We start from the raw sequence: 56,453 nt of genomic DNA, 5'->3' as shown, positions 1-56,453 counted from the left end.
CGATCGTCCGGTCGAGATCGAAGAAAAGGCCGCATCGGCGCTGGATTCTGTATCCCGTGGTATACTGAGTGAATTGACTGCCGCAGTGCAGAATGCTAGCTGGAGCCGTGACGAACTCGAAGCGGCAGCCAAGCAAATCGGCGAGTCGCACGGGCTGGGATTGGGCAAGATCGCGGCACCGCTTCGTGCGGCGCTCGCTGGCCGCAGTTCAACCCCCAGCGTGTTCGATATGATGTTAGCACTTGGCCGCGAAGAGACGCTGGCCCGGCTGCAGGATCAGGCGGGCTAAGGCCCGCTCCCATCACCCGGCCCGTGGGCTGGCGACAGGTGAAAGGAACTGGGAATGGCTGAAGGAAAAACCGCGAAACTGCAACTGGGAGGCAAGGATTTCGATCTCGCAGTCCTTTCCCCGACCGCCGGGCCGGACGTCATCGACATTCGCAAACTCTATGGCGAAGCGGGCGTCTTTACCTATGACCCCGGGTTCACCTCGACTGCGTCTTGTGATTCGACCATCACCTATATCGACGGCGACAAGGGTGAGCTTTGGTATCGCGGCTATCCGATCGAGCAGCTGGCCGAGCATTCGCATTACCTGGAAGTCTGCTACCTGCTGCTTTACGGCGAACTGCCGAACCGCGACCAGCTCGTTGACTTTGAAACCCGGGTGACCCGCCACACCATGGTGCATGAACAGATGCACTATTTCTTCCGCGGTTTCCGCCGCGACAGCCACCCGATGGCGACCATGGTGGGCGTGGTTGGGGCCATGTCGGCCTTCTATCACGACTCGATCGACATCAATGACCCGGTCCAGCGCGAGATCGCCTCGATCCGGCTGATTGCCAAGGTTCCGACCATCGCTGCGATGGCCTATAAATATTCGCTGGGCCAGCCCTTCGTCTATCCGCGCAATGAGCTGGATTACGCCAGCAACTTCCTGCACATGTGCTTCTCGGTCCCGGCCGAGCCCTATCAGGTTGACCCGGCGCTGGCGCGCGCTATGGACCGCATCTTTACCCTGCATGCGGATCACGAACAGAACGCCTCGACCTCGACCGTGCGTCTGGCTGGCTCTTCGGGCGCGAACCCCTTTGCCTGTATCGCCGCAGGCATCGCTTGCCTCTGGGGGCCGGCACATGGCGGCGCCAACCAGGCCTGCCTTGAGATGCTGCGCCAGATCGGCACTGTCGACCGGATCCCCGAATTCCTCGCTCGCGCCAAGGATAAGAACGATCCGTTCCGCCTGATGGGCTTTGGTCACCGGGTCTATAAGAACTTTGACCCGCGGGCCAAGGTAATGAAGGAATCGGCTGACGAGGTTCTGGACCTGCTTGGTATCCACAACAACCCGACCCTCCAGGTTGCCAAAGAGCTTGAGCGGATCGCGCTTGAGGACGAATATTTCGTCGCCAAGAAGCTTTATCCGAACGTCGATTTCTACTCGGGCATCATCCTCGAAGCTATTGGTTTCCCGACTTCGATGTTCACCCCGATCTTTGCGCTGTCGCGGACTGTCGGCTGGATCTCGCAGTGGAAAGAGATGATTGCCGATCCGCAGAACAAGATCGGCCGTCCGCGCCAGCTTTACGTCGGTGCTCCGCGCCGCGACTACAAGCCGCTGGACGCCCGCTGAGCGGCAAAACGCAGAAAGATACGAAACGGCCCCGGAGCACATCCGGGGCCGTTCTGCTGCGTCCCCATCACGTACTTTGTGCGATCGGCTGGCAGGGCAGCGGCTATTCGCCCGAGTTCACCGCCAATATGGACAGCATTGTGCGCGACCGGCTGCGCGCTGATCCGCAGACGCCTGTATTGATCACCGGAATGGCAGATTCGATCTGCGCGCCCTGCCCTTCGCGGCGTGGCATGGGCTGCCTTGGCGATGAGCGCATTCGCAGGCTCGACCGCCGCCATGCAGCGGCGCTTGGTATCCGGCCCGGCCAGCGCATGACCTGGGCCGAGGCACAGGGTCGCGCGGTCGACAGTCTGCAACCCCGGGATCTTGCAAGAATCTGTTCGGGTTGCCAATGGCTTGATCTGGGTATCTGCCAGTCGGCACTGGCGCGATTGCAGCAGGAAGCGCGGCCAGAATGACGCAGCCAGAATGCCGGGGCTTGCACCCGCCCGCAGCCAGTGCCAAATCGGCAGCCATGACCGAGCATGACAAAATCGCGCTGATCACCGGCGCCTCGCGCGGCCTTGGTGCCGCTTTGGCCGAAGCCCTTGCCGCTCGCGGCTGGCATATCCTGGCTGTTGCCCGCACGACTGGTGCGCTGGAAGAACTGGACGACCGTATCCGCAAGGCTGGCGGTTCGGCCACGCTGGCTCCCATGGATATTGGTCAGCCCGAGGCCATGGTACAGATGGCCAAGGCAGTGACAGAGCGTTGGGGCGGACTAAATCTCTGGGCACATACTGCGATCCACGCCGCGCCGCTGTCCCCGGCGGGCCATATCGACGGCAAGGATTTTCAGAAATCCGTGGATCTGAACCTTGTCACGACACGCGGGCTGATCGGTTTGATCGAGCCGCTTTTGCGCGCGCGTAAGGGCACGGCGCTGTTCTTTGACGACAAATACGCCGGGCAGAAATTCTTTGGCAGCTATGGTGCGACCAAGGCCGCGCAGATCGCGCTGGCTCGCAGCTGGCAGCTTGAGAATCAGACGCTTGGTCCTCGTGTCGTCATTGCCGAACCAGCACCGATGCCGACCGCCGTTCGCGCTCGCTTCTTCCCCGGAGAAGATCGCGCCCGCCTTACCCCCTGCAAGGCTGAGGCCGAGCGTATTCTGACCGGCCTCCTCTAACGCGCAAACGATAGCAGACGGTCGATATCCAGATGCGCCTCAAGGTGCTCGGCCAGCCGGTCGAGCACGTCATCGACTCCGGCACCGTAATTCAGGGCCGAGACTGCGTCAAATTGCGCCAGCCATGCCGCACGAAAGGCGTCGCCGGTAAAAAGCCCGTGCAGATAGGTACCCGCGACCCTGCCGCACGGGCTGCCTGCCCCATCCGGGCCGGGAATATGGGCAAAGGGGCGGGCGCAATCCGGTCCCTCGGTTCGGCCCATGTGGATTTCATACCCTTCAACAGGCGCGCCTAGTGCGGTCCCCCGGCTACGGGTCAGGCGCTTTTCCGGGGCCATACGCGTCTCGACGTCCAGATGTCCCAGCCCCTGGGTGCTGCCGGGGCTGCCGTCATAGCCATCAGGGTCGTGGATCCGGCGGCCAAGCATCTGATAGCCGCCGCATATCCCCAGCACCCGCCCCCCACGCCGCAGATGCGCGGCAAGGTCGATATCCCAGCCTTGCTGGCGCAGGAAATCCAGGTCGCCGCGCGTCGATTTCGTCCCAGGCAGGATCACCACATCAGCGTCGCCCGGCAAGGCCTGACCGGGCGGGACCATGGTCAACCGCACCCCCGGCTCGGCCGTGAGCGGGTCGAGATCGTCGAAATTGGCGATACGCGACAGCATCGGACAGGCGATATGCAGCCCCCCTGCCCCCGAGGCGCGACGCAGATCCACTGCGTCCTCGGCGGGCAGGCGCGCGGCATCGGCAAACCAGGGGACAAGCCCAAGATCGGGCCAACCCGTGCGCTCAGTGATAAAGTGGCGGCCTTCGTCAAACAGCGACGGATCCCCGCGAAAACGGTTAATGATAAAGCCGCGGATCATCGCCGCATCCTCAGGATCAATCACCGCCTGAGTACCGATGATCTGGGCAATGACGCCGCCGCGGTCGATGTCTCCGGCCAGAACCACAGGCACGCCGGCAGCACGGGCAAAGCCCATATTGGCGATATCCCGGGCACGCAGGTTGACCTCGGCCGGACTGCCGGCGCCTTCGACCAGCACCAGATCATGGGCGCTGCGCATGCGGGAAAAGCTGTCCAGAACCGCATTCATCAGTTGCTGTTTCAGGGCGCCGTAATCGGCGGCGGCGGCGCGGGTCATGGCGTGACCCTGCACCACCACCTGCGCAGCGCGGTCAGTCTCGGGTTTCAGCAGGACCGGGTTCATGTGGACCGAAGGGGCAAGCCCGGCTGCCCGCGCCTGTAAGGCCTGTGCGCGGCCGATTTCTCCGCCATCAGGGGTGACGGCAGCGTTGTTCGACATGTTCTGGGGCTTGAAGGGTACAACACTGATCCCGCGCCGCAAAGCCGCGCGGCACAGCCCCGCCACCAGCAGCGATTTTCCCACATTCGACCCGGTTCCCTGGATCATCAGCGCGCCCATGGTTCCCCCCGCTTGCCAACCCGTGCCCAGGTGACTAGATAGGCGCGTCGCTGAATGAAAGGCCCCGTGGTGGAAAACGTCGTCCTTACCGTGCATCTGATCCTTGCCGTCCTGCTGATCGGAGTGGTGCTGTTGCAACGGTCCGAGGGCGGCGGCCTTGGCATTGGCGGGGGTGGCGGCGGTGTGATGACCGGTCGTCAGGCCGCCAACGCGCTGTCGCGACTGACCTGGATTTTTGCTATCGGCTTTATCATCACCTCGATGACCCTGACCCTGATCGCTGCAAAAAATGCGTCGAGCGGCTCGATCGTGGATCAGCTGGATCTTGGCGGGGCCGAAACTGCGCCGGCAGGCGAACTGCCCGGAATCGGCGGCTATACGCCGCCCCCGGGTGCGGGCCAGCCCGTTGTTCCGGGCGCTGGCCAACCGGTGACGCCGCCCGCGCCGGCAGCCCAGACCCCTGCCCCGCAGGCGCCTGCTGAGGCTGGCGAAGCGGCTCCGGCGGCGCAGGAACCGGCTGCCCAGAATACAGGCAATAACTGATACCATAACTTGGGGCCGCCTCGGCTGCCCCTTACCATAACTTGCGGTCCGTTGCGGCCACGGGATAAATCAGATATGACTTTAGTCCCGTGATACCCGCTAGATTCGGGCCGCAATCTGCTATTGATAATTCACGGGGGCCTCGATGGCGCGATACATCTTCATCACCGGCGGTGTGGTTTCTTCGCTCGGCAAGGGGCTGGCATCGGCGGCGCTGGGGGCGCTTTTGCAGGCGCGGGGCTACACTGTGCGTCTGCGCAAGCTTGACCCCTATCTGAACGTCGATCCCGGCACCATGAGCCCCTTTGAACATGGTGAGGTTTTTGTCACCGATGACGGGGCGGAAACCGATCTCGACCTTGGGCATTATGAGCGATTTACCGGCGTGTCGGCGCGTAAGACCGACTCGGTCTCGGCCGGCAGGATCTATTCCAACGTTCTGGAGAAAGAGCGGCGTGGCGCCTATCTGGGTAAAACCATTCAGGTCATTCCCCACGTCACGAATGAAATAAAAGACTTTCTTGCGATTGGCGAGGAAGAGGTCGATTTCATGCTCTGCGAGATCGGCGGCACGGTCGGCGATATCGAAGGCTTGCCCTTCTTTGAGGCGATCCGGCAGTTTTCGCAGGAACGTCCGCGCGGGCAGTCGATCTTTATGCATCTGACGCTGATGCCCTATCTGGCCGCCAGTGGTGAGCTGAAAACCAAACCGACCCAGCATTCGGTGAAAGAGCTACGCTCGATCGGGATTGCCCCGGATGTCCTGGTCTGCCGCAGTGAGCAGCCCATCCCGGAAAAGGAACGCGCCAAGATCGCACTGTTCTGCAATGTACGGCCTGACGCCGTGATCCCGGCCTATGACCTGAAGTCGATCTATGAGGCCCCGCTGGCCTACCATCGTGCCGGTCTCGATCAGGCGGTGCTTGACGCCTTTCAGATCAGCCCTGCCCCTCGCCCCGATCTGACACGTTGGGAGGATGTGATGGATCGGCTGGAAAATGCCGAGGGCGAGGTTCGGGTCGCCGTGGTCGGCAAATACACCCAGCTTGAGGACGCGTATAAATCCATCGCCGAGGCGTTGACCCATGGCGGAATGGCCAATCGTGTCCGCGTCCGCGCTGATTGGGTGGACAGCGAAAAGCTTGAAGGCGAAGGCGCCCATCTTCTGGACGGCTACAACGGAATCATCGTTCCCGGCGGTTTTGGCGAGCGCGGCACCGAGGGCATGATTGCCGCAGCGAAATATGCCCGTGAAAAGAAAGTGCCCTATCTGGGCATCTGTCTTGGTATGCAGATGGCCGTGATCGAGGCGGCGCGCAACCTTGCCGACATGCCCGACGCGGGTTCCGAGGAATTTGACCATGAGGCCGGCGAGACGCGTTTTACCCCGGTGGTCTATCACCTCAAGGAATGGGTGCAGGGCAATTACACCGTCCAGCGCAAGCTGACCGACGACAAAGGCGGCACCATGCGGCTTGGCGCCTATACGGCGGTGCTGTCGCCCGGCTCGAAGATTTCCAAGGTTTATGGCGGTGCGCTGGAGATCGAGGACCGCCACCGTCACCGCTATGAGGTCGATGCCAAATATCGTGAAAAGCTTGAGCAAGCCGGTCTCAGCTTTTCCGGCATGTCCCCCGACGGGCGGCTGCCCGAGGTGGTCGAATATGCCGACCATCCGTGGTTCATCGGCGTCCAGTCGCACCCCGAGCTGAAGTCGAAACCTTTCGAGCCTGCGCCGCTTTTCGCGGGCTTCGTTCGCGCCGCGATGGAGAACGAGCGGCTGGTCTGATCCACCGCCTGTCGCCATAATGTCGGGATCACAGGAATGGTCCCGACATGCGCGCACTTTTGACTCTGATCGCACTTTCTGCCACACCCGCCTTTGCGGATGCACCGTTGTTTCTGATTGATCAGACCAGCCTGCCCTTTGATCTGGGACCCGGCGCGCCTCAGAACTCTCCGGCAAAAACCTCAAATTCGCCCAATGCGGCGGCGAATTCGGCGGCCAGTTCGGCCAACAGCTCATCCAGCTATGCCAATTCTCCGCAGAACCCGGCCAATGAAAAGCGGGTAATCTTTACCGGTGACGGTTCGGTCGTTGGGTATTACGCTCCGAACGGTGCGGGAACGCTGAATCTATTCACTGTCACCGGCAAGCGCGTCGCCTACCGCCCCAAAGGCAGCAAAAGCCTTTTTTCCAATGACGGTCGCTGGTGTGGCACAGTTGCCGGATCCAGCGGCGGCGGCATCGCATTTGGCATCATCCGGGCCTGCACCGGGCTGTTCTAGGAACCGACACGGGATTGTCACATTGTCCAGCTAGACCGCCGCAGAGCAGCAGGAGATCACCGATGCGGGACGCAACGCCCAAAGACTGGCTCGAGGCCGAACTTCAGGACACTCTGGATGAGGATATCGAGATCGAGCTTGAGGATGCGACCCTGTCGCAAGAGTTGTCCCGGATCTATCGCGCCGCCCATCCCGATGCGATGCCGCGCGCGGATTATTTCCGCGAGTTGCTGCGTTTGCAGGCTGAACTGATCCGGTTGCAGGACTGGGTATCATACAACAAGGAAAAGGTCGTGGTCATTTTCGAAGGCCGCGACAGCGCAGGTAAGGGCGGGGCAATCAAGCGCATCACCCAGCGGCTTAACCCACGTGTGGCGCGTGTGGTCGCCCTGCCCGCGCCTTCGGACCGTGAAAAGACCCAATGGTATTTCCAGCGCTACGTTCCCCACCTGCCAGCGGGCGGCGAGATCGTGCTTTTTGACCGCAGCTGGTACAACCGCGCCGGGGTCGAGCGGGTGATGGGCTTTGCGACCGAAGATCAGGTCGAACAGTTCTTTCGCGACGTCCCGGAGTTTGAGCGGATGTTGGTTCGCTCGGGCATCCGGCTGGTGAAATACTGGTTTTCGATCACGGATGAGGAACAGCAGATGCGCTTTTTGATGCGCATTCATGACCCGCTGAAACAGTGGAAACTGTCGCCCATGGACCTGCAGGCACGCGTCAGGTGGGAGGACTACACCAAGGCCAAGGAAGATATGTTCGAGCGCACGAACATCCCCGAAGCGCCCTGGTACATTGTCCCCGGCAATGACAAAAAGCGGGCGCGGCTGAACTGTATGGCTCATCTGCTCAGCATGATTCCCTATGGCGACGTCCCGCATGAAGAGATCTCCCTGCCTGATCGGGTCTTTAATCCCGATTACGAGCGCGAGGTGCTGCCGCCGGAACTCTATGTGCCGCAACGTTACTAGCTGAGGTCAGGGGGCGCAGGGCGCAGCCTGACGGCTGACTGCTTACGCGTTTTCCGGGGCCAGATCCTCTCAGGGCGAAAAATCTGCCTGACAAATTTCGCGCTGCATATTGTTGCGGCGTGAAAATGTCATAATATCCGCCCATGTTTCGCAATCTTCTGACCCGGCTTTTCGCCGACAGTACCGACCAAACGCGCCTGAACGGGCAGGATGCCGAAGTCGCGGTCGCCTCGCTTTTGGTGCGGCTGGCACGCGCCGACGATCATTATGGTGTTGTCGAGCAGCAGCGCATCGACCAGGTGCTGGCGCGCCGCTGTGGCCTGACCCGGATCGAGGCCGCCGAAAAGCGCGCCGCAGCCGAGATGATCGAGGCCGAAGCCCCTGATACGGTACGCTTTACCCGTACGATCAAGGAACGTGTCGAGTTGCAAGACCGGCAAAAGATCATCGCCGCACTGTGGGAGGTTGCCTATGTCGACGGCCAGCGCGACCCCGAAGAAGAGGCGTTGGTGCGGCTGGTCGCCGGGCTGTTGGGCGTGAACGACCGCGACTCTGCTCTGGCCAGGAATCAGGCTCTGGACGATCTGGGTCAGGTGGATTCGTGAAAAACCACTGCTCCTGCCCCCGCACTCAAGCCTGCGACCTGACCGGAAAGCCAGCGAGGAAAGCGTTGCAATCGAGTGGCAAATATCGCCTCATATCTGCATGAGCCAAACAGAACCGATCAGTATGACAGCCGCTACGCCCCCGGCCGCGGGGCTCTCTCGCAGCTCTGACGCGCCGGTGATCCAGATCCGGGACCTGCACAAGTCTTACGGCCCACTGCAGGTTATCCGCGGCGTCAGCCTTGCCGCACCGCGCGGCCATGTCGTCAGCCTGATCGGCTCGTCCGGGTCGGGCAAATCGACGCTTCTGCGCTGCTGCAACTTGCTTGAAGACAGCCAGCAAGGCGAGATCCTGTTTGAGGGCGAGGCCGTGCGTTGGCGCGGTACCGGTCTTGCGCGTGCCCCTGCCGACCGGGCACAGGTGACGCGGCTGCGCACCAATCTGTCGATGGTGTTTCAGCAATTCAACCTCTGGTCCCACATGACGATCCTGCAAAACGTCACGGAGGCACCGGTGCATGTGCTTAAACGCGATCCCCGCCAGGTCGAGGCCCGCGCGCGTGAGCTGTTGGCCAAGGTTGGTATCGGCGACAAGGCTGACGCCTGGCCCGCGCAGCTTTCGGGCGGACAGCAGCAGCGCGCGGCCATAGCGCGTGCCCTGTGCATGGAGCCCAAGGCGTTGCTATTGGATGAGCCGACCAGCGCACTGGACCCCGAGTTGCAGCAAGAGGTGGTGCGCGTCATCAAGGACCTTGCCGCCGAACATCGCACCATGCTGCTTGTCACCCATGACATGCGTCTGGCGGCAGATGTCAGCGATCACGTCGTCTTTCTCCATCAAGGCCGGATCGAGGAAGAAGGCCCCCCTGACCAGTTGTTCGGCGCACCCCGCTCCGAACGACTGCGGCAGTTCCTGAGTGCAACAATGGCCGAATGAAAACACCAACAGGAGAGTGAAGGATGAAGAACTTGATGCTTGCTGCCGCAGCCCTTGCGCTGACCGCGGGCATGGGTCTGGCACAGACGGTGCGCATTGCGACCGAGGGCGCCTATCCTCCCTACAACCTCGTCAACGATCAGGGCGAGGTCGACGGTTTCGAGGTCGAGCTGGGCAATGAGCTGTGCAAACGCGCCCAGCTGGAATGCACCTGGGTCAAGAATGACTGGGATTCGATCATTCCCAACCTGAACAGCTCGAACTATGACGCGATCATGGCCGGGATGAGCATCACCGAAGAGCGCCGCCAGTCCGTCGCCTTTTCGCAGAACTACATCCCGCCGACTGCATCGGCCTATGCCGCGCCTGCGGCTGATGTGGATGTGACGCAAGGCGTCGTCGCGGCCCAGACCAGCACCATTCAGGCACAATACGTCGCTGAATCGGGGGCCGAGCTTCTGGAATTCGCAACCCCTGACGAAGCTGTGGGTGCGGTCCGCAATGGTGAGGCCGAGGCCGTCTTTGCCGACAAGGACTTCCTCGTCCCGGTGGTCGAGGAATCGGGCGGGGCAATCGTCTGGGTCACCGGCAAGGACGATATCCCGCTGGGCGAAGGTATCGGCATGGCGCTGCGCAAATCCGACACCGAGCTGCGCGAGAAATTCGACGCCGCCATTTCCTCGATGAAAGAGGACGGATCGCTCAATGAAATGATCAAGAAGTGGTTTGGCGACGAGGCCGTGCTGTTCTGATCTGAAACAAGCCCCTGCCCGAACCTTTGTCCGGGCAGGGCATTCCGGGTGATCCATGTTCGCGTCCTGCGCCGATCCCAAATCGCTGGAAGGACTTGCCTGGCTGATGTGCTATCTGGCCTCGGGCAAGCACCTGCTTTTCTATCTCTCCTTCGGCACGGTCCTGCTGTTGCTGGCGATTACTGCACCTGTGGCGCTGCTGTTCGGCTTTGGCGGAGCCATGGCCTCGCGGTCGCGCATCGCGCCGATCCGCTGGTTTGGGCGGATCTATACGTCGATGGTGCGTGGTGTGCCCGACATCATCTTCTTTCTTTTCGTGCCGATCGCACTGGATCAGGCCTTTGAATGGCTGCGCTCGCGCATTTATTGCGACCCGACGGTTCCGGTCAGGCACGGCAATGAATTCATCGTTTGCTCGGCGGCCAAGCTGCCGCTTTCGACTTCGCCGGAATGGGTGCATCAGGCCTATGGCATCTTTCTTGCCGTGATTGCCTTTGCCGTGGTTTTTGGCGCTTTTGCCGCCAATGTGCTTTACGGGGCGATGAATGCCGTGCCTCGCGCCCAGCTTGAGACGGCCGAGGCTTACGGCATGAGCCCCGGACAGGTGAACCGGCGCATTCTGATCCCGCAGATGTGGACCTATGCCCTGCCCGGCCTTGCCAATCTGTGGATGATCCTGATCAAGGCCACGCCGCTTCTTTTCGTGCTGGGGGTTGAAGATATCGTCTATTGGGCGCGTGAGCTGGGCGCGGCCAAGACCCGGGTCTATGCCTATCCGCACCCGGATTGGCGGCTTTATTACTTCCTCGGCATCCTGGTCTTTTATCTGCTGATGACCTGGGGATCCGAGCGGATCTTTGACCGCATCCGCGCCCGGCTGTCGCGAGGTCAGGCCACCGCCGCCGGAGAGGCGATGCGAAAGGCCGCCACATGAACGAATGTCTGCAAACCATTCAGAACTACGGGCTGCGTGCCATCGGCATCGGTGAGCGGCTGCTGCCGCGGGGCGAGTTCACCCTTTGCGAACAATTCACCCTGATCGGCTCGGGGCTGATCTGGAACGTCTATTTTGCGGCGCTGGCGCTGTTTATCGGATTCTTCCTCGCCAACCTTCTGGCCGTGGCGCGGACCAGCCACAGCCGATTGATCAGAAAACCGGCCGAGTGGTTCATCTTTATCTTTCGCGGCAGCCCGCTCTTTATCCAGTTCTTTCTGGCCTATGAAATGCTCGTCAAACTGCCGCGTGCCGGTATTGACGTGTTTGGCATCACGGTCGAGACTTCGTGGATGACGCGGGCATGGGCCGGTGCGCTGCTGGTTCTGGTGCTGAACACCGCCGCCTATTCGGCCGAGATCTTTTACGGCGCGCTGCGCAACCTGCCCAAGGGCGAGCTTGAGGCAGCTGATGCCTATGGCATGACCGGCTGGACCCGTTATCGCCGGGTGGTCTGGCCGACCGCCATGCGGCTTGCCTGGCCTGCCTATACCAACGAGGCGATCTTTCTGTTCCATGCCACGACGCTGGTGTTCTTTTCGGGCTTTCCAGCCTATCAGCAACGTGGCGATGCGCTGTATTATGCCAGCTACTTTGCTGACAAAACCTTCAACCCCTTCATCGCTTACCCGATCGTGGCGGTTTATTTCGTTTTGCTGACCGTATGCCTGATCGGGCTGTTTGGCATCGTGAACCGCAGACTGAACCGCCATCTGCCCGGGGCGACGAAAAAGATCCGCTACAGGCCCAATCTTATCAGGTGAATCATGGAATGGTTGCGTGAGCATCCCGACGTCAGGACTATCCGAGTGGCTGCGGCCGACCTCAACGGCGTTGCCCGCGGCAAGCGCATCCCGGCGCGTTTTGCCGACAAGATCCTGACCGAAGGCACGAAATTCCCCTTTTCTGTCCTGAACATGGACATCTGGGGCGAGGATATCGAGGACAGCCCGCTGGTCTTTCAGGCCGGTGACCCCGACGGGCTGCTGTTGCCGACCGAGCGTGGCTTCATGCCCATGCCGTGGCTTGAGGCGCCGACCGGCCTTTTGCCGATCTGGATGTTCCATCTTGACGGCCGCCCCTATGAGGGTGATCCCCGTCAGGCGCTGGCTCGGGTCGTTGATCGCTACAAGGCCGCCGGGCTGACGCCGGTGGTGGCGACCGAGCTTGAGTTCTTTCTGATCGACGATTCCGGTGGGCAACTGCGGGTACCGCCCAGTCCGCGCTCTGGCAAGCGTCGCACCGGGGCCGAGACGCTGTCTCTGCGTGCGCTTGACGCTTTCGATCGCTTTTTTACCGCGCTTTACGAAGCTTGTGAGGCGATGGACATCCCCGCCGACACGGCTATTTCCGAGGCCGCGCCGGGGCAATTTGAAATCAACCTGATGCATCAGGCCGATCCGCTGAAGGCAGCCGATGACGCTTGGCTATTCAAGCTGTTGGTCAAGGGGCTGGCGCGACGCTACGGCTTTGCCGGCTCATTCATGGCCAAACCCTATGAGGAATGGAACGGCTCGGGGATGCATATGCATTTCTCGGTACTGGATGCGCAGGGCCGCAACGTCTTTGACAACGGCGGTGAAGAAGGATCCGAGGTGCTGCGCCATGCAGTTGCGGGCTGTCTTGCGGCAATGCCCGGCTCGACTCTGGTCTTTGCCCCGCATGAAAACAGCTATGACCGGCTGGTGCCGAATGCCCATGCGCCGACCGGGATCGGCTGGGCCTATGAAAACCGGACCTCGGCCATTCGTATCCCCTCTTCCGGCCCCAAGGCGCGGCGGATCGAGCATCGCGTGGCCGGGGGCGATGTGAACCCCTACCTGACTGTCGCAGCGGTTCTGGGCGCTGCGCTGAACGGGATCGAAGACAAGGTTGAGCCGCCGCCGCCGATCAAGGGCAATGCCTATGAACAGGGGCTTGAGCAACTGCCGGGCACTTGGGGTTCGGCCATTGATGCCTTTGCCGCCTCATCCGAGATCCGGCGTATCTTTCCTGCCCATCTGATCGAAAATCTTGTCATGACCAAGCGGCAAGAACTGCACTACATGGCCGAGCTGTCGGATGACGAGACGGTTGAACTTTACCTCGATACCGTCTGAAGCACCTGCTCCATGAATGATAAAAGCCGAAGGCTGCAGGCCTTCGGCTTTTATCATTCAGAATGGGCGCGGTTCAATGCGTCCAGGGGGCGCGGCGCTCATTGGCAAAGTTTTCGCCATAGCCACGCGGACGGATGTTCGGCGCGCGGGTATGCGGCTCGACCACCTCATATTCCAGCCCGTTTTCGCGGGCGTAATCCTCGGCCTGCTTGCGGGTTTCAAAACGCAGGCGGACCTGGCTTTGCGTGTCGTCGCTGCTGGTCCAGCCCATCAGCGGATCAATCTCGCGCGCTTCGGCGGGCGGAAAGACCAGAAGCCATTCCTTGGTGCGTGCCGTGCCGGATTGCATGGCATTGCGCGCAGGCTTGTAGATGCGAACTCGCATGGCGGGAACCCTCTGTTCTTGCTTGCCTGTCTTATCCCCGATGCGCTGCGCGCATTCAAGATGCCCGACATGCGATTTACCGCCGCGCCAGCGGGCTTGTGACAGGATATTCCCTTGCCGGGGTTGCATCGTGGCGCGAATGCGCCAGATTACCCATGGCAGGAACAAAGGTGAAACCATGGGTCACAACAACACCAACGCCCCCGTCGCACGCTTTCCCGAAGTGACCCGGCCCAAGCTGGAAGGTGGCAAGCGGTTTGTCATGCATTCCGAGTTCCAGCCCGCCGGGGACCAGCCTACCGCCATCGCCGAGCTGGTGCGCGGCGTCCAGGATGGTGAGCGCGATCAGGTTCTGCTGGGGGCAACCGGTACCGGCAAGACCTTTACCATGGCCAAGGTGATCGAGGCGACGCAGCGCCCGGCAATCATTCTGGCACCGAACAAGACGCTGGCGGCGCAGCTTTACGGCGAGTTCAAAGGATTTTTTCCTGAAAATGCCGTCGAATATTTTGTCAGTTACTACGACTATTACCAGCCCGAGGCCTATGTGCCGCGCTCGGACACCTATATCGAGAAAGAATCGCAGATCAACGAGGCCATCGACCGGATGCGCCATTCGGCCACCCGTGCGCTGTTAGAGCGGGATGATGTGATCATCGTTGCCTCGGTTTCCTGCATCTATGGTATCGGCTCGGTCGAGACTTATTCGGCGATGACGCAAGATCTTGTCGTCGGGCAATCCTATGATCAGCGTCAGTTCCTGGCCGAGCTGGTTGCACAGCAATACCGTCGCCTTGACGCAGCTTTCCAGCGCGGCGGTTTCCGGGTGCGGGGCGATGTGATCGAGGTCTGGCCTGCACACCTCGAAGATCGGGCGTGGCGCTTTGACTTTTTCGGGAATGAGCTTGAATCCATTACGGAATTCGATCCGCTGACCGGTGCCAGAACTGACAGCTTCAAACAGATCCGTATCTATGCAAACAGCCACTATGTGACGCCGCGCCCGACTTTGCAGCAAGCTGTCAAAGGGATACGGGCAGAACTTCAAACGCGGCTGAAACAGTTGACTGATGAAGGCAAACTGCTTGAGGCCCAGCGGCTTGAACAACGCACAAACTTTGACCTGGAAATGCTTGAGGCGACGGGGACTTGTAACGGGATTGAGAACTATTCGCGCTATCTGACCGGTCGCGCCCCGGGTGAGCCGCCGCCGACGCTGTTTGAGTTCATCCCCGACAACGCAATCGTCTTTGCCGATGAATCCCATGTCAGCGTGCCCCAGATCGGCGGCATGTACCGCGGTGACTTCCGCCGCAAGTTCACGCTGGCCGAGCATGGTTTCCGCCTGCCCTCGTGCATGGACAACCGGCCCCTGAAGTTCGAGGAATGGGACGCGATGCGCCCGCAATCGGTCTTTGTCAGCGCCACCCCCGCACAATGGGAGATGGACCAGACCGGCGGTGTCTTTGTCGAACAGGTCATCCGCCCCACCGGCCTGCTGGACCCCGAGGTCGAGATCCGGCCGGTCGAAATGCAGGTCGACGATTTGCTGGACGAGGTGCGCAAGGTCACCGCCAGCGGCTATCGCACGCTGGTCACCACGCTGACCAAGCGCATGGCAGAGGATCTGACCGAATATATGCATGAACAGGGCATCCGCGTGCGCTACATGCACAGCGATATCGACACGATCGAACGTATCGAAATTCTACGCGACCTGCGCCTTGGTGCCTTTGACGTACTGATCGGCATCAACCTTTTACGCGAGGGACTGGACATTCCCGAATGCGGGCTGGTTGCTATTCTCGATGCCGATAAAGAGGGCTTTCTGCGTTCGGAAACCTCGCTGGTCCAGACGATTGGCCGGGCGGCGCGCAACGCCGAGGGGCGCGTCATCATGTATGCCGACCGTATCACGGGCAGCATGGAGCGCGCCCTTGCCGAGACCGAGCGTCGTCGCAAGAAACAGATCGCTTATAACGAGACCCATGGCATCACGCCCCAGACGGTCAAAAAGAACGTCGAGGATGTTCTGGCCGGGTTGTGGCAGGGCGACACCGATCAGTCGCGCATCACGGCCAAGGTGGATAAACCTATGGTCGGCTCTAACCTGGCCGCCCATCTTGATGCGTTGCGGGCACAGATGCGCAAGGCTGCCGAAAACCTGGAATTCGAAGAGGCCGCGCGGCTGCGTGATGAGGTGAAACGGCTCGAAGCAGTAGAGCTTGCGATTTCGGACGATCCTCTGGCGCGGCAATCCGCTGTCGAAGAGGCGGCCGAGGCGGCGGTCAAATCCTCGGGACGGTCAACCGCTGGGCGCGCCGGGCAACGCGGTGGCAACAAGCGCTCTCGTCGCCACCGTTAACTGGTGAGTCTTTGCTCTAGCTGCAGCTCACCGACATGAGCTTGCCGCGCTTGTCTACGATAAAGGTCAGGCGGTCCTGGATCAGCTCCATTGTCATCGGCTGGCCTTCGCGGGCGATGCGATACATCTGCCCTTCGGGCACGGTGATCGTTGGGGAAGTCTGGCCAATGAGATGACTATAGCGCGCCGCGCCGCAGGGATCGCTGGCGGCTGCGGTTTCGGGCGGCTCATCAGGGGGTGCGGTTTCCGGCGTGCACGCAGCCAAGGCAAGCGGCGTCGCCAGAACGGCAATGGAAAACGACAGCTTCATCTTGACCTCGTCTATTGTAGGGCTTGTGGGCAGATAACGCCCCGAACCGCAAAAGGTTTCATTGCCCCCGCAAGGATCGGCCGGTTTCAGCGCAAAATGGACAAAACCTCTTCGGTCAGGGTATCGAGCTCGGTGCGGGCGGCGGTATTGCGTGCGACCTCGCCAGCGCCCAGCCCCTTGCCCAGGGCCTCGGCATAGGCAACGCGGTTGCCAAGCCGTGCCCCGGCCACCTCAACTTCCAGCGCGGCCGCCCCTTCGGCCACCTCGGCGGTCAGGCGTGCCTGTGGGCGGGTCCGGTTCAGCACGATCAGCGTGTCGCATTTTTCGCGGCGGGCCAGATCCAGAACCCCTTCGGTCGCCCACAGGTCGACATGGCTGGTCGCCACCGGCACCAGCACCAGATCGGCCACCCGCAGCGCCGGACGCAGATCGCTGTCAATCTTTGGCGGGGTGTCGATAATGACGAAATCAAACCGCTTTTTCAGCTTTTCGGATTCGTAGCTTGCCCCCCAGGCGGACGAGGTCGAGAATTCCAGCGCCTCATCCTCGCCCAGCCGCTCCAGCCGCTCAAGAAACCAGCGGCCAAGGCTGCCCTGCGGGTCGGTGTCAAGCAGCGCCACCGAATGGCCGCGCGCCCGTAAGGCCACGGCCAGATTGACCGCAATGGTGGTCTTGCCTGACCCGCCCTTTTGCTGAGCTATGGTGATGATCCGTCCTGCCATGACGCCGCTCCGTCCCGAAAATCGCCCGTCTTTCCCGCCAGATTAGGGGGTCTGCGCAGATGATGCACGGCTTTTTCGCAGGTGCAGCATTCCTGGCGGATCAACTGGCCCAGGTTTCGACAACTTCATACATCACCGGTTCGAAATGGCGGCACATGGCGTGGATTGTACGGTTACGCTCACGCATTTCGGGGGTGCGCAGCATAGCCTGATAGTCGCGCCGGTCCTGCCATTGCGAATAGGTACAGATCCGGGTCTGGGCGTCGTTCAGATGGATCGCACCCGAGACATAACCGGGCTGGCGGCTGATGACCTGATCATAGGCCTGTGACAGCGCCTCCAGCACATCATGCGCCGTGCCGGGCGACACATCAAAGGTGCAGATCACGGTCTGGCCGGAAAACTCCTTGTCGATGCGGGTCATGGCCTGGCTCTCCCTTTTTCGTGTTCACAACCTGAGCTTACGGCGAACCGTGCGAGGTTGCAGCGGTTTTCGTGCCGCGTCATGTTGGCGCTGCCCGAGCGAAAGGATAAGCGATGATTCCGGTCTTTGACGGACATAATGATTTCTTGCAGCGCATGGTGGCCGCCGGACCGGAGCGCGACCGTCTGTGGCTGGAAGGTAATGGCGAGGGGCATCTTGACCTGCCCCGCATGAAGGCTGGCGGTTTCGCTGGCGGTTTCTTTGCCATCTGGACGCCTTCTCCGTCCGGTCCTGATGACGCATTGGCGGCGATGCTGAAAAAGAACCCACCCTTTTCGCTGGGCCTTCCGCCCGAAATCGCGGCCGATGACGCCCTGCCCCATGCTATTGCCCAGGCCGGCCAGCTGATGGCGATGGAGCGGACCGGCACCCTGTCGATCTGCAAGACTGCTGCTGATATCCGCACCGCCATGGCCGAGGGTCGTGTTGCCGCTATTCTGCATATCGAGGGTGCCGAGCCGGTCACGGATATGGATGCCCTGCATGTGTGGCATGCGATGGGCCTTCGTTCGCTGGGGCCGGTCTGGTCACGCCCGACGCGTTATGGGCATGGAGTGCCCTTTGCCTTTCCCTCTTCGCCGGATACCGGGCCGGGCTTGACCGATGCGGGCAAGGCGCTGGTGCGCGAATGCAATCAGCTGCGCATCATGCTGGATCTGTCGCATCTGAACGAAAAGGGCTTTGATGATATCGCCGCGCTTTCGGATGCGCCGTTGGTCGCCAGCCATAGCTGCGCCCATGCTGTCGCGGCCAGTTCGCGCAACCTGACCGACCGGCAGTTGCAAGTGATCGCTGATACAAAGGGGCTGGTCGGCCTGAATTTCGCCGTTGGGTTCCTGCACCCCGAAGGGCGCCGCGATCCGATGCACGGGTTTGAAATCATGCTGCGCCACCTTGACCATCTGCTGAGCATTCTGGGCGAGGATGGCGTGGCGCTGGGTTCGGATTTCGACGGCGCTGACATGCCCGAGGACTTGGCCGATGCCTCTGCCTTGCAGAACCTGACCGGGGCGATGCTTGACCATGGCTATGGCCGCGAACTGGTCGAAAAGATCGCCTGGAAGAACTGGCTGAACGTGCTTGAACGGACCTGGGGCGCCTGAGGCGTCCCGTCGCGCATCCCTGACATCGGTGGGGGCGCTCAAGTACCCCGGTTCAGTCGCCGGTGACGACCGGGGTCACGCCCATCGCCTCGGCCAGCGTGCGGAAACGCGCCTCAGCCACCTCGCCCATCAGGGCGCGCCCGATACGCGTCAGTTTCAGCTCCAGCTGCTTTTTCTTGCGCTGCAGTTTCAGCGTGCCTGCCTCGGCCGGGTCCTTGACCGAGAACATGGCGCCAAAGCGCATGGCCTTACCCAGAACCTCGGCCTCTCGGATCTCTTTTTCCGAAAGCAGCGCAAAAAGGGGCGCCATGGGAGAGTTCGCGCGGCTGTTTTTATAGCGGTGCAGCAACGACAGGCCCAGAAACACCCGCTCGGGATGGGACAGCGCCGCCATGTTTGCCCGGGTCACGTTGTCGAAACAGGCGTCCGCCCGGTAATCAGGGTGGGTGCGCCAGGTCGTGTCATGCAAAAGACAGGCGGCCTTGATCAGCCGGTCGCGTTCAGGCGGCAGATCGACAAAGATCGGTTCAAGAAAGTGGTATAGCTTTTTGCCAAAGCCCGGCATCCGCGCCATCTGCCTTTCGGCAAAGCGCGCCGCTTCGATCAGCGGATCGCGCGAACGCAGCCCGGCGGGCATCTGTTCATACAGCAGCCCCTCGCGGATGCCGTATGAGGACACCGCCAGCGATTTCGGCTGCAAGCTTTGCACCAGCTGGCGCAAGGCAAGGCTGGCCAGAGGCACAAGCTCAAGCCGGCTTTGCGAAATGCCGGTCATAGAGCGCATCTCGGATACGCTTTTCCCGCTGATCCATTTCACCGTCTCATATACTGCGTCGGGCGACATGCGGTATTCATGCAGGACGGTCATCGGATATTTCGCCCGCTCCATATCCAGCCGGGCGATGGCGCGCCACGAACCGCCGACCAGATAGATCTGCCCGGCATCACGGCCAAGATGCTCGGCCGCCTGCTCGATCGTGTCACGGATATGGTCGCGCAGGCCCGAGGCTCCGCCCTTGACCTGTTGCAGCCGAAAGGGACCAAGCGGGGTCGAGATGCGCCGACCCACCTTGCCATCCTTGACCTCGGCAAGCTCCATCGAGTTGCCGCCGATGTCACAGACAAGGCCCTTGGCGTCGGGCCAGCCCAAAAGCACCCCTTGCGCTGACAACCGCGCCTCTTCTTCGCCGTCGATGACCCAGAGTTTCAGCCCGGTTTCTTTTTCGACCGCCTTGCGAAATGCGGGGCCGTCCTCGGCTTCGCGTACCGCGGCGGTGGCCACGCAGGTCAGCGGTTTGATCCCCATGCTGTCGGCCAGCACAGCAAAGCGGCGCAGTGCCGACATGGCGCGACGTACGCCGTCGGGGTTCAGCCGCCCGGTAGTGGCTAGTCCCTGTCCCAACCCCGCCATGACCTTTTCGTTATAGAAATAGGCCGGTGAGCGGGCGGCACCGTCAAAAACCACCATGCGAATCGAGTTCGAGCCGACATCGACCACGCCAACCCGGCTAAGCGCCCTTTCCGAAGCACGCTCAAACAGCGAGCGTCCAAAGGGTTCGATGGTTTCTCCGCTTGCGGTCATGATGCCGTTCATCGGGGGTCCTCTCGATTCCGTTACCACGCCGGGCGCGTTTTGGATGGGGCAATTGCCGCGCTGCGTCAATCCATCGAGTGCATCAAAGCCGGAACGTCACGTGCACCGGCGGAGCCCCGCCCGGACAATGACGGGTTTTCCATAAAGAATTTGTGACAGGAAAACAGATCGTCACGCCCGGCAGGCAGATAACGCAAATAGCGACCGTCAGGCTGCAAAAGCCAGCTTTGCGCCTCATCCGCCATATTGGCGGCCATGATCTGGCTGGTGATCTGGGCCTTTACGGTTTCGTTGAAACATTCGACCATCGCTTCGACCCGGCGCGACAGGTTCCGACCCATCCAGTCTGCCGAGCTGATGAAAACCCGCGCTTTTTTGGACGGCAGGCCAAAGCCATTGCCGAAACAGACGATGCGGGAATGTTCAAGGAACCGCCCGACGATCGACTTGACCCGGATATTTTCGGATAGCCCGGCGATCCCGGGGCGCAGCCCGCAGATGCCGCGTATGACAAGGTTGATTTTGACCCCTGCCTGGCTGGCGGCATACAGCGCCTCGATCACGTCTTTTTCGATCAGGCTGTTCATCTTGGCCCAGATCGCCGCGGGGCGGCCGCGGCGGGCGAATTCGGTTTCGCGGGCGATCAGTTCAAGCAGCCGTTCCTTGAGGTCGATGGGCGAAATGGCAATGTTTTCCAGCCCCTCGGGCTGAACATAGCCCGACAGGAAATTAAACACCTTGGAGGCGTCGCGCCCCAGCGCGGGATCACAGGTGAAAAGGGAAAGGTCCGTATAGACCCGCGCCGTAATCGGGTGATAGTTGCCGGTTCCAAAATGACAGTAAGTGACCAGTTGGTCGCCTTCGCGCCGGACCACGGTGCTGATCTTGGCATGGGTTTTGTATTGCATGAAGCCATAGACGACATGCGCGCCCGCCCGTTCCAGCCGTCGTGATTGGCGGATGTTCGCTGCCTCGTCAAAACGCGCCTTCAGCTCGACCAGCGCCGTCACCGATTTGCCAGATTCGGCTGCCTCGCACAGCGCGTCCACGATAGGGCTGTCGCGCGAGGTACGGTAAAGCGTCTGCTTGATCGCCAGCACATTCGGATCGCGTGCGGCCTGCGCAAGAAACCGCACCACCATATCAAAGGTTTCATAGGGGTGGTGCAGCAGCATGTCCTTTTGCCGGATGGCCGCGAACATGTCGCCGTCATGGTCCTGTACCCGCTCAGGCACACGAGAGGTAAAGGTCGGCCATTGCAGGTCGCGGCGCGAATCAAGCACCAGCTCATGCAGATCGGCCATGCCAAGCAGGCCTTCCACCTCGACCACCTCTTCGGGGTTCACGTTCAGCTCTTGCATGATCGAGCGGCGCAGACGATCCGGGGCACCCGAGGTGATCTTCAGCCGGATCACGCTGCCCCGGCGGCGGCGTTTCAGTGCCGTCTCGAATTCGCGCACCAGATCCTCGGCCTCTTCTTCGACCTCAAGATCGCTGTCGCGCAGCACGCGAAAGGCGCAATGGCCGATGTCGCGATAGCCCGGAAACAGGCTTGGCAGATGCATAAGCAGCAGATCCTCCAGCCTCAGGAAGCGTTTGCCCCCCGGCAGGGCGACAAAGCGCGCCACCTGTTGCGGGATGGGTAACAGCGCCTGCATCTGCCGTCCGTCGCTTTCCCGTGCCAGTTCCAGTGCCAGCGAAAAGCCAAGGTTCGGTATGAACGGGAACGGATGGGCCGGGTCGATGGCCAGCGGAGAAAGTACTGGAAAGACCTGGTCCATGAAATGCCGGCGCAGAAATTCTTCTTCGGCGCGGGTGACGCGGCCACGCGACAGGATGGTGATATCGGCCTGTTCCATCTCGCGGCGCAGCCCGTTCCAGACCGCCTGCTGCGCGCTCATCAGCCGCCGCGCGTCCGAGTTGACCAGTGCCAGCTGTTCTGCCGAGGTCAGGCCGTCGTCGGACAGCGTCGTGTTACCCTCGCGCACCAGCTCACGCAGGCCAGCCACCCGGACGGTATAGAATTCGTCAAGATTGGTGGCCGAGATCGACAGGAACCGCAGCCGCTCAAGCAGCGGAACCCGTGGATTTCGCGCCTCATCCAGCACGCGCCAGTTAAAGGCCAGCCAGCTTATCTCGCGGTTGAAAAAGCGCGACGGCCCTTCGGGCGTGCCTTCGGGAATCTGGCGTGGAGCAGGAAACGGAGACTTGAGAAAATCGGCTTGGGTCATGTCGCGGATCGCTAAGGGATACCGGCGGATCATGCGTCGGCCGGGGACAGCTTGTCCAGCAGCTCGGCCGCCAGACGACGCGTGATGGCGCGACGATCTGCGAGGGATTCGCGGTCGATGGCAGCAACCAGCCGCCGCGCCAGATCAAGGTCGCGTTCCATCCGCAGGGCAAGCCAGTCCACCACCTCGGGCGAGACCTGGATCTGCCGGTCGGCAAACAGTTTCACCAGCACCGCAGGCAGCAGCGCGTCATCAGGCGGCCCGAGGATAGCCTGCGCCGCCGTATCAAGCCGCGAACGCAGGTCGGGCAGCACCAGTCCCCAATCGCGCGGGGCACTGCGTGCTGTGACAAGCAACAGACCCTGCCGCGCGCCCACAAGGTTCCACAGGTGGAAAAGCCCCTGTTCCGCTGCAGGATTGCCGCCGATTTCATGCGCATCCTCGACCACCAGAGCCGCGCCGGGGCGGATCATCTCATCGACATTTTCGGGGGTCAGCGCCCAGCCGTGACACAAAAAGGCATCGTGTTCGGCAACCCAGAACCCTGCCAGATGCGATTTGCCCGACCCCGCCCCACCGATCAGCAGCAGCCGACCCTGAGGCCACTGCTCGGGCGCATCCAGCATGGCCAGCGCGTCGCGATTTGCCGCAGTGATCAGAAAATCGTCGCGGGACGAGGCCGGTGGCATCGTCAGATCCAGGGTCAATTGTCTGGCCACTGTTCAGTCGCCCTTTTCCTGTCGGAATTCCCGCGCCTTGATCCGCAGCTCGGCTGGTGAAGGCGGGCCCGTAAAATCGGGAACCTGGCCCTTTTTCTGACGATGCAGATATTCATCCAGCAGATCGGCCAGATGTTCGTCGCGCTGCAGCTGCGCCAGCGTCACGTCGCGTGAAAGCTGGGCAAGTTGGCGGGCGCGTTCTGTCGTGCCACGCGGCACCATCTCGACCAGCATGGGCGGTGCGGGCGGAGCTGGTACATCGCGACCTGTATAAAGCGCGCTTTCCTTATAGCGCCCGACAGAAAAGCGGACCAAAACGCCAAGCGCGGCCGCCGCGGGTACCGCGACCAGCAGGCCGACAAAACCAAAGAGCGAGCCGAAAACGGTCAGGGCGAGCATCAGCCAGACCGGATGCAACCCGACATGGCCGCCGACAATCTTGGGCTGAAGGTAGTTCCCCTCGACGATCTGGCCGAGGACGAAAACGGCGATCACCGCCCCGATCCAGAAGGGCTCACCCCAGAAAGAAAACAGGGCCACACCGATGGCGGTCGCGCCGCCGACCAGCACGCCCACATAAGGAATAAAGGAAAGCGAGGCGGCGATCACCCCGATGGCGACCCCGAACGGCAGGCCGATCAGACCAAGGCAGACCGAATAGAAGGTGCCGAGAATCAGGATCACCATGCCCTGCCCGCGCACAAAGCCCGACAGCGCCTCGTCGATCTCATGCCCAAGTTTGCGGATGGTCGCGGCATGTTCGCGCGGCAACAACTCGTCCAGCCGGTCGACCATGTTGTCCCAGTCGAGCAGCAGGTAAAAGGCGACGACCGGCACGATGACGATCAGCATCAGGACACTGACCACCCCCATGACCGAGCCCAGCACCGTGCTGACCAGCTCGCCCCCGCGCTCACTGACTTTTTCGCCGATGTTGCCAAGCGCGGTGTTGACGGGGTTCCCTTCGGTAAAGACTTCGGGGAAACGCCGCATCAGGAATTGCTGCAGCTGCCCGAACATTTCGGGTGCTGTATCGATCAGCGCAGTCGTCTGCCGCACAAGGACCGGCATCAGCAGCAAGAACAATGCGACGACCAGAATAAGGCCGCAAAGCGTCAACAGCACGACCGCGGTGGTGCGCGACAGCCCTAACCGCTCAAGCCGATCGGCAAGGGGATCGAACAGATAGGCAACCGCCGCACCCAGAATAAAGGGCATGATGGCATTGCCCAGTAGCCACAGCGTGATGAGCAGTACCAGAAATGCGCCGCCCCAATAAAGGACCTGTTTCTGCACCCGTAGTGGCATGATCCCTCGGCTCCCGTCCTCGCGTTTTCCGCTTTTCTATGTGAACGGTCCTTAGGCCGGTTGCAAGGAAGGCGTTGCTCCGCGATGTGCTCTGCGCTAACTCGTGCCGGCCCATGATGAGGAACCTGCCATGCGTCTGTCGCGCTATTTCATGCCCGTTCTCAAAGAAGACCCCAAAGAGGCCCAGATTGTCAGCCACAGGCTGATGCTGCGCGCCGGCATGATTAAACAGCAGGCGGCGGGCATCTATTCCTGGCTGCCAATGGGTTATCGGGTGCTGCGCCGCATCGAGCAGATCGTGCACGAGGAACAGGCCCGCGCCGGACATATCGCCATGCTGATGCCGACTCTGCAGTCGGCTGACCTGTGGCGCGAATCCGGCCGCTATGACGATTATGGCGAAGAGATGCTGCGCATCAAGGACCGCCATAAGCGTGACCTGCTTTACGGGCCCACGAACGAAGAGATGATCACCGATATCTTTCGCGCCCATGTGAACAGCTACAAGGATCTGCCCCTGACGCTGTACCACGTCCAGTGGAAGTTCCGCGACGAGATCCGGCCGCGCTTTGGCGTCATGCGCGGGCGCGAATTCCTGATGAAAGACGGTTACAACTTTGACCTGACCAGGGAAGACGCGCTGCACGCCTATAACCGCCATTTGGTCAGCTATCTGCGCACCTATGAGCGTATGGGCCTGCAGGCGATCCCGATGCGGGCCGATGGTGGCCCGATCGGCGGCGATTACACCCATGAGTTTCTGGTACTGGCCGAAACCGGCGAATCCGAGGTCTTTTATGACAGCGAGATCACCGATCTGAAATTCGGCAGCCGCGACATTGATTATGACAGCGTCGAGCAGTGTCAGGCAGTGCTGGAAGAGTTCACCAGCCGCTACGCCCGCACCGATGAAACCCATGACGAGGCGCTGTTCAACCAGATCCCGGCCGAGCGGCGGCGCGTCGCGCGCGGTATCGAGGTGGGCCAGATCTTCTACTTTGGCACCAAATACTCCGAGCCGATGGGGGCGACCGTGGTTGGTCCCGATGGTCAGCGCGTTCCGGTGCATATGGGTTCGCACGGGATCGGCGTAAGCCGCCTTCTTGGCGCGATCATCGAGGCCAGCCATGACGACAAGGGCATTATCTGGCCCGAGGGCGTGACCCCCTTCCACGTCGGGATCGTCAACCTCAAGCAGGGCGATGCCTCGACGGACAGCGCATGTGAGGCGCTTTACAAAGAGCTGAAATCGCAGGGTTTCGACCCGCTTTACGACGACCGGGATGAACGTGCGGGCGCAAAATTCGCCACGATGGACCTGATCGGCCTGCCCTGGCGCATTACCGTCGGCCCGCGCGGCCTTGCCGCAAACAAGGTTGAGCTGACCTCGCGCCGCAACGGCCAGTCGGTCGAACTGTCCCCGCAAGAGGCGGTGGCACGGCTGAAAGAGATCTATCAGCCGGTCTTTGACGCCGCAAAATAACAACCGGCGGCCTGTCATAGGGCCCTGGATGCTCACCAATTCGCCAAGATGACAAACCGCTCCGCTCCGCTAAGGATCGGGGCGGTTTTAACAGGCGGGCAATCATGCGATCAGGGTGGACCAGAGAGGTCGTTATCGGCCTTGCCTGCAGCGTACTGATCGCCATCGTCGCCCTTTACGTGCGGCCCTGTCCGGCCCGACCCGTGACCCCGGTGCCACAGATCGCTCTGGCTGAAAACACGGCCTTCAGCGCGCGGCTGGTGCCTTGGCAGCAAAACCTTGGCCCGTTGCCCGCCGCAATTACCGGCCGAGCGGCGCCCGGTCCTGATGGCGGCTATCGTCACGAATGGCCTGCATTTCACGCCGTCGCTCGATTCGAGGGGACTTCCGTCAGCTTGCGCTTTGACGATTCGCTTAGTCGCTGGCGGGTCGACATTGACGGCTCAGCGGTCGAAATCTCGCGCCCCGGACTGCGTGACCTGTTGATTGAAGGGATTAAGCCCGGCCGCCACGAGATCCGCGCCGAAAAGATCAGCGAATCGCCGGGACCTGCGCTTTTCGGCGGGTTTTTCATAAATGACGCGGGCCGTGATCTTGCCCCGCCTGAACCCGCACCCCGGCTGATCGAATTTATCGGTGATTCCGACACCGTCGGTTTTGCCAATACCGCCGAGCGCCGTGATTGCACTGAGGATGAGATTTACGCAGCCACGGACACCAGTCGCAGCTTTGGCCCGCAAGTGGCGCGCGCGCTGGGCGCAGATTACCGTATCATCGCACGTTCTGGCATCGGTCTTTTGCGCAATTACGGTGGTGCTGATCCGGAACGGACCATGGGGCAGCTCTATCCCCTTGCTCTGCCCGCAGACCCACAGGCGCCTGCCCTGCCCCAGCGACCGGCCGATATCATCGTGATCGGGCTTGGCTCGAATGTTTTTGGCTCGCCTCTGGATCCACAGGAGCGTTGGACGGACAACAGTGATCTTGCCCGCGACTTTGGCCCGGCGCTGGCCGATTTTGCGCGCGCGCGTGCGCAGGAAAATCCCGGTGCGCTGGTGGTGCTGCTGGGTTTTGGCGAATACGGCCCCGAGCTGGTCGAGGCCCATCACCGTGCTGCAGCATTGCTAGACGAAAGGGGTATTGCGAACCGCCTGGTGGTTCTGGACAAGCCACAGCGCAACGCCTGCCTGTGGCATCCGTCTGCCAGCGATCACGCGATGATTGCCGAGGCGTTGCTCGCAGCCCTCAAGGATACAGCTCAAGGCGGCTGATCTGCCTTGCGCTTGTCCCGTTCGTCCCTAAACTTTCCTAAAATCCAGCCAGATCCGAGCCTTCATGCCCTCGCTCAGACCGATCCATAACCGCCTGCGCCGCCTTGCCGGTCTGGACCTGGCGGAATTCTTTGACACCGCCATCGAGCGCTGGGAGATCTGCCCGGCCGAAGATGTTGAGATTCTGCCGGGCATCTGGCTGCCCGACCAGATTGACCATATCGCCCAGACAGAATTCGGCGGCCTGCCGGACATTCTGGCCCAGATGCAGGGCAATCCGGCCGAACACACCGCGCCGACCATGGCCTATCGCTTTCGTGACGTCGATTTTGTTGATGGCGTCCTTTACGCCCGCGGGGCCGAGCGTCACCTGCGCCAACGTCGCCGCTCGGGCATGATTTATCCAAAGCCGCGCGAAAACCTTGGCGGTGCGCTTTATGAAAGCTGGATCGGCAACCGCTGGTTCGGGAACTGGCTTCTGAACGACTGCCTTGCCTATCGACTGGCCGAGGCGGCGGGCAACCCTGTCACCTCGGCCCCCGCGCGCGGCGGCCATACCGCCCGTTATGAAGAGCTTTTGGGCATGTCGCCCCGGCGCATTGGAAATGTCCATTTTGACGAGCTGATCCTGTTTGACGATCTGAAAAACAACAGCAATCGCCGCGCCAGGGCACAGGAAAACCGTGCCCGCTTGTTGAATGGGCGCAAGCTTACGCCCCTGCCGGGGGTCTTTATCTTTCGCGGCGCCAGCGGGGATGCCCGTATCCTTGAAAATGAGGCCGAGATCGCCGAGCGGTTCGAGACGGAATATGGTTTCCGCACGCTTTATATCGACCGCCACAGCGCCGACGATATGGCCGAGGCCTGCGGTGCGGCACAGATGGTTGTCGGGGTCGAGGGCAGCCAGCTTGCCCATGGTGTCATCGCCATGGCACCGCGTGGCACGCTTTTGACCCTTCAGCCCGCAGATCGGGTGACGACCTCGCTAAAACTGCTGACCGATTGCTGGCAGCAGCATTATGCGATGGTGGTCGGCTCCGGGACTGCAAGCGGCTATCGGATCGGATGGGACCAGATTCAGCGCACGATGGACCTGATAGAGGACAAAAGGTCCAAAAACTCGTCCTAAACGTCAGGTTGAGCCGGGGCGGCCAATGGGAATATGGGTCCGGAATACGGATTGTTCCAAATTTTCATTGGCAAGTGCGCCGCGATGTTTAAGACCCTCAGGGACGATTACAGACGACACGGCAGTTCGCTGACCGAGCCGGCCTTTGTCTCTCTGGCCATTTACAGATACGGACGTTGGGCCATCGGGATCAAAAATCCCCCGCTGCGCTGGCTGGCTACCAAACCCTATGCGCTGATGCGCATGCTGATCCTGAACGTAACCAAGGTCTGGATCCCGCCGCAGGTCAGGCTTGGCGCCGATTTTCACATCATCCATGCCGAGGGTTCGCTGTCGATCCATCCCGATGTGGTCATCGGTGACCGCTGTGGGGTGATGCACAATGTCACCATCGGCACCAACATGGGGCCGGGTGCACCTGTCATCGGGGATGACGTCTTTATCGGGGTGAATTCCTGTGTGCTGGGGCCGATCACCATCGGCGACCGGGTGCGCATCGGGGCGAATACTGCGGTGACCGCCAATGTGCCCTCTGATTCTGTTGTCATCGGCTCACCTGCCAAGATCTATCCCAGCCTGCCGATCTTTGCGGCGCGAAAGAAGGCGCCGGCCGATGAGTAAGGATTTCGACCGCAGCATGTGGTCCCTCATGGCCGATAATCTGCCGCATCGCGCAGGCAAGATCGCTGCGGTGGATCGCGGCCGCTCTGTCACCTATGCCGAGCTTGCGGCCGAGGCCGGATGCATTGCCGACTGGCTTGGTGCGCGAGGTATCCGTCCAGGTGACCGGGTCATCGTGCATCTGCGCAAGGGCATCGACGAGGTCGCGGCCATGTTCGGCGCATGGAAAATGGGCGCCGTGGTCGTCAATGTGAACATCCGCTGGACGCCTGCGCAACTGGCTTATGTTGCCCGCGACAGCAGGGCACGGGCAGTCATCCTGTCCCGCAACGTGCTTGACGCGCTGACGGGTGAAAACGCCTTGCCCGAGGGCACGGCCTATCTGGTTCAGGGCAAGGCCGAGGGCCTTGTCCAGGGCGCGGACCCCTGGGCGGCGCCTGCCGCTGACAGGGCCTCTGCGCCCGACGAATGCGATCCGCGCGGATTGGCGATGATCATCTACACCTCGGGTTCGACAGGTGCGCCCAAAGGTGTGATGCTGAGCCATCGCAATATTCGCGTCGGCGCGATCTCGGTTGCACAATATCTGAAACTTGACGAAAGCGACCGGCTGCTTTCCGTCCTGCCCTACAGTTTCGATGCAGGGCTGAACCAGTTGACGACAATGATGCTGACGGGCGGCACCGTCGTTCATCAACCGCTGACCATGCCGGCCGAGATCATCCGCATGGCCGCGGCCGAGGCGGTGACCGGTATCGCCGGCGTGCCTCCCTTGTGGAACCAGATCGTGCGGCTGCTGGCCGGCCGGCCGACCGCTTTGCCCGCGCTGCGGCGGATCACCAATACCGGCGGCAAGATCCCCCCGAACATCCTGGAACTTTTGCCCCAGGTGTTTCCGGGCGCGGATATCTATCTGATGTATGGGCTGACCGAGGCGTTCCGCTCGACCTACCTGCCGCCGGAACGTTTCGCGGCCAAAATGGGCTCGATCGGTCAGCAGATCCCCAATGCGCGCGTCTTTGCGATCAAGCATGGCGAAGGCATCGCCGGCCCCGGAGAGCAGGGAGAGCTGGTTCACGCCGGCCCGCTGGTCAGCATGGGTTATTGGGAAAAACCCGAAATCACCACCCAAAAGATCCGCCCATGCCCCGAACTTGCCCATATTCTTGGCGATGAGCCGGTGGTCTGGTCGGGCGATCTGGTTCGCGTCGATGAGGACGGGGATATGTGGTTTGTCAGCCGCATGGACGAGATGATCAAGACGCTGGGCTTTCGCCTATCCCCGACCGAGGTCGAGGACGCAATCTCACAAAGCGGACTGGTCAGTGATGTCGTCGCCTTTGGGGTCGAGGATGCCGATCTTGGGCAGGCGGTCCATGCGGTTGTCAGCTACCTGCCACAGGGCGACGAAACAGCACTTGCCGCGCATTGTGCCCGTGCCATGCCCCATTACATGCGTCCGCAGCGCCATCATACCTGGCAGGGGATGATGCCGCGTACTGCCAGCGGCAAGCTGGACCGCCCGGCTATTATATCTGCCGTTAAAGCCTCATTAGATAATTGATAAAAAAGGATTTATTTCATGAGTTTCGGTAAGGACGAATTGATCCGTTATATCAGCAATGACCTGAACATCGACACTGCGCCTGAGGGCGGGACCGAGCTTTTTTCCAGCGGCATCCTCGACTCGGTGGCCATGGTCGGGCTGATTTCATTTGTCGAGCAGCAGGCAGGCGTTCGCGTCCAGCCGGGCGATGTGACGCTGGAGAATTTCGACACCGTCGACGCCATCCTTGCCTATGTCCAATCCCTTGAGTGAGCCCGGGACCGCCACGCTGGACCGCCATCTGGCCGAGGCGGCAGAACGCTATGGTACCCCCGCCTATGTCTATGCGACCGATGTGATCACGGCGCGGCTGGCGCATCTGCGCGCGCACCTCGGTCGCTGGTTCAGCATCAGCTTTGCGGTCAAAAGCAATCCGAACCCGGCGCTTCTGGGTTGGATGCGGGATCAGGTAGACCTGCTTGACGTCTCGTCGGGCGGAGAGTTCGCGCTTGGCCGTCAAACAGGCTGGCAACCTGGGCTGATCAGTTTTACCGGTCCCGCCAAACGCGAGGCCGAATTGCGCGCAGCCATCTCGGGTGGTGTTGGAGAGCTGGTGCTGGAAAGCCTGCGCGAGGCCCGGCTTGCCGATGCCATTGCGGCCGAGCTTGGGCGCGTTCAGCCGGTCATGATCCGGCTTGCCCCTGCGCGGGTGCCCAAGGGATTTGGCGACCAGATGGCCGGCCGTCCCAGCCCCTTCGGCATTGATGTCGAGAACGCGCCGACCGAACTGCCCCAGATCGCCACCTTGCCCAACCTGCGTATTATCGGACTGCATATCTATTCCGGCACTCAATCGCTGAAATCCGAGGCGATCTGCGAGAACTGGCGCATCTTTATGCAGGTATTCTCTGAAATCTGTGTATCGCTGGACCTGCGGCCGGAAAAGCTGATCTTCGGTTCGGGCTTGGGCATTCCCTATCACCCGGGCGAAAGTGAGCTTGATCTTGCCGCCATCGCCGCCGGGGTCGGGCCTGATCTGGATGCCTTCCGTGCAGATCCGCGCTTTGCTGACACCCGGCTGGTGCTGGAACTTGGCCGCTATCTGGTCGGCCCGGCGGGCTGGTTCCTGGCCCGCGTCGTTTCGGTCAAGCAATCGCGCGGCAGCCGTATTGCCATCTGTGATGGGGGTCTGAACGCGAACCTTGCAGCCTCGGGCAATTTCGGGATGGTGCTGCGGCGCAATTACGTCATCCACCGTGTCGGCGGCGATGAAGGCGGTACCCGACCAGACGAGCCGCAGGATATTTCCGGCCCGCTCTGCACCTCGATCGACAAGCTGGGTAGCCGGGTGCTGTTGCCGCGGCTTGATGAGGGCGATCTGATCGCCATTCACGGCTGCGGAGCTTATGGGCCGACGGCCAGCCCGCTTTATTTCATCAGCCACCCCCTGCCCGCCGAGGTCCTGTTGACCGGAGAGCAGCTTTGTGACGCGACCCCTGATCGGGGCCGTTAAGGCCCCGGTTCCGCGTCCTGTTTACGGGCGCGATAAAATATTCCTGATCTTGGATTTTTACGTCACTTTTATCGACCGGGTCGGTTGTATTCCGTCCCGTCGCGCGTCTATTATCCAAACAAGCTCCAACCCAAAAAGGAAGACAATGGTTGAACAGAACCTGTTGCTGTTGCTTGTTCTGACGCCATTCGTTTCGGCCGCTTTGGCGGCTACGCTTCCTATCGGAGCACGCAATGCAGAAGCCTGGCTCGCCGGGCTGACGATGATTGTCGCGCTGGTGATCCTGGGTGTGCTTTATCCCGCTGTCACCGATGGGCAAAGTATCACCGGGACCTTTGAATGGGTCAGTTCCGTTGGGCTTGACCTGACTTTCCGCATTGACGGCTTTTCATGGCTGTTCATGGTATTGGTGGCGGGGATCGGTTTTCTGGTCATTCTCTATGCCCGCTATTACATGTCGCCCGACGATCCGGTTCCGCGGCTTTATTCCTGTCTGCTGGCCTTTGCCGGGGCGATGTCGGGCCTGCTTCTGTCGGGCAATATCATCATGCTGGTGGTATTCTGGGAACTGACAAGCATCGTCTCGTTCCTGCTCATCGGCTATTGGTATCAAAGACAGGATGCACGCGACGGTGCGCGGATGTCGCTGATCGTCACTGCTTCAGGCGGGCTGTGCCTGATGGTGGCGATGATTATCCTGGGCCAGATCGCTGGCAGCTATGATCTTGAGGCGGTGTTGGCGGCAGGACCGCAGATCACCATTCATCGCCTTTATCCTGTGGTGCTGATCCTGTTCGTGCTGGGTGCGTTCACTAAATCGGCGCAGTTCCCGTTCCATTTCTGGCTGCCCAATGCCATGGCCGCACCGACACCGGTGTCGTCTTATCTGCATTCGGCGACCATGGTGAAGGCCGGGGTCTTTGTTCTGCTGCGCTTTCACCCGGCGCTTGGCGGTACAGATTTGTGGTTCATGATCGTTACCGGAATCGGGCTGGCGACGCTGTTGCTTGGTGCTGTAATTGCGCTTTTCCGCCACGATCTGAAAGGGCTGCTTGCCTATTCCACCATCAGCCATCTGGGGCTGATAACGGCGCTGGCCGGCATCGGCACGCCTTTCGCGCTGATCGCCGCGGTGTTCCACATCGTCAATCACGCGGTCTTCAAGGCTTCGCTGTTCATGGCCGCCGGCATCATTGATCATGAGACCGGGACCCGCGACATGCGCCGCCTGTCAGGATTGGCGCGCGCGATGCCAGTGACAGCGGCACTGGCAATCATCGCCTCGGGCGCCATGGCTGGGGTGCCATTGCTGAACGGGTTTTTGTCGAAAGAGATGTTCTTTCAGGCGACCTATGTCTGGAACAACGGCAGCTTTCTTGACAATTTTGCGCCTTATGTCGCGGTTGTGGCCGGTGCCTTTAGTGCCGCCTATTCGCTGCGCTTTATCGTGACGGTGTTTTTCGGCCCGCCCGCGACCGATCTGCCACATGAACCGCATGAACCGCCGCTGTTGATGCGGCTGCCGGTGGCAATCCTTGTGGCGATCTGCCTTGCTGTGGGCATATTCCCCCAGCAGGTTCTGGGCACATGGCTGCAGACGGCCAGCCTTGCCGTCGTCGGACCTGATCTGCCGCATTTCAGCCTTAAGATCTGGCATGGCGTCAACCCGCCCCTGATCATGAGCATGATCGCCATGACGCTGGGCGCGGTGATCTATCTGCTTCCGCGCCGGGTGATCGATTCGGGCGAGGATGGGACGCGGATCATGCGAAAGCTTGATTTTGCGCATGGGTTTGACTGGCTCTTGCAGATGCTGACAACCCGCCTGCCGCGACTTGCGCTGCGCGTGCTGTCGGCGAACGGGCTGCAGGCGCAACTGCGCGCCATGGTCCTGTTGTCACTTGCGGCCTCTTGGTTCGTGCTGCGTACGCTGGACTGGAACGTACCGATGCCAAAAATCGGCGCGAATGAGCTGGTCTTTGCGCTGCTATGGCTCGTTGGCGGCACCTGTGCTGTCGGGGCGGCATGGCAGGCCAAGTATCACCGCTTTGCCGCGCTGGTGCTGATGGGGGGCGCGGGGCTTGTCACCTGCGCAACCTTCGTCTGGCTGTCGGCCCCCGACCTTGCCGTGACCCAGCTGCTGGTCGAGATCGCGACCACCGCGCTGTTGCTTCTGGGCCTGCGCTGGCTGCCCAAGCGTGACAAAGAGATCCCGGGCGACAACAACCTTGCCGCCCGTGCCCGCCGCAGCCGCGACCTGCTGATTGCCCTGGCCTGTGGGACCGGCATGACCGCGCTGGCGCTGGCGGTGCTGCTGACTACGCCCGGCGCTTCGGTCGGTGACTGGTTCCTGCGTAACGCCTATGTCGAAGGCGGGGGCACGAACGTCGTCAACGTCATCCTTGTCGATTTCCGCGCTTTCGACACCTTTGGCGAAATCACTGTTCTCGCCATCGTCGGGCTGACGGTTTATGCGCTGCTTCGCCGCTTCCGACCCGCACCGGAGAGTGTCGAGCGCCCGCGTCCGCAGCTTGATGCCGAGGAACAGGCGCTTGAGGCCTATCTGTTTGTCCCGGCTGTGCTGATGCAATGGATGTTTGCGCCGATCATCGCGCTGTCGGCCTATCTGTTCTTCCGCGGCCATGACCTGCCGGGTGGCGGCTTTGCCGCCGGGGTCACGCTGGCTGTCGGCCTGTTGCTGCAATATGTCGCTGCCAATGTGCGCTGGGTCGAGGCGCGCCTGACCGTGCTGCCGGTGCGCTGGATGGCCTCGGGGCTGACGATCTCGGCCGCGGTCGGGGCGGGCTCGTGGATATTTGGCTATCCGTTCCTTAGCGCCCATGCGCAATATGTGGATATTCCGGTGATCGGAAAGGTGCCCTTCTCGACCGCGATGCTGTTTGACTTTGGCGTGTTCTCGCTGGTGCTGGGGGCCATCGTGCTGATGTTGATCGCCATCGCTCACCAGTCGCTGCGTGTCGCCCGCCCCTCAGACACCGGCAAGGAGCTGAAGTAATGGAACTGATCCTTGCCCTTGCCATTGGTGTTCTGGTCGGCTCAGGGGTCTGGCTGATGCTGCGCCCGCGCTCATATCAGGTGATCGTCGGGCTGTGTCTGCTGGCCTATGGGGTAAATCTGTTCATCTTTGCCATGGGCCGGCTTTATGTTGGTGCGGCCCCGATCATGCCCAAGGGCGGTTTCGTCGATCCGACCGCCTATGCCGACCCGCTGCCACAGGCGCTGGTACTGACGGCCATCGTCATCAGCTTTGCCACCACCGCGCTGTTCCTTGTGCTGATGATCGCCTCGCGCGGGGTGACGGGCACCGACCATGTCGATGGTAAGGAGCGGCATTCATGATCAATACCGGCGTCGCGCCCGACCATATGATGATTGCGCCGATCCTGATCCCGATCGTCGCGGGCGCGATCATGCTGTTTTACAACGACCGTAACCGGCAGACCAAGCTGATCATGGGGCTGGTTGCGGTCGGGTTGACCTTTCTTGCCTCGATCGAACTGGTTTCGGATGTGAAATCTGCGACCGAACAGGGGGGTACGGTTGTCGGCCTGTACCGGCTTGGCGACTGGCCGGTGCCGATCGGCATTGTGCTGGTGCTCGACCGTCTTTCGGCGATGATGGTGATGCTGACCGCCCTGCTTGCGGCGCCGTCGCTGATCTATGCGGCAGCGGGCTGGCACGGCAAGGGTCAGCATTATCACAGCATGTTCCAGTTTCTGCTGGCGGGGGTAAACGGCTCTTTCCTGACCGGAGACCTCTTTAACCTCTTTGTTTTCTTTGAGGTCATGCTTGCTGCCTCATACGGGTTGATGCTGCACGGTTCAGGACCCGAAAGGATCAAGGCCGGGCTGCATTACCTTGCCGTGAACCTTGCCGCCTCGCTGTTCTTCCTGATCGGGGTGGCGTTGGTCTATGGCACCACCGGCACGCTGACTATGGCCGATATCGGGCGCGCGCTTTACTGGCTCGACGATGCCGAGCGGGTGCTGTTCCATGCCGCCGCGGGCCTGTTAGGCCTTGCCTTCCTGATCAAGGCGGCAAGCTGGCCCTTGTGCTTCTGGCTGCCGCCGACCTATGCGGCTGCCTCGCCGCCTGCCGCCGCGATCATGGCGATCATGACCAAGGTCGGGATCTATGTGATCCTGCGCCTGTCGCTGTTGGTACTGGGGCCGGATGCCGGACCCTCGGCGGGGTTTGGCGCCCCGGTTCTGATGATCGGCGGTGTCCTGACCATGGGCTTTGGCATGATCGGCATCCTTGGCACGCCTGAGCTGGTGCGCAAGGGCGGCTATCTGGCCATCATTTCGTCCGGCACCGTGTTGACCGCGATCGGGTTTGCACAGGCCGGAGGCGGCAGCCTGATGCTGGGCGGCGCGCTTTACTACATGGTCGGCTCGACCGCCGCGATCTCGGCCTTTTTCCTGATTGCCGAGCCGGTCAGCCGCAATGACGAAGGCGATGACGATGCCCCGGTCGAGGATGACGGCTTTGACCCGCTGTCGGAACGCTGGGCGCCAATGGGCCTTGGCACCGTCGAGGACACCACCGCCCCGGCGAGCCAGCGCACCGTCAGTTGGCTGACCATGTCGATCTGTTTCTCTCTTGTAGCGGCGATGATTGCAGGTCTGCCGCCGATGCCGGGCTTTATCGGCAAGCTTGCGATCCTGCGCGGGGCCATTCAGGATAACCTGTCGACAGCGGGTTATCTGCCGATGGTGCTGTGGGTCTATGCCGCCATGCTGATCCTGTCAGGGCTCGGGGCGCTGATTGCGCTGATGCGCTTTGGTATCCGCCGATTCTGGGCCGAGGAAGGGCCAGCCCCGCGCATCCTTGCACTTGAGGTGGTTCCGGTGGTCCTGCTGCTTGGCATGATTGCGTTGCAGACGGTGCGAGCCGATGCGCTGCTGGGTTATACTCGGGACACTGCCCGTGCGCTGCTGGAACCAGGGGTTTATCGCAAGGCCGTGCTGGCGGGTGCGCAGGACGTACGTGCAGCCCCGGTTTCCAGCCTTGCGCCGGATCCGGCCCCCGCCCCGGACGAGGCCCCCGAGGCAGAGGCCGCAGCGCCTGAAACTCGACCGCAGCCAGAGCCCGCCCCCGCGGCGGAGATGGCCAGCCCAGAGACGCAGGTGAACCCATGAGCCGGCTGATCCCTCATCCCGTCCTTTCGGCGACGCTGGTGGTGATGTGGCTGATCCTGACCGCCTTCAGCCTGGGCCACCTGCTGCTTGGCACGCTGATCGCGCTTGGCGCGGGCTGGTCCGTCGAACATCTGCATCCGCCTAAACCTGTTTTCCGGCGCTGGCTGGCAATTCCCCGGCTGATGGCTATCGTCGCGGTCGATATCCTGCGCTCGAACATCACCGTCGCGCGCGTGCTGATCCTTGGGCCCAACCATCCGGCCTATCACTCGGGCTTTGTCGAACTGGCGCTGACGATGCGCGACCCGAATGCCATTGCGGTACTGGCAATCATCCTGACCAGCACCCCCGGCACTGCCTGGATCGAATTCGATCAGGAGGAGGGTCGGCTGTTGCTGCATGTCCTCGATCTGCGCAGCGCGGATGACTGGCAAAGCATCGTCCACGACCGTTACGAGAGGTTACTGATGGAGATTTTCGAATGACGGCCGAGATCCTGCGCTTTGCCCTGGGCTATGCCCAGATCGCCCTGATCCTGGCGCTTGCGCTGGCCTGCTGGCGTATGCTGATCGGACCGCGTGCTCAGGACCGGGTGCTTGGCCTGGATACCATGTATATCAACGCTATGCTGCTGTTTCTCGTCATCGGCATGAGCAATGGCAATGTCTTCTTTTTTGAGGGTGCGCTGGTCATTGCCGTGCTTGGCTTTGTCACAACCGTTTGCGCGGCGAAATTCCTGATGCGGGGCGAGGTGATCGAATGATGCATCTTGAGCAGTTGCCCCCATGGGCGGCGATCATCATCGCGTTGTTTGTGGTCATCGGTGCCACGCTGACGCTGCTGGGAGGCGTAGGGCTGGTGCGGCTGAAAAGCTTTTACCAGCGGCTGCACGCCCCGACGCTGGGCTACAGCTATGGGACACTGCCTATTATTCTGGCCTCGATGCTGATGTTTTCGCTGACCGAGCAGCGGCTGGTCGTCCACGAGCTGATGATCGGCATGTTCATCCTGATCACCACACCGATCACCTTGCTGATGCTGGGTCGGGCGGCACTGCGGCGTGATCGCGACCGCAAGCTGGGTCATGATGAGATTGTGCCGCCGCGCAACCGGCCAGAACCGCCGACCGAGGAGCCGGCCAAAGACGCCTAGCGCGACTCGGCCAGCACCTGACGCAGCATTGCCGGATCTACTTCGTCCGTGACAAAAGCCTGACCGATCCCCCGCGCCAGAACAAAGCGCAGCTTGCCGTCCTGAACCTTTTTGTCCTGCGCCATCAGGCCGATCAGCGCCTCGTCATCCGCCAGATCGCCGGGAATGTCGCGCAGATGTGCGGGCAGCCCCATGGCGGTAAAATGCGCGGCGACGCGTGACGGCGTTTCCTGACTGCAAAGGCCCAGCTTGGCTGATAGCGCAAAGGCCAAAGTGCAGCCAACAGCCACCCCTTCGCCATGCAGGAGCCGGTCGGAATAGCCGGTCGCAGCCTCAAGCGCATGGCCGAATGTGTGGCCAAGGTTCAAAAGCGCCCGCTCACCCTGCTCGGTCTCGTCACGCTGGACGATTCCGGCCTTCATCTCGATCGAATGGCGTACCGCGCGCTGACGCAGGGCGGGGTCCGAGATCAGCTCTGCGGCATTCGCCTCCAGCCATTCAAAAAAGGTCTCGTCGCCCAAAAGGCCATATTTCGCCACCTCGCCATAACCGGCGCGGAAGTCGCGCAGGGCAAGCGTGGTCAGCACGTCGATATCGGCCAGCACCAGCGCAGGCTGATGGAAGGCGCCGATCAGGTTCTTGCCCTGAGGGCTGTTGATGCCGGTTTTGCCGCCAACCGAACTGTCCACCTGCGCCAGCAGCGTTGTCGGAATCTGCACGAAGCGCACGCCCCGGCGCAGAATCGCGGCGGCAAAGCCCGCAAGATCACCGATCACCCCACCGCCAAGGGCGATGACCAGATCCTTGCGCTCGATCCTCTGCTCAAGCAGCCATTCGACCGCGCGACCCAGCTCGGCCCAGCATTTCGTCCCCTCTCCCGCAGGCAGGGCGAGAGCCCTAGCATTGATCCCCTGAGCGGCCAGCGTCTCTTGCAGTGCAGGCAGATGCAGGCGTGCCACCGTTTCATCGGTCAGGATGGCCACACGGCGTTTGCCGGCAAGTGCGACGATCTCTTCCCCCGCGCGGCTTAGCAGTCCCTGCCCGATGCGCACGTCATATGAGCGCTCGCCCAGCTCAACGTGAACGGTCTCGATGCTCATTTGCCCTCCAGTATCGCGGGATTATATGCCTCTATCGCAGCCAGTACGCGATTCGCCGTCTGTTCTATGGTGTCGCCGCGCTGCGCGGGCACGCGGATATCGGCCAGCGCATAGACGGGACTGCGTTCGGTCAGCAGCTGTTCAAGCGTGCCGCGCGGATCGGCGGTCTGCAAAAGCGGCCTGGTCGGTCGATGGCGGACACGATGCCAAAGCGTCTCAAGATCGCAGTCAAGCCAGACCGCCACGCCGTCTTGAGCGATACGCCCGCGGTTTTCGGGACGCAGCCATGCACCGCCGCCTGTTGAGACAATTCCGGGGCCTGATGAAAGCACCCGGCGCAGTACCTCTGATTCGCGGGCGCGAAAGAACTCTTCACCGTCGCGGGCAAAGATTTCGGGGATCGACATGGCGGCGGCACGCTCGATCTCGGCATCGGTATCATGGAAAGGCCGATTCAGGCGGCGCGCAAGCTCTCCCCCGATTGCGGTCTTTCCCGCCCCCATCATCCCGATCAGCACGATGTTACGCCGCATCACCACCTTGATCCTGCCTCTTGCAACCGGACAGACAGATGGCGTGATCTTTCGGGAAATGCCATATATATTTCACACGAACCGGCGACAGACCGGCCTATAAGCATATTGAGGCGGAAAGGGCAATTCATGCGGCTTTTGAAGGTGGTAGCAGTTCTGGTGGTCCTGATTCTGGCGGGGCTGGCGGGCTATGCCTATTTTGGCGACATGAGCTCGGACCCGCGCGAAATGCGCATGCCCGTCGAACTGGACCTTGACGCGGATAGCTCTGCCCCCGCGCGCGCGCCGCAGCCTGTCACGTCTGAGACCAGCGAAAATGACGGCACCGAAACCGAACCGGCCCCCGAAACGGGTGGCAGCGAAGCGGGGCAGAATGACCTCGACTGACGGATTTGTCCTTGCCTGTGCGCTGGCCGCAGGACTGACGCTGGCTTTGCCGGCTGCGGCCAAGCCGCCATTGTCGGCCAGCGATTGGCTGTCGGGCAGTGTGCAGGATCCGGGCAGTATCTCTTCCTGGCGTCCTGGTGATCCGCGTCCGGCCGAGATCAGGCGTCGCAGCCGTCGCGATATTGCACCTACCGGCGCGGTCGAGCCGGTGGGCGTAACCCGGCTGGGCGAGGGCAATCCCGACGGCAAGGGCACCGTTTCGCCGCGTACCGCTGGCCTGCCCGCAGATATGTGGGGGGACAGCGATTCGGAAACGCTGGTGCGGCTGATCCGCGGCTCACACCCGCGCCTGCCGGCGCTGCGCCGGCTTGAACGGCGTCTGCTTGCCGCACAGCTGCACCCGCCCCGCACCGAGGCCGGGCAGGAAGGTGCACTGTTTCTTGCCCGCGTGGACAAGCTTCTGGATATGGGCGCGACCGGTGCCGCGAAAGAGCTGCTGAAGACCGCCGGTCCCGGCGACCCGCAACGGTTCCGGCGGCTGTTCGATATCGCCCTGCTGTCTGGGGATGAGGCACAGGCCTGCCAGACCATGGACCGCACCCCGGGGGTCGCACCCAGCTTTCCGGCCCGCATCTTCTGCCTTGCACTTGGTGGTGACTGGGCGGCGGCAGCACTGGTCTTTCATGGGGCCGAACAGATGGGGCAGATCGACCCGCAGATGGCGGCACTGCTCGCCCAATATCTGGACGACGGCTATTCCGACCAAAGCAATGAGCTGGTGCCGCCGCCGGTGGTCACGCCGCTGGACCTGCGCTTGCATGAGGCGATTGGCCAGCCCCTGCCCTCATCCAGTCTGCCGCTGGCCTTTTCGCTAGCCGATCTGGACCAGAATGGCGGCTGGAAAGCGCGTCTCGACGCTGCCGAGCGGCTGGCGCGGGCCGGGGCGATCCCTGCCTCGCAGTTGCGGATGATCTATCTGGAACAAAAGCCCGCCGCCTCGGGCGGGGTGTGGGAGCGTGCCTCGGCCGTGCAGGCGCTGGCAGATGCGCTGTTACTGCGCGAGCCGGCCGCAGTGGCCAAAGCCCTGCCCCGCGCCTTTGACACCATGATCCCGGCAGGGCTGGGGCCTGCTCTGGCCGATATGGTCGGCGCCGATGTCGGTGCCATGCAGCTTGAGGGGCGAGCCGGGCAAATTGCCCTGTGGCTTGCGCTGCAGGCCGGTCAGCCACAGGTGGTGCAGGGCCTCGGCCCGGGGAACGATCCCTTTGACGAATGGCTGCTTGGCTTTGCCGAGGGTGAGCCAGAGGCAGCGCCCCCGCAAGGGAATATGGAACCGCGGGCGGCAGAGCTTTTTCCTGCTTTCGTCGGTCCTTCCGAAAAGGACCTCTCGGAAAACGCAGCACAACTCATTCTTGCCAAAAAGCGGGGGGAGGCGTTGTTGAATGCGATCTCGGATGTCGATGCCGGACTTGACGGCGATCTGGCCCGCGCGGCGCAAGGGCTGCGCGTCTTGCGCGTGCTCGGCCAGCAAGAGATCGCGCGACAGGCGGCGGTCGAACTGATCCTTGCCCCGGTGATGATGCCCGCGCCGGGCAGCAGCGTGCCATGAGCAGCGGGCGGCTTGGCGATCAGGGCCGGATTTCGGCTTTTCTCGACGCACAGGCTGCCGAGGCCGGCGCAGCACGCAACACTCTTTTGGCCTACGGCCGCGACCTTAAGGATTTCTCGGACTGGCTGACAGCGCATGGCCAGTCAATGCTGACTGTGACCCGCGAAGGGATCGAGGATTACCTGTCGCATTGCAATGCTCAGGGCCTGTCGCGGGCAACACGGGCGCGGCGGCTGTCCGCGATCCGCCAGATCACCCGTTTTGCCCTTGAGGAAGGCTGGCGCGAGGATGATCCCGCCGGACGCATCAGCGGACCCGGCAGGGCGCAGCGCCTGCCCAAGGTGCTGGACCGGGCCGAGGTTCAGGCCATGCTGGACGCTCTGCCCCGGCTCGGACGCAATGAGGTTGAACGGGCGCGCAACCTGGTGCTGGTCGAGCTGATCTATGCGACCGGAATGCGGGTCAGTGAGCTGGTCTCACTGCCGGTTGGCGCCTGCCGCGGCAACCCCGCCCTGCTGATGATCCGCGGCAAAGGCGGCAAGGAACGTATGGTGCCGCTAAGCGAGCCTGCGCGGGCGGCATTGGCCGCCTGGCTAAAGCTGCGCGACAATGCCCCGGCGGACAGCGCGCTTGGCAAGCTTGTCGCGGGCAAGGGCGCGCGCTGGCTTTTCCCCGCGTCCAGCCGCGAAGGGCACATGACCCGGCAGGCGATGAATACGCTTTTGGGGCAGCTGGCTTTGGCGGCAGGGATCGACCCTGCGCGCGTTTCTCCGCATGTGATCCGCCACGCCTTTGCCACCCATCTGCTTGAAGGTGGTGCCGATCTGCGGGTGATCCAGACCCTTTTGGGTCATGCGGATCTGGGCACTACCGAGATCTATACCCATGTTCTGGACAAGCGAATGCGTGATCTGGTGCTGAACCACCATCCGCTGGCCAATGCCGAAGCAAGACGCAAACGGAACAGGGAATGATGCCTCTGCCTGCCGCCACGCCTGCCCATGCCGTGCATGATCCGCTGGTATGGTTGGCGGGCGCGGCAATCCTGATCTTGCTCGCCACATCGGCCTTGCTGGCGTGCGCCGAAACTGCGCTGACAGCTGCCAGCCGCAGCAAGCTGCGGGCCCGTGCGGATAAAGGCGACAACCGCGCCGAAGAGGCCCTTGCAGCCCGGCAGGACAGTGAAAGCCTGAACGGAGCCATTCTGCTTGGCAATAATCTGGTCAAGTCTATTGCCATGGGACTTGCCGCGGCACTTGGCCTGCATCTTGGCGGTTGGGGCGGCGTTGCGATCGCGCTTGCGGTCATGGCGGCCCTGATCCTGATTCTGGCCGAAGTCCTGCCCCGCACCTGCGCCCGCCTCGCCCCTGAAAGCATTGCCTGCCGCGCCGCCCCGACCCTGCGCGTGCTGGCGCGGCTGCTATCGCCGCTTGTCTGGTTGGTTCGGCTGATCGCGCGCGGCATTCTTGCCTTGTCTGGAATTCGCGCGGCACAGACAGGCCCGGTATTTTCGGTGCAGGATGAGATTGCCGATGCTCTGGCCGTAGCCCAGTCCAGTGGCGCGGTACAAAAGGAAGAGCGTGACCGGCTGATGGGTGTGCTGGATCTGGGCGAACACTCAGTCGAAGAGGTCATGCGCCACCGCTCGAACATCGAGATGATCGACGCCGATCTTTCTGCCGAACAGGTGCTGGATCTGGTCCTGAAAAGCCCCCATACCCGCCTGCCCGTTTTTCGTGGCGAGCGCGAGAACGTCGTTGGCGTCATCCATGCCAAGGATCTGTTGCGCGGTGTGCGGCGGGCTTTACAGGAAAACGGCCCCGAGGCGCTGCGCAGCTTTGACGTTCTCAGTACGGCGATGCCGCCCTATTTCGTGCCCGAAACCACCCCTCTGGATGAGCAGATGCGCGAGTTCCTGAAACGGCGCACGCATTTTGCGCTGGTCGTGGACGAATATGGCAGCCTGCGCGGGCTGATCACGCTTGAGGATATTCTGGAGGAAATCGTGGGCGAGATCGCCGATGAACATGACACTGAGGAGGTGCAGGCGCTCGTCCCCGGTCCGCAAGGCGATTATATCGTTGACGGCACCATGACGATCCGCGACCTGAACCGGGCACTGGACTGGAGCCTGCCCGACGATGAGGCCAATACGGTGGCAGGTCTGGTGATCCACCTGGCCCAGTCAATCCCGATGCCGGGCCAGGTTTTTTCGTTTGAGGGCTACCGCTTCGAGGTGCTGACCCGCCGCGAAAACCGTCTGACGCGGTTGCGCATCCGCCCGCCGGAACAGCCGGTTACGGGGGATGCGCCGTAAGCTTAGTGATCAGCCATGCTGGCGGCGCGCTTTGCGCCTTCGGCATCGCCTCCGGTACCGTTGAAGAACGCGTTGAGAAGGACCGCAGCGATGGTCGCAAGCAGGATGCCGGATTCGATCAGCGGATGGATCGCATGGGGCATCCATTGTTTGAAGTCCGGCGCGATCAGCGGGATCATCCCAAAGCCAAGCGCCACGGCCACCACGAACAGGTTGTTGCGGTTGCCGGCGAAATCGACCGTCGAAAGGATGCGGATGCCGGTCGCAGCGACCATGCCGAACATGACAAGCCCCGCCCCGCCCAGAACCGGGGTTGGCAGCGACTCGACCGCCGCACCCATCTTGGGCACCAGACCAAACAGGATCAGGATCAGCCCGCCTGCCACGCAGATATAGCGGCTCTTGATTCCGGTCACGCCGACCAGCCCAACGTTCTGGCTGAAGGATGTATAGGGAAAGGTATTAAAGATCCCGCCGATCAGCGTGCCCAAACCATCGGTGCGCAGACCCGCGGTCAGCCGCTGCGGCGTGATCTCACGCCCTGTCATCTCGCCAAGCGCAAGGAACATGCCCGTCGATTCGATCATGACGACGATCATGACGAGGACCATGGTGACGATCAGCACCGGATCAAAGATTGGCATGCCAAAGTGAAAGGGCGTGACAATGCCGAACCAGCTGGCCTCGGCAACCTTGGCAAAGGTCATCTGCCCCAGCAGGACGGTCAGCACCGCCCCGATCAGCATCCCCAGCAAAACCGCGATATTGGCGACAAAGCCGCGCCCGAAACGCGCGATCAGCAGGATCGCCACCAGCACGACGCCCGAGATCGCGATGTTGACCGGTTGGGCATACAGCGGGTTCTGCACGCTTGGAGCCGGGGCAAACCCGTCGGGCAATGCCGGGACAACGCCTGTTTCGGCCAGTTCTTTAAGCTGGTTCAGCCAGCCAGCCGCCACAGGATCGACAAGCTTTGGCGCGGTTGGCCCGACCGGGTTGCCAAAGATCCAGTTGATCCCCACCCGCATCAGCGTGACGCCAATCACCAGAATGATGGTGCCAGTCACCAGAGGCGGAAAAAAACGCAGCATCCGGCCAACAAACGGCGCGATCAGCATGGCGACGATCCCCGCCCCGATGATGGCACCAAAGATCATCCGCGCGCCATCGGGTCCGGGGTAAGCGTTGGCCATGGCAACCATCGGCCCGACCGAGGCGAAGGTCACCCCCATCATCACCGGCAGCTGGATGCCAAACCAGCGCGTCATACCCAGAGACTGGATGATCGTTGCAACCCCGCAGCAGAAAAGATCGGCCGAGATCAAAAAGGCCACGTCCTCGGGCGCAAGTTTCAATGCCCTGCCAACGATCAGCGGCACAGCCACTGCCCCGGCATACATGACCAGAACGTGCTGCAGGCCCAGTGTCGCCATCCGCAAAGGAGGCAGTATCTCATCCACCGGCTCGGTGGTCACAGTTCTGCGGTTTGCCATAGTCACCCTCTCGCTGTTGGATTTGCTGCTTTTTCACAGGTTTGCGGCCTGCGCGGGCAGCCGGCAAATCCTTTATGCGGGCAAAGGGGCGATGAAATCGTATTGCCCTGAAAAACGGGGATGAAAGTGGCGCGGAAACCGGCAGGAATGCCGGGAAACCGGCCTTGCGGTCCGGTCGCGGCTTGCAACCGCGCGCTGGCCTGCCTATCAGGACATGCCGCCAATCTAACAGCACGGAATCCCGATATGGACATCGCCTCCCGCCGTAAGGCTGATCCCTCTCACTGGCGTCTCGCTACCGCGATCCGCGCCCTTTCCATGGATGCCGTCGAGGCCGCGAACTCCGGCCACCCCGGCATGCCGATGGGTATGGCTGACGTTGCCACGGTCCTGTTTCGCAACCATCTGAAATTTGACGCCGCTGCGCCGAACTGGTTTGACCGCGATCGTTTCGTGCTGTCGGCGGGCCACGGCTCGATGCTGCTTTATTCGCTGCTGTACCTGACCGGCTATGAGCAGATGTCGATCGACCAGATCCGCAATTTCCGCCAATGGGGCGCGATCACCGCTGGCCATCCCGAATATGGCCATGCCGAGGGGGTCGAGACGACGACCGGTCCGCTGGGTCAGGGCATCGCAACCGCTGTCGGTTTCGCTATCGCCGAAGAGGCGATGCGCGCCCAGTTCGGCGCCGATCTGTGCAACCACAAGACCTGGGTCATCGCCGGTGACGGCTGTCTGATGGAGGGTATCAGCCAGGAGGCAATCGCCCTGGCTGGCAACCAGAAGCTCAAGAACCTGATCGTTCTTTGGGACAATAACGACATCACCATCGACGGCCGGGTGTCGCTGTCCGATTCGACCGACCAGTTGAAACGGTTCGAGGCTTCGGGCTGGCGTACCCTATCCTGCGACGGGCATGACGCAGCCGATATCGACCGTGCGCTCAAGGACGCGGCCAGTGGCAGGGACGACCGTCCCGTTCTGGTCGCCTGCAAGACCATCATCGGTTTTGGTGCGCCGAAAAAGCAGGACAGCTCGGGCGTGCACGGCTCGCCTCTGGGGGCCGAGGAAATCGCCGCCGCGCGCGAAGCTCTGGGCTGGGAGGCCGAGCCTTTTGTCATCCCCGAAGACATCCTGAGCGAATGGCGCGCTATCGGTGCCCGCGGTCGCACTGAGCGTGAGGCCTGGGCGACCCGTGTCGATGGGGCAGAAAACCGTGATGAATTCGCCCGTCGCATCTCGGGCGAGGTCAGCGACCGTCTGGCGCCCGCCATCGCCGCGCTGAAAAAGCAGGCGCTTGAGACCCGTCCGAAGGTCGCGACCCGCAAGGCCAGCGAAATGGTGCTTGAGGTGGTTAACCCCGAACTGGGCGAAACCATGGGCGGCTCGGCTGACCTGACCGGATCGAACAACACCCGGACAAAGGATCTGGGCATCTTCTCACCGGAAAACCGCAAGGGCCGTTACATCCATTACGGCATCCGTGAACATGGTATGGGCGCGGCGATGAACGGCATCTGGCTGCATGGCGGCTTCCGCCCCTATGGGGGTACCTTCATGTGCTTTACCGACTATGCGCGCGGCGCCATGCGTCTGTCGGCGCTGATGGGGCTGCCGGTTACCTATGTCATGACCCATGACTCGATCGGTCTGGGCGAAGATGGCCCTACCCACCAGCCGGTCGAGCATCTGGCGATCTGCCGCGCGACCCCGAACACGGTGACCCTGCGTCCCTGCGATCTGGTCGAGACCGCCGAGGCATGGGAAATCGCCCTGTCGAGCCAGAGCACGCCGACGGTCATGGCGCTGTCGCGTCAGAACCTGCCAACCCTGCGTGAGGACTCGGGCGAAGAAAACCTCACGGCCCGTGGCGCCTATGTGCTGCGCGAGGCAAGTGCCGAACCCAAGGTTATCCTGATGGCCTCGGGTTCAGAGGTCGAGATTGCCGTTGCTGCCCGCGAAACGCTGGAGGGAGAAGGCATTCCGACCCGCGTCGTCTCGGTCCCGTCGATGGAGCTGTTCCGCGATCAGGACGCCGGATATCGCAGCAAGGTCCTGCCTGCCGGGACTGTTCGCATCGCCATCGAGGCAGCCGTGCGCCAGCCGTGGGAATGGCTGCTTCTGGGCGAGCGCGGCCGCGAAGAAACTTCGGCCTTTATCGGCATGACCGGCTTTGGCGCTTCGGCCCCTGCCCCGACGCTTTACAAAGAGTTCGGGATCACCGCCGAGGCCACCGCCGCCGAGGCCCGCCGCCTGCTTGGCTGAATAACAGCGGGCCGCGCCTGATGCGCGCGGCTGCTTTGCACCTTACGGGCCGCCGCGTCAGTCGCGGCGGCCCTGCCCCTTTTCGGTTTCCCTCGTTGCCCAATGCCTGCGCGGCGGCCCCCTTTTGACCCTGCTGCCGCCTGAGCGCCCAAGCCAAAGGACGCAGCCATGACTCTGAAAGCCGATCCGGCCGCGCTGCCACCGGTTCTTGCTCAGCCGGGCGATCCGGCACGTGCAACCCAGATGCGTGGTATCGTGCTGCTGTTGCTGGCAATTGTGCTGTTCACACTCATGGATGCGACGGGAAAATATCTCTCGGCCCGCTATCATCCGGTGCAGGTGGTCTGGGCGCGGTTCATCACCAATCTTGTCATTGTGATGGTGATCTTTGCGCCGCGGTTGCGCAGCACATTTGCCTCATCACGGCCGGTCGTGCAGTTTTTTCGTGGAGTAACCCAGTTCGGCTCGATCCTGCTGTTCTTTTGCGCGCTGCAGTTCATCGGGCTGGCCGAGGCAACCGCGATCATGGACATCAACCCGGTGCTGATCACGCTGGGGGCAGCGATCTTTCTGGGCGAATCCATCGGTATCCGGCGGCTGCTTGGCATTCTGACCGCGTTATGCGGGGCGATGATCATTATTCGCCCCGGTGCAGGCGTCTTTCATCCCGCCGCACTTTTTGCACTGGTCGCGGCCTTTACCTATGCCGCCGGTGCGATTCTGACCCGGATCGCGCGAACCGATTCGACATCGACCTCGATCCTGTGGTCAGCGGTGGTGGGCACGGTCCTTGCGTCGGTCGCGGTGCCCTTCTTCTGGCAGCCGGTCGCAATGGGCGACCTGTGGGCTTTTCTGCTGCTCGGATGCTTTGGCACCGCGGCACAAGCCCTGCTGATCCGGGCCTTTTCCTTGGCCGAGGCCGCCGCCATCGCGCCCTTTGGTTATACTGGCCTTGTCTGGGCCGGATTCTGGGGCTGGCTCTTCTGGGGTAACCTGCCAGATATCTGGACAGTCGTAGGTGCGTTGATCATCGTGGGTGCTGGCCTGTATGTCTGGATGCGCGAGGCCCGCGCGATGAACCGGGCCGCAACCAAAGGACCGCGATGAGCGAGACCGAAACCCAGGAAACCGTCGCGCTGCGCGATCGCATTGCCAATGGTGCCTTTCTGGCCGTCATGGGGCTGGCGCGGCTGCTGCCATATGAGCGGCGTATCCCTGCCATGGGCTATCTCTTTTCTCATGTGCTGGCACCGCTTGCCGGCTGGCGACAGCGCATCCGCGCCAATCTGGCCATGGCCCGCCCCGACCTTTCCGAGGCCGAGATCCGCCGCCTGACCCGCGCCGTGCCTGATAACGCCGGGCGCTCACTGGCCGAAACCTACTCGGCCAATGAATTCACCGACCGCGTTCGCGCCTCAGACCCGCTGACCGGCCCCGGTCTGCCTGCTCTGGAAGAGGCAGCGGCGACAGGCCGGCCCGTGATCCTTGCCGCTGCGCATTTTGGCAATTACGACGCCATGCGCGCAGCGCTGGCTGCCCGAGATTGGCCAGTCGGTGCGCTTTATCGCCCAATGAACAACGAGGCGTTCAACCGCCATTACATTCCGGCGCTGAACTCGATCTCGCAGCCGATGTTTCCGCGCGGACGAGCCGGCCTTGCGGCGATGTTGCGCTTTCTCAAGGGGGGCGGGATGCTGGCGCTTGGCTTTGACCAGTTTGACGATCACGGCGTCGAGCTGCGCTTTTTTGGCCTGCCGACGAAAACTGTGCTGACCCCGGCCGAACTGGCGTTGCGTTATGACGCGCTGATCCTGCCGGTTGCGGGGGTGCGCCAGCCTGACGGGCTGAGCTTCAAGGTTGAGGTCGGCGCGCCAATCCCCCATAGCGATCCCGAAACCATGATGCAGGCCCTGAACGACCACCTGGAAGGTCTGGTCCGCGCCCATATGGAGCAATGGTTCTGGGTGCACCGGCGATGGAAACGCCGGGGTTAAGCGGCAAATCCCTTTCCCTTGGGTTGCCCTACGGTCTATAAGGACGCCCAAATCCGCCGCGCAAACAGAACGCGGACCCTGACAACGACATCCAGAGGACGGCATGAGCGACGATTCCACCAAAGCGGGTCAAGAAAAGCGTCATCACGAAGGCGACGTTGCCTTTATTCAGGCACTGGCCGAACTGCTCAATCGCAACGACCTGACCGAGCTGACCGTCAAGCGGGAATACGACGAAAATGACCGGCTGACCGTCAGCCTGTCGAAACAGATCCGGCAAGCCCCCGCAGTGCAAGCCGCCCCCGTCTTTGCGGCACCGTCTGCGCCTGCCGCCGCGCCTGCCGCTGCAGCGGTCCCCGCCCCGCCAGAGGACCCGGCGAACCTGCCCGGCGCCGTCACCTCGCCCATGGTCGGTACGGCCTATCTTGCGCCCGAACCCGGTGCCACGCCCTTTGTTACCATCGGCCAGCAAGTCAACGAGGGCGACACGCTTCTGATCGTCGAGGCGATGAAGACCATGAACCACATCCCCTCGCCCCGCGCCGGCACGGTCAAGCGCATCCTCGTCGATGACGGCAGCCCGGTCGAATTCGGCGCTCCCCTGATGGTCGTCGAGTGAGCCAGGGCATGTTCGACAAGATCCTGATCGCCAACCGTGGTGAGATCGCGCTACGCGTGATCCGCGCCTGCCGCGAGATGGGCATTGCCTCGGTCGCGGTCCATTCCACCGCCGACGCCGATGCGATGCATGTGCGCATGGCCGACGAATCGGTCTGTATCGGCCCGCCGCCTTCGACCGACAGCTATCTGTCGATGCCAGCCGTCATTTCGGCATGTGAGATCACTGGCGCCCAGGCCATTCACCCCGGCTATGGCTTTCTGTCCGAGAATGCCGGCTTTGTGCAGATGGTCGAAGATCACGGCATCACCTTCATCGGCCCTTCGGCTGAACATATCCGCATCATGGGCGACAAGATCACCGCCAAGGAAACCGCAAAATCCCTGGGTATCCCCGTGGTCCCGGGTTCGGACGGCGGCGTGCCGGATGTCGATTCAGCGCACAAGATCGCGGCCGAGATCGGCTATCCGGTGATCATCAAGGCCACCGCTGGCGGCGGCGGTCGTGGAATGAAGGTCGCCCTGGACGAGGCCGGGCTGGAAAACGCTTTCCGCACCGCCCGAGCCGAAGCCAAGGCCGCCTTCGGCAACGACGAAGTCTATATCGAGAAATACCTGCAGCGCCCGCGCCATATTGAAATCCAGGTCTTTGGCGACGGACGTGGCCGCGCGGTGCATCTGGGCGAACGTGACTGTTCGTTGCAGCGCCGCCACCAAAAGGTGTTTGAAGAGGCACCGGGCCCGGTCATCACGGCTGAGCAGCGCGCGCGCATCGGCGAGATCTGTGCCAATGCCATGGCCAAGCTTGGCTATCGCGGCGCTGGAACCATCGAGTTCCTGTTCGAGGACGGCGAGTTCTATTTCATCGAGATGAACACCCGCCTGCAGGTCGAACATCCGGTGACCGAGGCGATCTTTGGCGTCGATCTGGTGCGCCAGCAGATCCTGGTCGCAGCCGGCGAAGAGATGGAGTTCCGCCAGGAGGATCTGCAGATCCGCGGCCATGCCATCGAAGTGCGGATCAACGCTGAAAAGCTGCCGAACTTTACCCCCTCGCCCGGTACAATCTCTCAATATCATGCCCCCGGCGGTCTGGGCGTACGTATGGATAGCGCGATCTATGACGGCTATCGCATCCCGCCCTATTACGACAGCCTGATCGGCAAGCTGATCGTCCATGGTCGCGACCGGAACGAGGCTTTGGCCCGTCTTGACCGCGCACTTGGCGAATTGATCGTGGACGGGGTCGATACCACGTTACCGTTATTCCGCGCATTGCTTGAAAATCCCGATATCCAAAGCGGCAATTACTCGATCCACTGGCTCGAGCGCTGGCTAAGCGAGATGTCCGGGACCTGAGAGGTCAGGCGATGTGGCGGTGGGCACGAAGGCGCAACCCGATATGACCGGGCAGCTGACGGCCAGAACAATGCTCGCCGCCTATGCGCAAGGGGTATTTCCGATGGCGGATTCCGCCTCGGACCCCCGGCTTTACTGGTTTGATCCAGCCCAACGCGGCATCCTGCCTGTTGGCGGGGTGCATGTCTCGCGCTCAATGCGGCGTTTCTTGCGTCGCTGCGACTGGCATGCAACTTTGAACAACGACTTCGCCGGCGTGGTTGACGGTTGCGCCGACCGGCCCGAAACTTGGATCAACGCCCCTCTCCGCGCGCTTTATCTGGATCTGTTCCGCATGGGCCACGCCCATTCTCTGGAAATCTATACCGGCGATACCTTGATCGGCGGGCTGTATGGGCTGACGTTGGGCGGCGCGTTTTTTGCAGAAAGTATGTTCTCGCGGCGCGAGAATGCCTCAAAAGCTGCGCTGATCTGGATGTCCGTGCATCTGGCGCGCTGCGGCTTTGTTCTGTGGGATACCCAGTACCCTAACCCGCATCTGGCCTCGATGGGGGGGCAGACTATCTCCAGACTTGAATATAGACGGCGCCTCGCCGCAGCTCTGCAAGTTCAGGCAGATATGATCTCGCAGCCCCTGCCTGGGTGTTACGACCTGTTGCAGGAAATCACCCAGACATCATAGCGCGAATCGTCAAGCGCAGACAGCGCAGGGGATGAGGCTACCATCCAGCCTGCAAATACCTGAGCATTCGCGCGCTTGTCGGTGACGGTCAGTTCCGCATAAGCGTCCGAAGTCGGGTCGGCGGCGGGATAGCGGCATTCAGACAGCCTGACCTCAAGCCTGCCGAATTCGGCAACCTGGCCAACTGATAGATCAAAGTCTTCGGTCCGGCCAGTGATCTTGTCGAGGCCACGCAGCAGTGCACCTGTACCCGCCGCAGTTTCAGGCCCACGCGCCTGATCGGCAGCGCGCTGACGCTCAGCCGCCGAGGGCTCGGCCGGGACGACAGCAGCAGGATCATCGCTGAAGGCCGGGTCGATCATCAACTGCTCATCCTCACCCTGCCCCTCGTCCTCCTGAGCAAAGACAGGGCCAGCGATGAACAGAAGGCAGAGACAGGCACGGGTCAGAAGGTCATTCATTGTTCGTCATCCGCAGTTTGCGCATCGACAAATTTCATCATCAGCGAGATCAGGCTGACAGCGCCCTGCACATCCTCGATCTCGGCCCCCGGAGGCAGATCATCCGGTGCGCCGCCCGGCTGCAATTCGATATAGGCACCGCCAAGCAGCCCGTCCGACTGTATCAGTGCCGCACTGTCACTAGGCAGACGAATGCTTTCTGGCAGTCTCAACCGCGCCTCAGCAAGGTAAGTCTGGGAGTCGAGCTCAATCCCGGCAACCCGTCCGACCCGCACCCCAGCAACCCGAACATCGGTACCGACCTCAATGCCGCTGACATTCGGAAAGGCCGCGCGCAGTTCATACCCACCGCCAAGCCCTGACGTTCGGCCGCCCGATGTGGACCAGATAAGAAAGCCGGCCGCTACGGCCAGAACGGCCGCGCCAACCCAAAGCTCGGCCCGTTCAGCGGCGCTCACCATCGGTTTACTCAGGCTGCCAAGCGTCGTAGTCGCGGCGCGCGGCCGGCTCAGCACGGTACAGCGAACCCGCCGGATGATAAGCCTCAACTGTACCGGTCTGGTTCGGCTGATGCGGTTTTTCCCATGATTTATGGGCCAGAGGCTCTTGTGTCGGAGGCTGCTTGTAGGTGTGGTGCAGCCAGCCATGCCATTCAGGGGAAATCCGGCTTGCCTCGGATTCACCGTTATAGATGACCCAGCGACGCTTACCGTCGCGGGACTGGTAGTAGATGTTGCCCTGATCGTCCTCGCCGACCTTCTCGCCGTAAAGCTTGGTCCAGACCTGAGTGTTGATGGTCTGGCTGTTCCACCAGGTCAGAAAGCGCAGGAGAAGCGACATGGGTTTGGACCTCATCAAATCGATCTGTCAGAGATATGGCGCAAGATGCGGTGAAGGTCCAGAGATGCTTGCCCGTTCCAGTCGATCTCGAAGCAAATCAATGCAGTAATTTGTACGTAATCGCTGCTTGCACCGTCCATGCTGGTGGATATTCGCCAGGACCTGCGCCAGATCTGGAACGTCCTGCGAAAACTGCCATTTCATCGCTAGCCGCGCCATCAGCGGGGATGAAATAGAACAATGGTCTGAAAATCCCGTCATCCACTGGGCAGTGTTCCCATAAACAAGGTTCATCTTATTGGCGGTGCGTGATTCAATCTCCTTGAAAGGAGGTTACCATGCGCCGTCACGAATTGAGCGACGAAGAATGGGCTATCATCGCACCTCTCTTGCCGGCCAATAGCCGTGGAATTGAACGTGTCGACAACCGCCGGGAGATCAACGGCAATCTGTGGCGTTTCAGGACCGGTTCGTCCTGGCGAGATGTGCCGGAGCGTTATGGTCCACGCACGACGCTTTACAATCGGTTCTCCCGCTGGGGCGTAAAGCGGGTGTCTGGGATCGCCTTCTGGACGCGGTTTCAAAGCGTTACGATAGAGATATCGTCATGATCGACAGCTCTTACATTCGCGTTCACCAACATGGTGCCAATGCTAAAAAGGGGGCTCTGCCGATCCTTGCATGGGGCGTTCTCACGGTGGCCTGACGACGAAAATTCATGCTCTCGTTGATGCAGATGGCCGACCGGTTCGCCTGGAACTCACAGCTGGTCAGGCTGCGGATGCGCCAGCTGCTCAGCGATCTGCAGCCCGGCACAACGATCCTGGCCGACAAGGCATATGATACCGACGCAATTCGTAACTTCGCCAGGCAACGCAAATGCAGGGCGAACATTCCTGCAAAAGCCAATCGAAAGCAGACATTCAACTTCAACCCCAGAGTCGACCATCAGCGCAATCTCGTGGAACAGTTCTTCAACCGTATCACGCAGATGCGGGGCCTTGCGACGCGATACGACCGACGTGCCGACGACTATCTCGCCGCCCTCCAGCTTGCCGCGACGAGGATATGGATTAACTCAGCTAATGAGTCCGCGTCCTAGTCACCTGAATCTAGAGTTCGGCACATAGATTTTGCTGTGTTTTCTGGGAGAAGCGTTTGACGGATGCGAGGATTTCGTCGGCAGATTTGACCCATCGATAGGGCTTGGGGTTTTCGTTGTGCGCGTCTATGAAGGCGGCGATATCGGCCTCCAGGTCTGCGGTGGAGCGGTGGACACCCCGTTGCAGTTGCTTGCGCGTCAGTTCCGCGAACCAGCGCTCCACCTGGTTGATCCAACTCGCCGAGGTGGGTGTGAAATGCACATGCCAATGCGGGCGCCGGGCGAGCCAGGCCTTGATTTTGGATGTCTTGTGGGTGGCGTAGTTGTCCATCACCAGATGCACATCCTGTCCTTGCGGCAAGGTTGCATCGATCCGCTTCAGGAAGTCTCGGAACTCGGTCGCCCGGTGCCGCTTGTAGCATTTGCCGATCACCGCCCCTGTGGCGATATCGAGTGCTGCAAGCAGCGAGGTCGTGCCGTGGCGGATATAGATAGCTATGGGTTCTCCGCTCGGCGACACCCGGCGCCATCGGCAACACCGGCTGTTCCCGATCCAGCGCCTGAATCTGGGATTTTTCGTCCACGCACAGCACGATGGCCCGGTTCGGCGGGGCCATGTAAAGGGCGACGATATCCTGCACCTTGTCGACGAACAGCGGATCGGTGGAAAGCTTGAAGGTCTCACTGCAATGTGGCTGCAGGCCGAAGGCGGCCCAGATCCGGCGGATCGTGGTGTGCGACAGGCCCGTCACCGCGGCCATCGAGCGGATCGACCACTGGGTGGCGTCCTTCGGCGTGGTGTTCAGCGTCCGTTCGATGATCTCGGCCACCTGGTCGTCCGATACCGTGCGGGGCCGGCCGGACGATATTCGTCGGTCAATCCCTCGATCCGGTCCCTGACGAACCGTCTGCGCCACTTGCCGACGGTATGCTCATGCACTCCGGGCCGCGCGCCGACCTCCTTGCTTTGCAGCCCTTCCGCGCAGAGCAGAACCATCCGGCACCGGGCCGACAGCGACCGCGTGGCCTGGTGACGCCGGACATGCGCCTCGAGAAAGTCGCGTTCATCGGCACTCAGAACCACCTCGCCCGCCACTCGGCCAACCATATCATCCCTCCGAAATCGGAGGGGTCAATGATATGAACTACAGTTCCAGATGACTAG

Annotated in this window: 55 protein-coding genes and 3 pseudogenes (1 of these 58 running past the window's edge); 40 read left to right on the top strand and 18 right to left on the bottom strand. The window is 61.8% G+C overall.

Annotated features, from left to right (window positions below; all coding sequences use genetic code 11):
• The 4 genes in view from gltX to M511_RS14340 are tightly spaced (at most 56 nt apart) and all read left to right on the top strand, a layout consistent with a single transcriptional unit that may run on beyond the window.
• Positions 1-289: the 3' end of a glutamate--tRNA ligase gene (gene gltX, locus M511_RS14355; RefSeq protein WP_085502548.1), read on the top strand. It extends 1,118 nt beyond the left edge of the window; the window shows 289 of its 1,407 coding nt (coding positions 1,119-1,407); the start codon falls outside the window, past its left edge; its stop codon occupies positions 287-289.
• Positions 290-343: 54 nt separating this feature from the next.
• Positions 344-1,636, top strand: coding sequence for a citrate synthase (gltA, locus tag M511_RS14350; RefSeq protein ID WP_010395045.1), 1,293 nt, complete (start codon positions 344-346; stop codon positions 1,634-1,636).
• Positions 1,534-2,097 (top strand): DUF1284 domain-containing protein, encoded by a 564-nt coding sequence (locus M511_RS14345; protein ID WP_227493339.1) that lies wholly within the window; start codon positions 1,534-1,536, stop codon positions 2,095-2,097. The genes gltA and M511_RS14345 overlap by 103 nt, the downstream gene beginning before the upstream one ends.
• A 56-nt stretch (positions 2,098-2,153) precedes the next feature.
• Entirely contained in the window at positions 2,154-2,807 is a 654-nt protein-coding gene (locus tag M511_RS14340; protein ID WP_085502549.1) for an SDR family NAD(P)-dependent oxidoreductase, read from the top strand.
• Here the strand turns inward: M511_RS14340 and M511_RS14335 are convergent.
• Positions 2,804-4,237, bottom strand: a complete 1,434-nt coding sequence (locus M511_RS14335) for a cobyric acid synthase (RefSeq protein WP_085502547.1) — start codon at positions 4,235-4,237, stop codon at positions 2,804-2,806. The genes M511_RS14340 and M511_RS14335 overlap by 4 nt on opposite strands.
• 54 nt (positions 4,238-4,291) lie before the next feature.
• Between M511_RS14335 and secG the strand changes: the two genes are divergently transcribed.
• The 10 genes from secG to M511_RS14285 all read left to right on the top strand — a co-directional run bounded on the left by secG (position 4,292) and on the right by M511_RS14285 (position 13,427).
• A complete protein-coding gene (gene secG, locus M511_RS14330) occupies positions 4,292-4,780 on the top strand; it encodes a preprotein translocase subunit SecG (RefSeq protein WP_085502546.1) in 489 nt (162 codons plus the stop codon).
• 145 nt (positions 4,781-4,925) lie between these two features.
• The gene (locus M511_RS14325; protein ID WP_010395039.1) at positions 4,926-6,569 is read left to right on the top strand and encodes a CTP synthase; all 1,644 of its coding nucleotides are present in this window, start codon (positions 4,926-4,928) and stop codon (positions 6,567-6,569) included.
• Positions 6,570-6,616: 47 nt separating this feature from the next.
• Positions 6,617-7,069, top strand: a complete 453-nt coding sequence (locus M511_RS14320; RefSeq protein WP_085502545.1) for a hypothetical protein — start codon at positions 6,617-6,619, stop codon at positions 7,067-7,069.
• Positions 7,070-7,131: 62 nt separating this feature from the next.
• Positions 7,132-8,040 carry a polyphosphate kinase 2 gene (ppk2, locus tag M511_RS14315; RefSeq protein ID WP_010395037.1) on the top strand — a complete coding sequence of 303 codons (909 nt, stop codon included), beginning with the start codon at positions 7,132-7,134 and terminating at the stop codon, positions 8,038-8,040.
• A 143-nt stretch (positions 8,041-8,183) separates the two neighbouring features.
• Positions 8,184-8,645, top strand: a complete 462-nt coding sequence (locus tag M511_RS14310) for a tellurite resistance TerB family protein (protein ID WP_085502544.1) — start codon at positions 8,184-8,186, stop codon at positions 8,643-8,645.
• A gap of 124 nt (positions 8,646-8,769) precedes the next feature.
• On the top strand, positions 8,770-9,582 hold the full coding sequence (locus M511_RS14305) for an ABC transporter ATP-binding protein (protein ID WP_010395033.1): 813 nt from the start codon (positions 8,770-8,772) through the stop codon (positions 9,580-9,582).
• Positions 9,583-9,605: 23 nt separating this feature from the next.
• Positions 9,606-10,334 (top strand): transporter substrate-binding domain-containing protein, encoded by a 729-nt coding sequence (locus M511_RS14300; protein WP_010395031.1) that lies wholly within the window; start codon positions 9,606-9,608, stop codon positions 10,332-10,334.
• Positions 10,335-10,389: 55 nt separating this feature from the next.
• Entirely contained in the window at positions 10,390-11,268 is an 879-nt protein-coding gene (locus M511_RS14295; protein WP_010395029.1) for an ABC transporter permease, read from the top strand.
• Positions 11,265-12,092, top strand: a complete 828-nt coding sequence (locus M511_RS14290; RefSeq protein ID WP_085502543.1) for an ABC transporter permease — start codon at positions 11,265-11,267, stop codon at positions 12,090-12,092. Before M511_RS14295 ends, M511_RS14290 begins: the two co-directional genes overlap by 4 nt.
• Entirely contained in the window at positions 12,093-13,427 is a 1,335-nt protein-coding gene (locus tag M511_RS14285; protein ID WP_029371792.1) for a glutamine synthetase family protein, read from the top strand.
• 73 nt (positions 13,428-13,500) lie between these two features.
• Here the strand turns inward: M511_RS14285 and M511_RS14280 are convergent, their stop codons facing one another.
• A complete protein-coding gene (locus tag M511_RS14280; protein ID WP_010395022.1) occupies positions 13,501-13,812 on the bottom strand; it encodes an ETC complex I subunit in 312 nt (103 codons plus the stop codon).
• A gap of 178 nt (positions 13,813-13,990) precedes the next feature.
• Between M511_RS14280 and uvrB the strand changes: the two genes are divergently transcribed.
• Positions 13,991-16,177, top strand: coding sequence for an excinuclease ABC subunit UvrB (gene uvrB / locus M511_RS14275; protein WP_010395020.1), 2,187 nt, complete (start codon positions 13,991-13,993; stop codon positions 16,175-16,177).
• Positions 16,178-16,193: 16 nt separating this feature from the next.
• Here uvrB and M511_RS14270 read toward each other — a convergent pair whose 3' ends face one another.
• From M511_RS14270 to M511_RS14260, 3 genes are all read right to left on the bottom strand, one after another.
• A complete protein-coding gene (locus M511_RS14270; RefSeq protein WP_010395017.1) occupies positions 16,194-16,487 on the bottom strand; it encodes an I78 family peptidase inhibitor in 294 nt (97 codons plus the stop codon).
• Positions 16,488-16,573: 86 nt separating this feature from the next.
• Positions 16,574-17,209: a ParA family partition ATPase gene (gene parA, locus M511_RS14265; RefSeq protein ID WP_085502542.1), complete on the bottom strand. Its 636-nt coding sequence runs from the start codon at positions 17,207-17,209 to the stop codon at positions 16,574-16,576.
• Positions 17,210-17,309: 100 nt separating this feature from the next.
• Complete coding sequence (locus M511_RS14260; RefSeq protein WP_010395012.1) at positions 17,310-17,633, bottom strand: antibiotic biosynthesis monooxygenase family protein; 324 nt, start codon at positions 17,631-17,633, stop codon at positions 17,310-17,312.
• A 113-nt stretch (positions 17,634-17,746) separates the two neighbouring features.
• On the opposite strand from M511_RS14260, the gene M511_RS14255 reads away from it, so the two are divergent.
• Positions 17,747-18,796, top strand: coding sequence for a dipeptidase (locus tag M511_RS14255; protein ID WP_010395010.1), 1,050 nt, complete (start codon positions 17,747-17,749; stop codon positions 18,794-18,796).
• 52 nt (positions 18,797-18,848) lie between these two features.
• On the opposite strand, the gene M511_RS14250 is transcribed toward M511_RS14255, so the two are convergent.
• The 4 genes from M511_RS14250 to M511_RS14235 form a co-directional block, all read right to left on the bottom strand.
• The gene (locus tag M511_RS14250; protein ID WP_010395008.1) at positions 18,849-20,390 is read right to left on the bottom strand and encodes a Ppx/GppA family phosphatase; all 1,542 of its coding nucleotides are present in this window, start codon (positions 20,388-20,390) and stop codon (positions 18,849-18,851) included.
• A 65-nt stretch (positions 20,391-20,455) separates the two neighbouring features.
• Positions 20,456-22,621, bottom strand: a complete 2,166-nt coding sequence (locus tag M511_RS14245; RefSeq protein WP_029371790.1) for an RNA degradosome polyphosphate kinase — start codon at positions 22,619-22,621, stop codon at positions 20,456-20,458.
• A gap of 29 nt (positions 22,622-22,650) precedes the next feature.
• Positions 22,651-23,340 (bottom strand): P-loop NTPase family protein, encoded by a 690-nt coding sequence (locus M511_RS14240; RefSeq protein WP_010395002.1) that lies wholly within the window; start codon positions 23,338-23,340, stop codon positions 22,651-22,653.
• A 3-nt stretch (positions 23,341-23,343) separates the two neighbouring features.
• Positions 23,344-24,648 carry an AI-2E family transporter gene (locus M511_RS14235; RefSeq protein WP_085502541.1) on the bottom strand — a complete coding sequence of 435 codons (1,305 nt, stop codon included), beginning with the start codon at positions 24,646-24,648 and terminating at the stop codon, positions 23,344-23,346.
• Positions 24,649-24,778: 130 nt separating this feature from the next.
• Between M511_RS14235 and proS the strand changes: the two genes are divergently transcribed.
• From proS to mnhG, 13 genes are all read left to right on the top strand, one after another.
• Complete coding sequence (proS, locus tag M511_RS14230; protein WP_010394998.1) at positions 24,779-26,131, top strand: proline--tRNA ligase; 1,353 nt, start codon at positions 24,779-24,781, stop codon at positions 26,129-26,131.
• Positions 26,132-26,235: 104 nt separating this feature from the next.
• Positions 26,236-27,402, top strand: a complete 1,167-nt coding sequence (locus tag M511_RS14225) for an SGNH/GDSL hydrolase family protein (RefSeq protein WP_085502540.1) — start codon at positions 26,236-26,238, stop codon at positions 27,400-27,402.
• Between the two features lie 64 nt (positions 27,403-27,466).
• Entirely contained in the window at positions 27,467-28,531 is a 1,065-nt protein-coding gene (locus tag M511_RS14220) for a glycosyltransferase family 61 protein (protein ID WP_085502539.1), read from the top strand.
• Positions 28,532-28,615: 84 nt separating this feature from the next.
• Complete coding sequence (locus M511_RS14215; protein ID WP_240547644.1) at positions 28,616-29,152, top strand: serine O-acetyltransferase; 537 nt, start codon at positions 28,616-28,618, stop codon at positions 29,150-29,152.
• On the top strand, positions 29,145-30,716 hold the full coding sequence (locus tag M511_RS14210) for an AMP-binding protein (RefSeq protein ID WP_085502537.1): 1,572 nt from the start codon (positions 29,145-29,147) through the stop codon (positions 30,714-30,716). Before M511_RS14215 ends, M511_RS14210 begins: the two co-directional genes overlap by 8 nt.
• A gap of 18 nt (positions 30,717-30,734) precedes the next feature.
• A complete protein-coding gene (locus M511_RS14205; protein WP_010394986.1) occupies positions 30,735-30,971 on the top strand; it encodes an acyl carrier protein in 237 nt (78 codons plus the stop codon).
• On the top strand, positions 30,964-32,211 hold the full coding sequence (locus M511_RS14200) for a type III PLP-dependent enzyme (RefSeq protein ID WP_240547643.1): 1,248 nt from the start codon (positions 30,964-30,966) through the stop codon (positions 32,209-32,211). The genes M511_RS14205 and M511_RS14200 overlap by 8 nt, the downstream gene beginning before the upstream one ends.
• A 145-nt stretch (positions 32,212-32,356) precedes the next feature.
• A complete protein-coding gene (locus M511_RS14195) occupies positions 32,357-35,227 on the top strand; it encodes a monovalent cation/H+ antiporter subunit A (protein WP_085502535.1) in 2,871 nt (956 codons plus the stop codon).
• Entirely contained in the window at positions 35,227-35,571 is a 345-nt protein-coding gene (locus M511_RS14190) for a Na+/H+ antiporter subunit C (RefSeq protein ID WP_010394980.1), read from the top strand. The genes M511_RS14195 and M511_RS14190 overlap by 1 nt, the downstream gene beginning before the upstream one ends.
• Complete coding sequence (locus M511_RS14185; RefSeq protein WP_085502534.1) at positions 35,568-37,373, top strand: monovalent cation/H+ antiporter subunit D; 1,806 nt, start codon at positions 35,568-35,570, stop codon at positions 37,371-37,373. Before M511_RS14190 ends, M511_RS14185 begins: the two co-directional genes overlap by 4 nt.
• Positions 37,370-37,858, top strand: coding sequence for a Na+/H+ antiporter subunit E (locus tag M511_RS14180; RefSeq protein WP_010394975.1), 489 nt, complete (start codon positions 37,370-37,372; stop codon positions 37,856-37,858). The genes M511_RS14185 and M511_RS14180 overlap by 4 nt, the downstream gene beginning before the upstream one ends.
• Positions 37,855-38,136, top strand: coding sequence for a K+/H+ antiporter subunit F (locus tag M511_RS14175; RefSeq protein ID WP_010394973.1), 282 nt, complete (start codon positions 37,855-37,857; stop codon positions 38,134-38,136). The genes M511_RS14180 and M511_RS14175 overlap by 4 nt, the downstream gene beginning before the upstream one ends.
• A complete protein-coding gene (mnhG, locus tag M511_RS14170; RefSeq protein WP_040601861.1) occupies positions 38,133-38,525 on the top strand; it encodes a monovalent cation/H(+) antiporter subunit G in 393 nt (130 codons plus the stop codon). The genes M511_RS14175 and mnhG overlap by 4 nt, the downstream gene beginning before the upstream one ends.
• Here mnhG and aroB read toward each other — a convergent pair.
• Both aroB and M511_RS14160 read right to left on the bottom strand, forming a co-directional pair.
• Positions 38,522-39,625, bottom strand: coding sequence for a 3-dehydroquinate synthase (gene aroB / locus M511_RS14165; protein WP_085502533.1), 1,104 nt, complete (start codon positions 39,623-39,625; stop codon positions 38,522-38,524). The two genes, mnhG and aroB, sit on opposite strands and share 4 nt — an antisense overlap.
• Entirely contained in the window at positions 39,622-40,170 is a 549-nt protein-coding gene (locus M511_RS14160) for a shikimate kinase (RefSeq protein ID WP_254901061.1), read from the bottom strand. The genes aroB and M511_RS14160 overlap by 4 nt, the downstream gene beginning before the upstream one ends.
• Positions 40,171-40,287: 117 nt before the next feature.
• Here M511_RS14160 and M511_RS14155 point away from each other — a divergent pair, with 117 nt between their 5' ends.
• From M511_RS14155 to M511_RS14140, 4 genes are read left to right on the top strand one after another with little or no spacing between them, the layout of a single operon-like run.
• Entirely contained in the window at positions 40,288-40,545 is a 258-nt protein-coding gene (locus M511_RS14155; RefSeq protein WP_085502531.1) for a hypothetical protein, read from the top strand.
• Positions 40,532-42,154 carry a hypothetical protein gene (locus M511_RS14150; RefSeq protein WP_010394961.1) on the top strand — a complete coding sequence of 541 codons (1,623 nt, stop codon included), beginning with the start codon at positions 40,532-40,534 and terminating at the stop codon, positions 42,152-42,154. The genes M511_RS14155 and M511_RS14150 overlap by 14 nt, the downstream gene beginning before the upstream one ends.
• On the top strand, positions 42,151-43,128 hold the full coding sequence (locus M511_RS14145; RefSeq protein WP_085502530.1) for a tyrosine recombinase: 978 nt from the start codon (positions 42,151-42,153) through the stop codon (positions 43,126-43,128). The genes M511_RS14150 and M511_RS14145 overlap by 4 nt, the downstream gene beginning before the upstream one ends.
• Positions 43,128-44,471: an HlyC/CorC family transporter gene (locus M511_RS14140; RefSeq protein ID WP_010394958.1), complete on the top strand. Its 1,344-nt coding sequence runs from the start codon at positions 43,128-43,130 to the stop codon at positions 44,469-44,471. The genes M511_RS14145 and M511_RS14140 overlap by 1 nt, the downstream gene beginning before the upstream one ends.
• 2 nt (positions 44,472-44,473) lie before the next feature.
• Here M511_RS14140 and M511_RS14135 read toward each other — a convergent pair whose 3' ends face one another.
• Positions 44,474-45,964 carry a nucleobase:cation symporter-2 family protein gene (locus M511_RS14135; protein WP_085502529.1) on the bottom strand — a complete coding sequence of 497 codons (1,491 nt, stop codon included), beginning with the start codon at positions 45,962-45,964 and terminating at the stop codon, positions 44,474-44,476.
• Positions 45,965-46,210: 246 nt separating this feature from the next.
• Here M511_RS14135 and tkt point away from each other — a divergent pair, with 246 nt between their 5' ends.
• From tkt to aat, 6 genes are all read left to right on the top strand, one after another.
• Positions 46,211-48,232, top strand: coding sequence for a transketolase (tkt, locus tag M511_RS14130; protein ID WP_085502528.1), 2,022 nt, complete (start codon positions 46,211-46,213; stop codon positions 48,230-48,232).
• A gap of 168 nt (positions 48,233-48,400) precedes the next feature.
• Complete coding sequence (locus M511_RS14125; RefSeq protein WP_085502527.1) at positions 48,401-49,339, top strand: DMT family transporter; 939 nt, start codon at positions 48,401-48,403, stop codon at positions 49,337-49,339.
• A complete protein-coding gene (locus tag M511_RS14120) occupies positions 49,336-50,226 on the top strand; it encodes a lysophospholipid acyltransferase family protein (RefSeq protein ID WP_010394949.1) in 891 nt (296 codons plus the stop codon). Before M511_RS14125 ends, M511_RS14120 begins: the two co-directional genes overlap by 4 nt.
• Positions 50,227-50,329: 103 nt before the next feature.
• The gene (gene accB, locus M511_RS14115; protein WP_085502526.1) at positions 50,330-50,845 is read left to right on the top strand and encodes an acetyl-CoA carboxylase biotin carboxyl carrier protein; all 516 of its coding nucleotides are present in this window, start codon (positions 50,330-50,332) and stop codon (positions 50,843-50,845) included.
• An 8-nt stretch (positions 50,846-50,853) separates the two neighbouring features.
• Positions 50,854-52,203 carry an acetyl-CoA carboxylase biotin carboxylase subunit gene (gene accC, locus M511_RS14110; RefSeq protein WP_010394942.1) on the top strand — a complete coding sequence of 450 codons (1,350 nt, stop codon included), beginning with the start codon at positions 50,854-50,856 and terminating at the stop codon, positions 52,201-52,203.
• 43 nt (positions 52,204-52,246) lie between these two features.
• Positions 52,247-52,885: a leucyl/phenylalanyl-tRNA--protein transferase gene (gene aat, locus M511_RS14105; RefSeq protein WP_085502525.1), complete on the top strand. Its 639-nt coding sequence runs from the start codon at positions 52,247-52,249 to the stop codon at positions 52,883-52,885.
• On the opposite strand, the gene M511_RS14100 is transcribed toward aat, so the two are convergent.
• The 3 genes from M511_RS14100 to M511_RS14090 are packed head-to-tail and all read right to left on the bottom strand — an operon-like array spanning position 52,849 to position 54,186.
• Positions 52,849-53,346 (bottom strand): DUF2155 domain-containing protein, encoded by a 498-nt coding sequence (locus M511_RS14100; RefSeq protein ID WP_085502524.1) that lies wholly within the window; start codon positions 53,344-53,346, stop codon positions 52,849-52,851. The two genes, aat and M511_RS14100, sit on opposite strands and share 37 nt — an antisense overlap.
• Positions 53,343-53,807 carry an outer membrane lipid asymmetry maintenance protein MlaD gene (mlaD, locus tag M511_RS14095; protein ID WP_085502523.1) on the bottom strand — a complete coding sequence of 155 codons (465 nt, stop codon included), beginning with the start codon at positions 53,805-53,807 and terminating at the stop codon, positions 53,343-53,345. The genes M511_RS14100 and mlaD overlap by 4 nt, the downstream gene beginning before the upstream one ends.
• 4 nt (positions 53,808-53,811) lie before the next feature.
• On the bottom strand, positions 53,812-54,186 hold the full coding sequence (locus M511_RS14090; RefSeq protein ID WP_085502522.1) for an NADH:ubiquinone oxidoreductase subunit NDUFA12: 375 nt from the start codon (positions 54,184-54,186) through the stop codon (positions 53,812-53,814).
• Positions 54,187-54,524: 338 nt separating this feature from the next.
• Between M511_RS14090 and M511_RS14085 the strand changes: the two are divergent.
• A pseudogene (locus tag M511_RS14085) lies at positions 54,525-55,288 on the top strand (IS5 family transposase).
• A 10-nt stretch (positions 55,289-55,298) separates the two neighbouring features.
• Here the strand turns inward: M511_RS14085 and M511_RS19465 are convergent.
• The 3 genes and pseudogenes from M511_RS19465 to M511_RS19455 form a co-directional block, all read right to left on the bottom strand.
• Positions 55,299-55,808 carry an IS630 family transposase gene (locus M511_RS19465; protein ID WP_254901048.1) on the bottom strand — a complete coding sequence of 170 codons (510 nt, stop codon included), beginning with the start codon at positions 55,806-55,808 and terminating at the stop codon, positions 55,299-55,301.
• A gap of 253 nt (positions 55,809-56,061) precedes the next feature.
• Positions 56,062-56,205: pseudogene (locus M511_RS19600) on the bottom strand (IS630 family transposase); the annotation flags it as partial.
• Positions 56,145-56,396: pseudogene (locus tag M511_RS19455) on the bottom strand (helix-turn-helix domain-containing protein); the annotation flags it as partial. The pseudogenes M511_RS19600 and M511_RS19455, both read right to left, overlap by 61 nt.
• Positions 56,397-56,453: the final 57 nt, after the last annotated feature.

The sequence above is a fragment of the Paracoccus sp. J56 genome (assembly GCF_019633685.1).
Classification (GTDB): domain Bacteria; phylum Pseudomonadota; class Alphaproteobacteria; order Rhodobacterales; family Rhodobacteraceae; genus Paracoccus; species Paracoccus kondratievae.
This window is presented reverse-complemented; position numbering and strand designations above follow the sequence as displayed.

Excerpts from the sequence above, each read along its gene's own strand:
- proS (WP_010394998.1), top strand. The coding sequence starts at position 24,779 with ATGCGTCTGTCGCGCTATTTCATGCCCGTTCTCAAAGAAGACCCCAAA.
- M511_RS14295 (WP_010395029.1), top strand. The coding sequence starts at position 10,390 with ATGTTCGCGTCCTGCGCCGATCCCAAATCGCTGGAAGGACTTGCCTGG.
- aroB (WP_085502533.1), bottom strand. The coding sequence starts at position 39,625 with ATGAGCATCGAGACCGTTCACGTTGAGCTGGGCGAGCGCTCATATGAC.
- aat (WP_085502525.1), top strand. The coding sequence starts at position 52,247 with ATGACCGGGCAGCTGACGGCCAGAACAATGCTCGCCGCCTATGCGCAA.
- M511_RS14225 (WP_085502540.1), top strand. The coding sequence starts at position 26,236 with ATGCGATCAGGGTGGACCAGAGAGGTCGTTATCGGCCTTGCCTGCAGC.
- M511_RS14340 (WP_085502549.1), top strand. The coding sequence starts at position 2,154 with ATGACCGAGCATGACAAAATCGCGCTGATCACCGGCGCCTCGCGCGGC.
- M511_RS14220 (WP_085502539.1), top strand. The coding sequence starts at position 27,467 with ATGCCCTCGCTCAGACCGATCCATAACCGCCTGCGCCGCCTTGCCGGT.
- accB (WP_085502526.1), top strand. The coding sequence starts at position 50,330 with ATGAGCGACGATTCCACCAAAGCGGGTCAAGAAAAGCGTCATCACGAA.
- M511_RS14205 (WP_010394986.1), top strand. The coding sequence starts at position 30,735 with ATGAGTTTCGGTAAGGACGAATTGATCCGTTATATCAGCAATGACCTG.
- M511_RS14255 (WP_010395010.1), top strand. The coding sequence starts at position 17,747 with ATGATTCCGGTCTTTGACGGACATAATGATTTCTTGCAGCGCATGGTG.
- M511_RS14180 (WP_010394975.1), top strand. The coding sequence starts at position 37,370 with ATGAGCCGGCTGATCCCTCATCCCGTCCTTTCGGCGACGCTGGTGGTG.
- M511_RS14210 (WP_085502537.1), top strand. The coding sequence starts at position 29,145 with ATGAGTAAGGATTTCGACCGCAGCATGTGGTCCCTCATGGCCGATAAT.
- M511_RS14245 (WP_029371790.1), bottom strand. The coding sequence starts at position 22,621 with ATGACCCAAGCCGATTTTCTCAAGTCTCCGTTTCCTGCTCCACGCCAG.
- M511_RS14300 (WP_010395031.1), top strand. The coding sequence starts at position 9,606 with ATGAAGAACTTGATGCTTGCTGCCGCAGCCCTTGCGCTGACCGCGGGC.
- M511_RS14135 (WP_085502529.1), bottom strand. The coding sequence starts at position 45,964 with ATGGCAAACCGCAGAACTGTGACCACCGAGCCGGTGGATGAGATACTG.
- secG (WP_085502546.1), top strand. The coding sequence starts at position 4,292 with ATGAAAGGCCCCGTGGTGGAAAACGTCGTCCTTACCGTGCATCTGATC.
- M511_RS14280 (WP_010395022.1), bottom strand. The coding sequence starts at position 13,812 with ATGCGAGTTCGCATCTACAAGCCTGCGCGCAATGCCATGCAATCCGGC.
- M511_RS14155 (WP_085502531.1), top strand. The coding sequence starts at position 40,288 with ATGCGGCTTTTGAAGGTGGTAGCAGTTCTGGTGGTCCTGATTCTGGCG.
- mlaD (WP_085502523.1), bottom strand. The coding sequence starts at position 53,807 with ATGGTGAGCGCCGCTGAACGGGCCGAGCTTTGGGTTGGCGCGGCCGTT.
- M511_RS14140 (WP_010394958.1), top strand. The coding sequence starts at position 43,128 with ATGCCTCTGCCTGCCGCCACGCCTGCCCATGCCGTGCATGATCCGCTG.
- M511_RS14125 (WP_085502527.1), top strand. The coding sequence starts at position 48,401 with ATGACTCTGAAAGCCGATCCGGCCGCGCTGCCACCGGTTCTTGCTCAG.
- M511_RS14335 (WP_085502547.1), bottom strand. The coding sequence starts at position 4,237 with ATGGGCGCGCTGATGATCCAGGGAACCGGGTCGAATGTGGGAAAATCG.
- M511_RS14195 (WP_085502535.1), top strand. The coding sequence starts at position 32,357 with ATGGTTGAACAGAACCTGTTGCTGTTGCTTGTTCTGACGCCATTCGTT.
- M511_RS14185 (WP_085502534.1), top strand. The coding sequence starts at position 35,568 with ATGATCAATACCGGCGTCGCGCCCGACCATATGATGATTGCGCCGATC.
- accC (WP_010394942.1), top strand. The coding sequence starts at position 50,854 with ATGTTCGACAAGATCCTGATCGCCAACCGTGGTGAGATCGCGCTACGC.
- M511_RS14190 (WP_010394980.1), top strand. The coding sequence starts at position 35,227 with ATGGAACTGATCCTTGCCCTTGCCATTGGTGTTCTGGTCGGCTCAGGG.
- M511_RS14290 (WP_085502543.1), top strand. The coding sequence starts at position 11,265 with ATGAACGAATGTCTGCAAACCATTCAGAACTACGGGCTGCGTGCCATC.
- M511_RS14270 (WP_010395017.1), bottom strand. The coding sequence starts at position 16,487 with ATGAAGCTGTCGTTTTCCATTGCCGTTCTGGCGACGCCGCTTGCCTTG.
- M511_RS14145 (WP_085502530.1), top strand. The coding sequence starts at position 42,151 with ATGAGCAGCGGGCGGCTTGGCGATCAGGGCCGGATTTCGGCTTTTCTC.
- M511_RS14100 (WP_085502524.1), bottom strand. The coding sequence starts at position 53,346 with ATGAATGACCTTCTGACCCGTGCCTGTCTCTGCCTTCTGTTCATCGCT.
- M511_RS14310 (WP_085502544.1), top strand. The coding sequence starts at position 8,184 with ATGTTTCGCAATCTTCTGACCCGGCTTTTCGCCGACAGTACCGACCAA.
- uvrB (WP_010395020.1), top strand. The coding sequence starts at position 13,991 with ATGGGTCACAACAACACCAACGCCCCCGTCGCACGCTTTCCCGAAGTG.
- M511_RS14090 (WP_085502522.1), bottom strand. The coding sequence starts at position 54,186 with ATGTCGCTTCTCCTGCGCTTTCTGACCTGGTGGAACAGCCAGACCATC.
- M511_RS14250 (WP_010395008.1), bottom strand. The coding sequence starts at position 20,390 with ATGAACGGCATCATGACCGCAAGCGGAGAAACCATCGAACCCTTTGGA.
- M511_RS14175 (WP_010394973.1), top strand. The coding sequence starts at position 37,855 with ATGACGGCCGAGATCCTGCGCTTTGCCCTGGGCTATGCCCAGATCGCC.
- M511_RS14120 (WP_010394949.1), top strand. The coding sequence starts at position 49,336 with ATGAGCGAGACCGAAACCCAGGAAACCGTCGCGCTGCGCGATCGCATT.
- M511_RS14150 (WP_010394961.1), top strand. The coding sequence starts at position 40,532 with ATGACCTCGACTGACGGATTTGTCCTTGCCTGTGCGCTGGCCGCAGGA.
- M511_RS14215 (WP_240547644.1), top strand. The coding sequence starts at position 28,616 with ATGTTTAAGACCCTCAGGGACGATTACAGACGACACGGCAGTTCGCTG.
- ppk2 (WP_010395037.1), top strand. The coding sequence starts at position 7,132 with ATGCGGGACGCAACGCCCAAAGACTGGCTCGAGGCCGAACTTCAGGAC.
- M511_RS14325 (WP_010395039.1), top strand. The coding sequence starts at position 4,926 with ATGGCGCGATACATCTTCATCACCGGCGGTGTGGTTTCTTCGCTCGGC.
- M511_RS14260 (WP_010395012.1), bottom strand. The coding sequence starts at position 17,633 with ATGACCCGCATCGACAAGGAGTTTTCCGGCCAGACCGTGATCTGCACC.
- tkt (WP_085502528.1), top strand. The coding sequence starts at position 46,211 with ATGGACATCGCCTCCCGCCGTAAGGCTGATCCCTCTCACTGGCGTCTC.
- gltA (WP_010395045.1), top strand. The coding sequence starts at position 344 with ATGGCTGAAGGAAAAACCGCGAAACTGCAACTGGGAGGCAAGGATTTC.
- M511_RS14320 (WP_085502545.1), top strand. The coding sequence starts at position 6,617 with ATGCGCGCACTTTTGACTCTGATCGCACTTTCTGCCACACCCGCCTTT.
- mnhG (WP_040601861.1), top strand. The coding sequence starts at position 38,133 with ATGATGCATCTTGAGCAGTTGCCCCCATGGGCGGCGATCATCATCGCG.
- parA (WP_085502542.1), bottom strand. The coding sequence starts at position 17,209 with ATGGCAGGACGGATCATCACCATAGCTCAGCAAAAGGGCGGGTCAGGC.
- M511_RS14305 (WP_010395033.1), top strand. The coding sequence starts at position 8,770 with ATGACAGCCGCTACGCCCCCGGCCGCGGGGCTCTCTCGCAGCTCTGAC.
- M511_RS14235 (WP_085502541.1), bottom strand. The coding sequence starts at position 24,648 with ATGCCACTACGGGTGCAGAAACAGGTCCTTTATTGGGGCGGCGCATTT.